This window comes from Nocardia sp. NPDC055321, assembly GCF_053645575.1.
This window is the reverse complement of the sequence record NZ_JBSHMS010000015.1, coordinates 1-57671: the sequence shown is the minus strand read 5'-3', so window position 1 is coordinate 57671 and position 57671 is coordinate 1. Positions and strand designations below refer to the sequence as shown.

Genomic DNA, 57671 nt, shown 5'->3' with positions numbered 1-57671 from the left:
CGTAGGCCGCGAGCAGCGAGGCCGCACCGAAGAGCACCAGCCCCAGCACCATGACCAGGCGGCGGCCGAACCGGTCGGACAGGCTGCCCGAGGTCAGCAGCAGGCCGGCGAAGACCAGGATGTACGAGTCGATGATCCACTGGATGTCCTGGGCGCCGGCGCCCAGGTCGGTGGAGATCTGCGGGATGGCGACGGTGAGGACCATGTTGTCGATCACCAGCACCAGCGAGCTCAGGCAGAGCACGATCAGGATGAGCCAGCGCTTCGGATTGCGCTGGGCCGCTGACACTTCCGTGGTCGCGGCGATTTGATTGGCAGTCACGTCGATCCCCTTACGAAGCCTATCGCCGAACACTGTTCGGCGTTAGCGAACACTGTACGATGTACGTACAGTGTTCGCAAATAGGAACGGTGTTCGGCCCCGCGAACAGCGTTCCGGCGGTCGTTATGCTGGCCGCAGTCGACGAAGGAGACAGCCGTGGCCGAGAAGGACCAGCGCTTCGAATCGGTGTGGACCCGGGCCGAACCCCGGGGCCGCCGCCGGGAGCAACCCGCGCTCAGCCGCGAGCAGATCATCACCGCCGCACTGGAACTGCTGGACACCGAGGGCGTCGACGCGCTGAGCATGCGCAAGCTCGGGACGAAGCTGGGCGCCGGGGCCACCTCGCTCTACACGCACGTGGCCAACAAGGAAGAGATCATGGAGTTGGTCACCGACGCGGCCTTCGGCGAGGTGCCCTCCCCCGCCGCCGGCCCGTGGCGCACCGGCCTGCTGACCCTCGCCAAGGACCTGCACGCCACCTTCATGCGGCACACCTGGCTGGCCACCGTGATCGGCGACGTCGGCATGCTCTACCTCGCACCGAGCATGCTGCGCCTCAACAACGACGCCCTCGCCCTGCTCGAAGAATCCGGCTTCTCCGACGCCGACGCGGACATCACGCTCACCGTGCTCTGGGCGTACTGCCTCGGCCTGGCCATCACCGACGCGGCCTCGCAGCAGACGATTCGCCGCAGCGGTCTGACCGACGAGGAATGGTTCCGCCGCATATCCCCCGCCGCGGTCGCCGCCACCGGACCGTATCCGGTGCTGCACAAGCGCTACGTGGCGTTTACCGACCAGGCCGCGGAACCCACCCTGGACGTGAGCCGGATCCGCGTGGACGCGTTCGAGACGCAACTCGATCGGATGCTGGACGGGCTCGATCCGGAACTGCGCCGACGCGACTGACGGGCGCCCCGATCATCCCGAAATCGCCTCAGCGCGTTGACCATTCCTTGCGGTTGTAATCCAGGATGACCGGGTGCAGCAGGGTCGAGATCTCCTCCCCCGACGCCCGGCGATCGGGCGGGAACACCGACGCGGCGGCCAGCGTGGCCGCGTCGAGCGACCGGGTGCGGGCGTGCGGGGCGAGATCGAGCCGGGCCGGGGCCGCGGTCGCGAGCACGAAACCCCAGTCCCCGAAGCTCGGCACGTTCACGTGGTACGGCAGGGTCGAGAGTCCGGCGGCGCGAATCGTCGACTCGATGCACCAGAACGAATGCGGGGCGTAGAACGGCGATCCGGACTGCACGACCGCGGTGCCGCCGGGCGCCAGCGACCGGGCGAGCAGCCCGTAGAACTCCCGTGAGTACAGCTTGGCGATGGAGGTCTGATCCGGATCGGGGAAGTCCACGATCACCGCGTCGAAGCGGCAGTCGCACTCGCGCAGCCAGCCGAAGGCGTCGTCGTTCACCACGGTGACGCGCGGATCGTCGAAGGCGTGCCGGTTCAGTTCCGCCAGGGTCTCGAACGAGCGCGCCAATTCGACCATGGCGGCGTCCAATTCGACCAGCGTCACCGACTCGACGTCCGGATAGGTGAGGATCTCGCGCAGTGCCAGCCCGTCCCCGCCGCCCAGCACCAGCACGTTGCGGCGGGACTGCGCCAGCGCGGGATGCACCAGCGCCTCGTGATAGCGGTACTCGTCCACCGAGGCGAACTGCAGGTCGCCGTTGAGGAACAGGCGGGTGTCGCGGGTCCGGAACGGCGAGGCCGCCTCGGTGACGACGATGCGCTGATACGGCGTCTGCTCGCTGCGCACGATGGGGCTCGCGAACAGCGCCTGCTCGGCGGTGGCCTCGAACCGATCGGCGTAGACGTAGCTCACGCCCAGCGCCAGGGCCACCGCCAGCGAGGCCGCCCCGAGCCCGGCGCGCACCAGCGGGCGCAGGTCGCGCGGAAAGACCGTGAACACCAGGATGATTCCGGCCACCGCGTTCACCGCGCCGACCACCAGCGCACCCCGCAACTGGCCGAAGACCGGCAGCAGGAAGAACGGGAAGGCCAGGCCGCCCAGCAGCGCGCCGATGTAGTCGGCCGCGAACAGATCGGCCACCGCCGACCCCGCGGCCTGGCTACGGATCCGCTGCAGCAGCACCATGAGCAGCGGAATCTCCGCGCCCACCAGCATTCCGATGACGAGGGCGACGCCGATCAGCGCGCCGGTGTAGATCTTCAGCCAGGCGAAGGCCGCGTACAGCACGAGCACCGAGAAGCCGCCGATCAGCGCGAGCAGCAGCTCGATCGCGGCGAAAGCCGGTGCGGCCCAGCGCTGCAGCGGCTTCGCCGCCAGCGCGCCGATCCCCATGGCGAAGATCATCACGCTGAGCACGATGGAGGCCTGCACGGCGGTGTCGCCGATGAGGAAACTGCCCAGGGTCACCAGGGCGAGTTCGTAGACCAATCCACAGGAGGCGCAGACGAATACGGTGAGCAGCAGTCCCAGACGCGCCGCTCGCCGCCGCAGCGCCATCTACGACAGGCCGGCGGCGACGACCAGTGCGACCGCGATATGCGTTGCCGCCGAAACCCATACGGCGGGGTTGAGGCCCTCGCCCTCGACCAGCAGCTCACCCAGTTTGCCGGGGGTCAGCAGATCGAGCAGGACGAAGGCGATCGCCATCACGAACAGGCCGATGAGCCCGTACACCAGGCTGGCGGTCAGGCCGCGGCCGATGCTGCCCTCGGAGGTCCAGATCGCCATGGCCACGATGATTCCCATGGCCAGGACGTTGGACGCCGCGAGCAGCGCGCAGTTCGGATTGCGATCGATCCAGATCTGTTTGCGCAGGTTCCCGGGCGTGATCACGTCGACCAGGACGAATCCCAGCACCATCAGCACGATGCCGACGGCGCTGTAGGCCAGAGCCGCACCGCCGTCGCGGGCCAGATCGGCGAGCATGTGTTTCTCCTCGAAATCGCTTGTGCTACTTGCCCGAGTTGTTGCCGCCGTTGCCCGTGGTGGCATTGGCCGGCCAGCCGGAACCGGCGAGTTGTTCGCGATAGCGCTTGTAGCCGTTGTCGTAACTGTCGACGTCGATCTTGGCGCCGTTGCCGTCCGGGCCGATGACCACGAGCCATTCGGGATAGCGCAGGAAGGTCAGCGTGCCGCTGCGGTACTGCGCGGTCTCGTCGGTCTTGCGCGTCACGTCCCGCACCACGCGATCGGGCGGCTGGGAGGTGGTGTAGACCTGCCCGCCCAGCTTGTCGTCCAGCTGTGCGGCGCGCTGGTAGTGCTTCTGGATGTAGGGGCGCGGGTCATCGACATTGAGCGTGTGCACCATGCCCGCGATGGCGGAACCGCCGGCGAGCACGGCGACGAGCAGCCCGGCCAGCGCCAGTCCTATCCCCCGGGCGCTGCCCTTGCGCGACGCGCGGATCAGCAGCCACAGCACGACGCCGAAAGCCAGGACCGCCAGCACGAGCAAGGCGATCCAGAGAAACAAAGCCACGAGATTTCACTCCCTCCCGGCCGCGAATAGTACTGGACGGGACGCGAAACCACAGCGGCTGCGAGCCCGCACCGAAACGGGTGCGGGCTCGCGGTGAGTCTTATCGGGAGGAAACCGGGCGTCAGGGAGCGCAGTTCGGGCAGAGCCCCCAGAACACGACTTCGGCCTCGTCGACGACGAATCCGTGGGCCGCACCGGGTTCCAGGCACGGGGCCGCGCCGACGGCGCAGTCGACGTCCACGACCGTGTCGCAACTCCGGCACACCAGGTGGTGGTGATTGTCGCCGGTGCGCGCCTCGTACAGCGCGGGCGAACCCGCGGGTTCGATCCGGCGCAGCAGCCCGGCGCCGACGCAGGCCCGCAGCACGTCGTACACGGCCTGCGTGGACACCGAGCCCAGCTGTTCGCGCACCCGCACCGCGACCCGGTCGGCGTCCGAGTGCGGGGCCCGGGCCACCGCGTCCAGCACCGCGACGCGCGGTGCGGTCACCCGCAGACCCGCGGCCCGCAACCGTTCCCGTGCGTCATATCCGGTGTGCATGACAACCAGCCTGCCCCCTTTTCTGGAATTAGTCAAAAAGACATTCGCGCAGGCGACGGGCCCACGAACTCGACCACGGTACGGGCGGACTCGAACCACGGCGTCGCACCGGGGCGGATCGCGGCCATGGCGCGCTCGATGTCGGGCATCGCGGCCGCCCAGTCGAAATCAACCGCCGCGCTGGGGGTTCGGGTCGTTCCTATCGCGCGGGCATGGTCGGCCAGGTCTGCGGGACCGTGGGCGGATACAACTGGGTCGGGTACGGCTTGGTGTAGGTGCGGGTCGGGTAGTGCGGAGTCGGCCGATCGGACGACGAATCGGAATCCCCCAGCCCGAGTTCCAGGGCGATGCCGGCGATGAAGGTGACCGCGCCGAACGCGATCTTCGCCAGCACGCGGCCATCGGAATCGGAATCCTCGGACTGCCGGGCATCCCGCGCGCGTTCGGCCGCGGCCACCCGCCGCGCGATCTCCTGCTCCTGCAGATCAGCGCGCACCGCGGCGCGCAGTTCGTACAGCGTGGCATCGGCGGGATCCAGGCGCACCGCCTTGTCCAGCGCGACCAGCGCGTCGGCGGGCGAGGCCACCAGCAGCGTCAGCGCGCGCATACGCAGATTCTCGACATCGCCGGGCGCCAGTTCGACCGCCCGGCGCGCGGCCACGATCGACTCGATTCGATGCTCGCGCACCCGCGCGACCTTGCCGCGGCTCGCGCTCGCCAATTCCCGGTGCGCCGACGCGCGTACCCGCCACGCCGTGGCATTGTCCGGCTGCTCGTCCAGCACCGCCGAAATCCGTTCGAGCGCCGTCTCGTACTCGTGCCGCTCCAGCGCCGCGAGAGCCGCGCGCAGCATGTCCTGCGCGACAGCGCCGTCCTTCGAGCCGTACATCCCCCACCACACTTCTGTCTGTTCGGCCCGAATGCTAAACCGTGACGCCGACAACAGTTGTGGTGCGGTGTGGCGGGCGCTATCCGAATGGCCGTGCGGCTTCGCACGTTAGCGGGCGCGCACCCGCGGCGCGACCGGATTCCGCACGTCGCCCACATCACACGCGCCGCGGTGGAATAGATCCGGCCGGGCCCCGGTTGATGAGTTCTGTCGGCGTCGGAAACAGCCCCGGGCCGCACCCATCAGTCGCTACGAGCGACCACTCGCCGAGAGGCGCTTGTTGGGCGTCGACTTCTCTTCGCGGCATTCGTGCCGCGAGCGGACGCCGCCAGTCACCCCCGTCTGGCGGCGTTTTGCTGTTCCGGGCCCGCCGTCACGGCCCGGCGCAATTCGCCACGCGGACGGACTGATTCAACGGCTCGCGGCACCCGCCGCGAGTTAGCCTGAAAAATATGGTGCGCGAGCGCAGGGGGCTGGCCGGCGCGGTAGCGGTGGCGATGACGGCGAGCAGCGTGTTCTTCGGCAGTGGTGCGGCGGGGGCCGCCCCGGCCTCATCGCGGTGCGCGCAACCGATAGGGCGGGAATTCGAACGCGGGACTCCCGAAGAAGCCGGATTCGACCCGACACTGCTCGCGGATGCCCTCACTTTCGCGGCCGGTCGTAATCGCGCCAATGTGCAGATCTTTCGGCACAATTGCCTGATCGGTGAAGGCCCTTTCAACGAACTGACCGGATCCGTCCCCTGGAATGTCTGGAGCGTCACCAAAAGCGTCGTTTCGCTCCTGGCCGGAATCGCCTGGGATCGCGGACAACTCGATCTGGACGCCGCTATCGGCGAATATCTGCCGCCCGGACTCGGCGATGCCGCGCACCGCGCCATTACGGTGCGCAATCTGCTCACCGAAACATCCGGATTGCGAGTCGGTGTCGTCACCGAGGGGATTACCGGGGTCGTTCCCATCGATCCCTTCAGTGCCGTGCAGGCGCTCGCGGTGCCCTTCGCGGATCCGCCCGGCACGGTGTTCACCTACAGCCAGCGCAATGTGGACCTGCTCGCGTACGTTCTCGAACTCGCGGTCGGCAGCCCGCTCCAGGAGTTCGCGCAGCGGGAACTGTTCGGCCCCATCGGCATCGAGCGCGGCGACTACTACTGGGCCCGGGATCGATCCGGGCACACCTACGGTTACGCGCACCTGTTCCTGCCGCCGCTGGACCTGGCGCGACTGGGATTGCTGGTCGCCACCGGCGGGCGCTGGCACGACCGGCAGGTGATCTCCGCCGAGTATCTGCGCCGCGCCACCGCGCCCTCGGACACCGACCCCTGTTACGGCTTCCTGTTCTGGACCGGCCCCGGATGCGCCGAGAATCCCGAATTCCTGCCCGCGGACGCCTACTCCATGTCCGGCTTCGGCCTGCAGCACGTGTACTTCCTGCCCGGCCTCGATCTCACCGTGGTGTGGACCGGCCTGTTCGGCGTGCACACCACGCAGGTGCCGGGCGGTCTGCTGAAGCACGGCGTGGAGGTGCCGCACGAGTTCTTCCGCAGGCTCTTCGCCGCCATGACCGACAGCCCGGTCCCCGCGCCGGGCCCGTTCGTGGAACCTCCGGCGCAGTTGAACGCGGGCGACTACATCGACACCGATATCGCGCTGGCCGTGTTCGGCCTCGGTCCCGCCGCCTATCCCGGCTGTACCGTGCTGTCCTGCTTGGACATTCCGCTCGCGCCGCCGTTCAGCGACGCGCCGCCGGGCTGCCTGCTGCTGGCATGCCTCGGCTCGGATCCGCGCACACCCGGAATCCGCTGACCCCACGCCCCCGGTCCCCGAACCGAGGGGTGCCGACTAGGGTGTCACGGCCGCGCGGCCCGCGAGATCACGCAGTTCATCGGCCGGACGCCGGCCCGCGAACTGTAGTAGGTCGCGCACCACCTCCCGGGCACGATGATCGTTGTGCACGTACTCCGGGGTCAGCCGCTCGGCGTTGAGCAGGGACTCCAGAGCCTCCGATGCCTGCCGCCGTTGCGCGTGCGCGCGTGCGACATCCACCAGGAAACGCGCCTGCCGCTCCGGTGAGAGCACGGACGCGTCGACGGTGCGCGCGGTATCGAGCGCCTCGCCCGCGTCACCGAGCTCGACCGCCACCGCGACCGCGTACACGGCCACACTGGTCGGACCGAATTCGGTGTCGAAATCGTTGCGCCCCTCACCGAGTCGCGCCGCGGCGGCACGCGCCGCGGCCAATCCCGTGCGGGCCGCCGTTCTGTTCCCGTCCGTCGCCGCGATCACCGCCAGCATCAGCTGGAGAGAACCGTAGAGCGACAACACCTCCGGACGAACGAGATCGTCGCCGGCCTGACCGACCTGTGGCGCCAACGCGGCCACCGAGACCCGAGCCGCCTGCTCGGCCTGCTCGAGTCGCTGCAACCGCAGGAAAGCCTGTGCCATGCGGTACGTTCCGGCCACCACGCTGAGCGCGTCACCGGATTCCTCGGCCGCGGTCAGCGCCCGATCCGCGGCAACCCAGGCCGCATCCACTTCTTCCTGTCTGGTGAACGCGGTCGCGGCCACCTGGTAGGCGCGTGACAGCAGTGTCAGCACCTCCGGCCGCTTCGCGGAATCGCTCCGCGCCGCGTGTTCGAGATCCGGGATGAGCTCCAGCAGGCTGCTGCCGACTTCCACGAGCCGAGACTCGTGCGCCAGCCGCCAAACCAGATCCACCCGCTCCCGCAGCCCCGGCAACTCGTCGGCCGACTCGCGATCGACCGGTCTCACTTCCGAGTCGCCAAGGATTTGCTCCAATGCCGGATGTCCGGTGAGCAACAGTCGCAGCTGTTCGAAAACGGCGGACCCCGCTCGACGCCCATCACCGCGATCGGCGGCCAGGGGTTCGGCCGCCTCCGGTCTGAGATCTCGCACCGCCACGCCGAGTACATCGGCCAAACGCTGTAGTACCGACAGTCTCTCGACCGGCAGCACGTCACGCTCGACCTGTGACACCCAGCTTTCCGAGCGCCTGATCGCGGCGCCCAACTCTTTCTGCGATAGTCCCCGCCGCCGGCGCAACTCCGCTACCCGTGCCCCTAGGGTACTTTCGGCCACCGGGTCAAACTCCTTCTGCCTGATCGGCTTTCCCGGCCGTCACCGCCCGCGTGTTTCGCCGATGTCTACCATGCCCTTCTCCTTCCCGATGGGAACTTCTCCTTCCCCTATGAGATCTGCCGACAAGGATTCCAGACAGGGCGAGCTTACGGCGCACAGTATGGAACATGTATTTTTCTTATTGCACCGCAATTTTTCTGTGTTTATCGTTTACCGAGGACACGTCGCACCAAATCCGACACAAGAGGTGGCTGTTGACCGCGGCACCGCAAACGCGTGAAGTCCATGTGCGCCTGCGCTTTCCGGGCGGCATGGTCTTGGACTACCGCGCCGAACACACAATTGCCGAACGACTCGCGGCACATCTGCGCCCCCATCGCATTGAAGTCACCATAGAGACGTCGGCCCCGAACCGACTTCCCCCACTCCCCTGCGCCGAACTCTGGACCGACTGAAATGAGAAAACGGGCCGTTTGATCCTTGGTGGATCGAACGGCCCGTTCTCGGACTCACGTGGAATCTCAGCGATTCGCCAGCAGGACCTCGGCGATCTGAATGGTGTTCAGCGCGGCGCCCTTACGCAGGTTGTCGCCGGAGATGAACAGCGCCAGACCGCGGCCGTCCGGCACGCCCGGATCCTGGCGGATGCGGCCGACGAGCGAGTCGTCGGCGCCGGCGGCGGCCAACGGGGTGGGGACGTCCACCAGCTTGACGCCGGGGGCGCCCGCGAGCAGCTTCTTGGCGGTCTCCACCGAAATCGGCTCGGCGAACTCGGCATTGATCGACAGCGAGTGCCCGGTGAAGACCGGCACGCGCACGCAGGTGCCGCTGACCAGCAGGTCCGGCAGGTTCAGGATCTTGCGCGACTCGTTGCGCAGCTTCTGATCCTCGTCGGTCTCCTCCGAGCCGTCGTCCACCAGCGCGCCCGCGAGCGGGATCACGTCGAAGGCGATGGGCGCGACGTACTTGTTCGGGGCCGGGAACTCCACGGCCGAACCGTCGTGCACCAGCTGCTCGGCGTTGTCGATGACCGCGCGCACCTGGGTGGCGAGTTCCTCGACGCCGGCCAGGCCGCTACCGGACACCGCCTGGTAGCTGGAGACGATGAGCCGACGCAGGCCCGCTTCGTCGTGCAGCACCTTGAGCACCGGCATGGCCGCCATGGTGGTGCAGTTCGGGTTGGCGATGATGCCCTTCTTGAGGTTCCGCGTCGCCTCGGGATTGACCTCGGAGACGACCAGCGGGACCTCGGGGTCCTTGCGCCAGGCCGACGAGTTGTCGATGACCGTGACGCCGGCGGCCGCGAAGCGCGGCGCCTGCACCCGGGACATGGTCGCGCCCGCGGAGAACAGCGCGATGTCCAGGCCGGTCGGGTCGGCGGTCTCGGTGTCCTCGACCACGATGTCCTGACCGCGGAACGGCAGGATCTTGCCCGCCGACCGCGCGGAGGCGAAGAACCGGATCTCGTCGACCGGGAAGTTGCGCTCCTCCAGCAGCTTTCGCATGACGGCGCCGACCTGACCGGTCGCGCCGACGACTCCTACCCGCAGTCCCATGATCAACGCCCCGTTCCGCCGTGCACCACGGCCAGTTCGTCGCCGCCGAGCTCGAACGCCCGGTGCAGCACCTGCACGGACTCGTCCAGGTCGGTGTCCTTGACCAGCACCGAGATTCGGATCTCGGAGGTGGAGATGAGATCGATGTTGATACCCGCGTCGGCGAGCGACTCGCAGAAGGTCGCGGTCACACCCGGATGCGACTTCATACCCGCGCCGACGAGGGACACCTTGCCGACGTGATCGTCGTAGACCACCTGCGAGAAGCCGATGTCGCCCTGGCGCTTGGTGAGCAGTTCGACCGCGCGCGGGCCGTCCAGCTTGGGCAGGGTGAAGGTGATGTCGGTCTTACCCGTCTCCACCTTCGAGATGTTCTGCAGCACCATGTCGATATTGATCTCGGCATCGGCGACGGCACGGAACACCTTGGCGGCGTAGCCCGGTTCGTCCGGAATGCCGACCACGGTCACCTTGGCCTCGCTGCGGTCGTGCGCGACGCCCGTGAGGATTGCTTGCTCCAAGGGGATGTCCTCCATCGATCCGGTAATCAGGGTGCCGGTCTTGTCCGTGTACGAGGAACGGACGTGCACCGGCACGTTGTAGCGGCGCGCGTACTCGACGCAGCGCAGCATGAGAACTTTCGAGCCGCAGGCGGCCATCTCCAGCATTTCCTCGTAGGAGACGGTGTCCAGCTTCTGGGCATCGGAGACGACCCGGGGATCGGCGCTGAAGACGCCGTCCACATCGGTATAGATCTCGCACACATCGGCATTGAGCGCGGCGGCCAGCGCGACGGCGGTGGTGTCCGAGCCGCCGCGGCCCAGCGTGGTCACGTCCTTGCTGTCCTGGCTCACGCCCTGGAAGCCCGCGACCAGCACGATGGTGCCCTCGGCGAGCGCGTCCTGCACCCGGCCCGGCGCCACGTCGATGATCTTCGCGTTGCCGTGCGCGCCGGTGGTGATGACACCGGCCTGCGAGCCGGTGAAGGACCGCGCCTCGGCGCCGAGCGAGTGAATGGCCATGGCCACCAGCGCGTTGGAGATGCGCTCACCCGAGGTGAGCAGCATGTCCATTTCGCGGGCGGGCGGCGCGGGGGCGACCTGCTGGGCCAGATCGAGAAGTTCGTCGGTGGTGTCACCCATCGCCGAGCAGACCACGACCACATCGTGGCCCTGCTTCTTCGTCTCGATGATCCGCTCGGCAACCCTGCGGATGCGCTCGGCGGTGGCGACCGAGGATCCTCCGTACTTCTGGACGACGAGAGCCACGGCGGAAATCCTCCAAGATCGACTAACTGCTGCTACCGATCCACAAGACTACCGGCCCAGGTCACGAGATTTTCGGCCACCTCCCGGCAACCGGAATCTCACCGAGTTGATCAGGCGCGAGTGAGCCAGGTGACCTGCGCACCACTGTCGAATTCCCGCCGCCGCTCGACCCGGAAGCCGGTCGGCCGGAAATTTCCGGCAAGCGCCCGCACGCCGTCCCCCAGCAGCACCGGGTACTGCTTGATGACGAGTTCGTCGATCTCGTCGAGCACCTGGGCGGCGAACTTGCCGCCGCCCGCCAGCCAGATGCCCTGTCCGTCCTCCTTCTTCAGGCGCCGGATCAGCCCGACCGGGTCCGATTCGACCAGTTCGACCCCCGGGTCGGCGATCTCGCCGAGCGTCGTCGAGACCACGTACTGCCGCAGGTGCGGGTACGGGCTGGCGATGCCGACCGCCAGCGCGGGCTCGTAGGTGCCCCGCCCCATGACCAGGGTGTCGAAGTGCGCGTTGGCCGCGCCCTCGGGCACACCGAAGTGCGGCCGGACGTGCGCGGGCAGGGTTTCCGGGTAGTCGGTCGCCAGCCAGGTCCAGAAGTCGGGCGACGCCTGGTAGTCGCTGATGTCCCCGTCCGGGGCGGCGATGTAGCCGTCGATGGACATGCCGACGAAGTAGGTGAGATTTCGCACGAGGTGACCGCCTTTGTATTCGATATCGAAAGGTGTTGGGCCGAGCCGCGACTCGGCGGCGCGTTTCAGGCGCGGCTGTACCAGGTGACCTGCGCGCCGTTGTCGAACTCCCGGCGCTCGGTCACCCGGAACCCGGCCGGGCCGAAGGCGCCGCCGACCATCGGGATACCGCCCCCGGCCAGGACCGGGTAGCTCTTGACGATCAGTTCGTCGATCTCACCGGAGAGCGCGCCGGCCAGCGCGCCGCCGCCGCAGAGATAGATGTCCAGGCCCGCTTCCCGCTTGAGCCCCCGCACCAGCCCGACCGGATCCTCGGCGACCACGCTCACCGCCGGATCATCGAGTTCGCCGAGGGTGCGGGAGATGACGTACTGCCGCATGTGGGCGTACGGGCTGGTGATCCCGTGCAGGTAGGCGGGGTCGTAGCTGCCGCGGCCCATGATGACCGTGTCCATGACCCGGTTCGGGGTGTCGATCGCCATTCCCACGGCCGCCCGCAGGTGCGTGGGCACGACCTCCGGATAGCGCTCGTTCATCCAGTCCTGCATGTCGGCCGAGACCGGATAGAAGTCGAACTCGCCGCCGGGACCGGCGATGCAACCGTCGAGGGTGACCCCCACGTAGTAGACGAGCTTTCGCATGTTTACCGCCTCATCCGTAGTACTCTGCACGAAGTGATTGAAATGTAGTACTACGACTGGAGTGGTGTCAACACCGGCCGTGAGCAACATCGCCGCGATCCACGTGAGCGGCGCTGGAACACGTGACAAGCAGGGACGCCGCTTCGTCAAGCCCAGAGAAATAGTCACGTTTCAGAGCTGACCGGCCGAAATTTCTCCCCCACCTGTCCGAGATGCCTATTACGTTGGCGGCCAGGGATATTCGCAAACCTGTCGAAACAGGCGGGTTCGAGCGGCCTGGGACACAGTTGACTCGGCGAGCGACGCTGGTCACAATCAGGCCCCGAAGCTGGAGGGTTGGAATGCGTACTAAGACTGATCACCGATTCGTCATCGACATCGATCCCGATCAGGTGATGGAGGCGTTGCTCATGGTCGAGCAACTGCCGGACTGGTCGCCTTCCCACTCGGATGTCCGGGTCGCGACCCGGGACAAGATGGGCAGACCGAAGCGAACCTACATCTCGGCGAACCTCATGGGCCGGCCCGATCGGCAGGTCGTCGAGTACACCTGCACCGAGAACCGGGTCGCCTGGAAGGTCACCGAGTCCAGCGCCGGAGCCGGCGGCCAGGGCTGGTTCGACGTCGCCGAGACCGAGGACGGCGGCACCGAGGTCTGGTACCACTCCGAGATCTACCTGCCGATCCCCGCGCCCGGCATGTTCCTCAAGCGCACCGCGCGCCGCGAGGGCGAAGCCATGATCGAGAACTTCATCGCCTTCGTCGAAGCCGTCACCGGCGTCGAAGGACTCGGCGAGGTCGAGGAACCGTACGCCGAACCCGCGCCCTACGAGCCCGCGAGCTACGCGCAGCAGCTCAACTACGGCCACGGATTCGAGCCGAAGTTCGGCACCGCGTAACAGCGACGGGCGGCACGCCGCGGGAGCCGCGGTGACGCCGAGGGCGAACACGCGTCCGCCGCACTGTCGTTGACGCCCCGGGCCCTGCACTATGTCCCACATGCCCGGTGCGCAACGATCACGATTGACGAGGGTCGGCGAGAACGCCTCCGTCACCCAACTGGAACTATTCTTCGACCTGGTGATCGTGTTCGCCTTCACCATGGTCACCGACTTCGCCGCGCACGAGACCACCGCGGTCAACATGCTGCGCTCACTGCTGATCCTCATGCTGCTGTGGTGGATGTGGATCGCCTACTCCTGGCTCGGCAATGTCATCAAGGCCGACGAGGGCATCGCCCGCGTCGGCATTTTCGTGGCCATGGGCGGCGCGTTCCTCATCGCGCTCACGATCCCCGAGGCCTTCCACGACCTGCCCGGCGGCTGGTACGCGCCACTGGTCTTCGTCATCGCGTACCTGCTCGTGCGCCTGGTCCACCTGTGGATGTTCTGGCTCGCCAGCGCGCAGGACGCGCAGCTGCGACACCAGGTCGTGCGCTGGGCCGCCGGGTCGCTCACCATCTCCGGCACCCTGCTGACCATCGGCGCGCTCACCAGCGAGACCGCGCAACTGCTGCTGTGGCTGGCGGCGCTCGCCGGGGACATGCTCTGGACCAGCCTGGCCGGCAACGAGTGGCGACTCAACTCCGCCAAGCACTTCGCCGAACGCTACGGGCTGATCATCATCATCGCGCTGGGCGAATCCATCGTCTCCATCGGCGTCGGGGTCGCCGGCCTGCCGATCTCCTGGCCCATCGCGCTGGGATCGATGCTGGGACTGGCCATTTCGGGCCTGCTGTGGTGGGCGTACTTCGACGTCGCCGCGCTGACCGTGGAACACGAACTGGCGCACTCCACCGGAACGCGCCGGGTGCGAATCGCCCGCGGCTGCTACACCTACTGGCACTTCCCCATGATCGTCGGCGTCATCGCGCTCTCGCTCGGCATGAAGAAGGTGATCAACTACGTCGGCGACGCGGAGGACCACCGGCTCTCCGACGCGCTGTACGGAATTCCGCTGTACTGCCTGTACGGCGGCGTGGTGCTGTACCTGCTGGCGCTTGTGGGCTTCAAGTACTACGCGACCCGGCAGCTGAGTACGCACCGGCTGCTCGCCGTCGTCCTGCTGCTGGTGCTGATCCCGCTCGCGGCGGCGCTGCCCGCCCTGGCCTCGCTGACAATGCTGTTCGTGGTGCTGGGCGCGCTGATCCTGTGGGAGACCATCTCCTATCGCGAACCGCGCGAGGAGATCCGGCACGGATCGCACGACGCGGCGTGAAGGGTGCTCGGTGGATCAGCGGTCGAACCGGTGATCCACCGATTCGCTCACGCGCACGCCCTCGCGGACGGCCTCGCGCATCTGATTGATGTTCTCCCGCAGCACATCGGCGACCAGCTCGTCGGTGCGCTCGTCGGCCAGCACCCGGAAGATGATCCGGAAACTCGCGTCGGCGACGCCGCGAATGATGTCCTCGTGGAACGGCAGATAGCGGACCCGGCCCAGCTGCGGGTCCTGGCGAATGAACTCGACCATCATCTGATCGATCTCGCCGCGGTTCTCCTCCAGCGCGTTCGCGATGTTGCGGGCGTAGTGGCCGGTGCGCAGCACCTCGGCGACCTCGTCCAGCACCGCCATGGTCACCGGCCGCTTCACGGTGTCGACGATCGCGCCGACCGACCGATTCACGATCGCCGCGGTCACCCGGTCCCCGAAGGCCCGATCGGCCACGCGCGCCAGCCGGACCACGATCACGATCACCCGCAGCAGCCGGAAGCCGCGGAAGAAGGGGCTGGTCACCGGGATCATGCCCAGCACCTCGTACCAGTAGACGAACGGGAAGGTCCAGTTCCAGCCCTCCCGCCGCCAGCGCCAGCAGAACTCGACCGCGAAGATCGCGCAGATCGTGTAGTCCGCGATCTGGATGAGCCGGTAGGTGTCCCCGCCGACCGGGAAGAACGTGATCCAGGCGACCAGCACGACCGAGATCACCGCCAGCCCCAGCATGAGGAAGTCCGTCCACAGGGCCGGTGGCTTACGCGGGTACTCCACGTCCCGCGGTGCGCTCGCCTCGATCACGCCGACCCCTTCCACATCGAACGGTCCCGCGCCAGCGTAGTGGCCGTACCCGGCTCGGTGCGCGATTCCGCGACGGCCGGTCCGAGGGGCGGCCGGCGATCACGAAAAGCGTTCCTGCGCAGGTATTTCCGCTACGCGCTCAGCTGCCCGCGCGAATGATCGCCTCGATATTGCGTTCGGCCAGGGCCGTGATGGTCAGCGACGGGTTGACGGTGGCCGAGCTGCCGGGCAGGCCCGCGCCGTCCATCACGTAGAGCCCCGGGTGCCCGTGGACGCGGCCGTACCCGTCGGTCGCCTGGCCGAGCACCGCGCCGCCGAGCGGATGGGCGGTGAAGAAGGCGTTGGCGTCGTACCCGATCGGGGCGTAGTCCAGCAGGGCGCCCGAGCGCTGCGCGATGCGCTGGTCGACGGCCCGGCAGGCGGCGGCAACCTGATCCTGCACCCCGGCGTTCCAGCTCAGGCCGACCGCGTTGCGGGCGCTGTCGTAGCCGAAGCGGGCGCGGGTCGGGTCGAGCACCATGCCGAGCGAGGCGATCGCGCCGGTGTCGACGGGAATGCCGGGGACGTACCAGTTCTCGAGCGTCAGCGGGACGGCCGAATCATCGAAGATCCGGCTGGCGCTGGGCACGCCGCCGCCGGTGGCGCTCAGCGAATCGGCGCTGCGGGCCAGCACCACGTCGCCGTTCGTGCCCCAGCCCGCGCCGATGTGCTCGTTCAGCCGGGGCAGGGCGCCGGTGGCCTGGGCGCGGACGAGCAGTTCGGAGGTGCCGATCGATCCGGCGCCCAGGAACAGCCGATCGCAGGTGAGGGTGCGGGTGCGCAGGACCACACCGGTGGGCGCGAGCTTGGACACGGTCACCACGTATTTGCCGGAACCGTCCTGGGCGATCGAGTCCACGCGGTGGCCCGGGAAGATGGCGCTGCGGCCGGTGGCCTCGGCGTAGCGCAGGTAGTTCTGATCGAGGTCGAACTTCGCGCCGTTCGAGTTGCCGAGGTTGCTGCGCGACGCGGTGGCCGAGGCGCGGGTGGTGCCGGCCAGCTCGGCGCGCAGCACGTCCCAGTTGAAGATCGAATCATTGGCCAGCGGTTCGTAACCCGCGGTCCGCACCTGCTGATCCCAGACCCGGGAGTGGGCGAAGGGCGCGGAGTTGTAGATGTCGGCGGGCATGGGGCTCAGCCGCAGCATCTGCCGCACCCGCGGGTAGTACACGCTCTCCAGCTCGCCGTAGTCGACCACACCGCGAAAGACGCTGTCGAACAGGTGCTTCGGCGGGGCGACCATGGCGCCGGAGAAGATGATCGAGCCGCCGCCGACCGCGGCCGCGCGCCACACGTCGATGCCCGGGTAGTCGACCACGTCGAGCACGCCGCCGAAGTCGGCGAAGGCCATCGGCACCTTGGTGACGCCGGTGAAGCTGGTCCGGTGCCAGAACCCGCGGCCGTCGGGCAGGTCGTCGCCGGTGAAGATTTCCCGCTGCGGGTCGTTGGGCCAGCGTGAGCCGCGCTCGAGCACGGTGTTCTGCACGCCGGCCTCGGCTAGTCGCAGGGCGGTGACCGCGGCGCCGAAGCCGGAGCCGATCACGATCGCCTGGGAGTGCTCGGGCGGATCCGGCAGCGGCGCGAAGATTTCCGGCACCCACCGCTCGAACAGCGCGTTCCACAGTGGACTCGCCGACGCGGTACCGGGGCCGCGCACGGCCGCGCCCGATCCCATACCGGCGACAAAAGCCGCAAAACCGGCAGCTTTCAGTAGAGCGCGCCTCCGCACCGGCCACCTCCCTCATCAAGTAGGCCGCGCGCGAGATTACCGTTCGGTCGCCGGTCCAACAACACATGCGACGAGCCGAACAATTCGGTCATACGTGTCGGCTATGCCCGGTAGAAATCAGTCGGTAGCCGACAATTCGCCAGATCTATTCCGGCCACCGGGACCGTGTCGTGGCGCTGACCAGATCAAGCCACCCTGCCGTTCTCGGCGACAGGCTCGTCCGCCCGGACAGCCGGGCGAACGAGGGCAAGCGCTCATCCGGTCGGCGGCGCGCACATCTCCGTACGCCAGCGGCACGCACACCACCTTCGCGCCTGCGATCACGGTTCAAGGACCACGCGAGGTACGCGCGCCCCAATCCCATTGCGGCAGGGGCAGATCCGAACACCGCCCCGCGCGTGCGACTTCGGCTGGGGGCGGCCGGGGGTTCGAACCGCGTCAGGCGCGCAGGCGCTCGCGCCGGAGTTGCTCCACCTCGGGCATGGGCAGCGGGTCGAGGGAGTCGACGCCCAGCGCGCGGGTGAGGAGAAGGTCCGCGAGTTCGGGATTGCGGGCCAGGGCCGGGCCGTGCATGTAGGTCCCGATGACCGAACCCTGGATCACGCCCTCCAGGCCGTCGCCGACACCGTTGCCCACGCCCTTGGTCACGCGCGCCAGGCCGGTGGCGTCGCCGCCGAGTTTGGTTCCGCCACGGTGATTCTCGAAGCCGGTCAGGGCCTGGGTCAGCTCCGGCAGCAGCGGGGCGGTCGCCACCTCGCCGATGGCCCGCTTGTCCTGCGGGGAGGTCGTCACGTCTATGAGGCCGACGCCGTCCACCCGCTCCCCGGACGAGGTTTCGTACCACTGGCCCAGCACCTGGATGGCCGCGCAGATGGCGAGCACCGGCGCGCCCCGGCCGGCGGCGCGCTGCAGTCCGGGGAACTTCACCAGGTGGCGGGTGGCCAGGCGCTGCGCGGAATCCTCCGCGCCGCCCAGGGTGTAGATGTCGAGCGAGTCCGGCACCTCGTCGGCCAGGGTGATCTCGACGACCTCGGCGGCGTAGCCGCGCATACGCAGCCGCTGCCGCAGGACCAGGGCGTTGCCGCCGTCGCCGTAGGTGCCCATGACATCGGGCAGCACCAGGCCGATGCGGACGGTCGATTCGCTCATGCGCGGACGCTCGCCTTCTCGTCGAGATCGCGGTTCAGGTCACGGAACGCGGTGTAGTTGGCCAGCACCTCCACCTGCCCGGCGGGGCAGGAAGCGATGGCGCGCAAGGGATCCGCGACGGTGGTGTGCTCGACGCCCGCGTAGGTCAGGCGCACGGCCAGGTCGGTGGCGCGCTCACCCGCGGCGACCACCTGGGTGCCCTCGAAGTGCTCGAACCGCACGTCCCACAACCAGGACAGATCCTCGCCGTCGGGCACCTGCCCGTTCACCGCGATCACCAAACCCTTTGCGGCGGGGTCGATCATGGACAGCGCCTCCTGCCAGCCCGCCGGATTCTTGGCCAGCAGCAGGCGCGCGGTGCGGCCGCCGACCTCGACGGTCCGGTAGCGGCCCGCGATCTCGCGCACGGTGCCCGCGGCGGCCGTCGCCGCGTGCGCGTCGGCGCCGAGCGCGACGGCGGCGGCCACCGCCTGGGCGGCGTTGCCGCGATTGGCGCGGCCCGGAAGCGCAAGGGCCAGTGGGATTTCCAGGCCGTCGGGACCGTGCAGCGCGTGCTCGTCCACCCGCCACTGCGGTTCCGGGCGTTTGAAATCCGCGCCGGTGCTGTACCAGTGCTCGCCCTCCCACATGATCGGCTCACCGCTGCGCGGGCAGCTGGTGGCGTCGACCGCCCAGCCGCTGCCCGCCGCGACCCACACCACGTTGGGATGGTCGTAGGCGATCGAGGTGATCAGCACGTCATCGCAATTGGCGATGAGCACGGCGTCGGGGTGGCGGGCCATACCCGCGCGCAGGCGGCGCTCGATCATGTTGATCTCGCCGACCCGGTCCAGCTGGTCCCGGGAGAGATTGAGCAGCACCACCGCCGCCGGATTCAGCGCGTCGGCGACGTGCGGCAGGTGCAGTTCGTCCACCTCGATCGCGGCCAGGCGCGCGGTGCGATTCGCGGTGAGCGCGGCCACGATCCCGGCGTCCATGTTCGCGCCGTCGGCCTGCGTGGCGACCTCGCCGAGCGTCTGCAGCGCCGCGGTGGTCATGCGCGTGGTGGTGGACTTGCCGTTGGTGCCGGTGACCAGCACCGTGCGCCGCTCGCGCCCCAGCTGGGTCATGATCGTCGGGTCGATCTTCAGCGCGATGAGGCCGCCGATCATCGATCCTTTACCGCGTCCGGCTTTCTGCGAAGCCCACGACGCCGCCGTCGCCGCCCGCAGCGCCAGCTTTCCGCGTACCGAGATGTCTGCCACGATCGCGAGTTTATTGGTGCGGTGCGCCGGGTGCGCAGGCGGTGTCACGGCTTTCGGCGTGAGGTGCGCCTCAGACGCGGCGCGTGGTCACGGCGTTCCCGGGCGCCGCGGCTCGTCAGGTGTTGTAGAGCTTCGCCTCGTAGGCCGCGGAGTAGTACTCCTCCAGCTGCTCCACCGTTTCCGGCGTATCGGGCATCAGTTCCTTCACCAGCCGGGCCTGGCTGGGCAGGGTGTCGACCGGCCACCGGTCCGGCTGCCACAGCCCGCTGCGCAGGAAGGCCTTGGCGCAGTGCAGGAAAACTTCCTCGACATCGACTTCCACCGCCAGGATCGGCCGATGCCCCTTCACGACCATGTCGTCGAAGTAGGGTGCGTCGCGCACCAGCCGGGCACGGCCGTTGATACGCAGGGTCTCCCCGCGCCCGGGAATCAGGAAGATCACGCCCACATGCGGATTGCCGAGGATGTTTAGGTAGCCGTCCACGCGGCGGTTGCCCGGGCGCTCGGGAACGGCGATGGTCCGATCGTCGAGCACGCGCACGAATCCGGGCGGATCGCCTTTCGGGGAAGCGTCGCAGCGGCCGCTCGCGTCGCTGGTGGCCAGCACGACGAAGGGCGAGTTGGCGATCCATTCCCGGTCCCGGGCGTGCAGGTGGTCGCGTTCCTTGGCGACGGCGCGCGGCGTCGGCGTTCCGATGAGCGCACGCAGTTCGGCCGGATCGGTGATCTCGCTCATGCTTCGATTGAACGCCCGCGACACCCCGCCGCACCAGTGATTTGTGACGAACCGGCCCGGCGGGACGGCCGGCTCAGAGCGGTACGTCGAACAGGTTCGGTTGCCCGGCCGCGTATCTCGCCTCGTCCAGCTGCCGGAACGGATCCAGCTCCGGCGCGCGGTAGAGGGTGAACAGCGCGCAGCGGGGCGCGGTGGATCCGGTCACGTCCAGCAGGGCGTTCACCGCGGTGCGGGCGGACTCCGAGGCGCCCTCCATGGTCGCCAGGTCCACCTTGGTACGGACGTAATCTCCGGCGAGGAAAAGGTTTTCGAGTTCGGCGCGATGGGATTCCGGCCGCAGCGCCCAGGAGCCCGCGGTATTGATCAGCAGCGGGTCGGCGTTCTCGTTGCGGCGCTGCGCGGCGTTCCAGGTCACGCCGGTGTCCAGGAACCAGGAGTGCAGGTCCTCGTCGCGCAGCAGGATCTGCTTGTCGTTGAGGTGCGCCTGCAACTGCGCCCAGACCTCGCGGGCGATCTCGTCGTGCGTGCACTCCTTGGCGGTCTTGCCGAACAGGATGCCGGGGGTGTTCCAGTCCGAGATGTCCACCGACAGGCAGTCCTGCACGGTGCCGTCGCCGAGTCCGGACATGGGCGTGCGGGTCCAGAACTGGTTCTGCGATATCGACGTCAGCGACCAGGGCGAATCCACGTAGGCGGCGTGCCCGCGCGCGATCGCGGAGGGGGTGCGCAGGAAGAACTGGATGCCGGTCATCCAGTCCACGGTGAGCTGGCTCATGCCCGCCAATTCCGGCCTGCGCGTGAGGATTTCCGGCGTCCAGAGGGTCCGGGCCACCTCCACCGGGAGCGCGACCACGAAGTGATCGGCCGTGATCGTCTGCGCCACACCGGAAGTGGTGACCACGCGGGCGCCGGAGATGCGGTTGTCGGCGACCTCGAGACCGTGCACCTCGGCGCCGGCGAACTTCACCCCGAGTTCGCGCAGCCGCCGCACCCACGGGTCGATCCAGGCTTCGTTGGTCGGGCCGTCCAGCAGCCGGTCCAGCGGGCCGTCGTTGGCGATCTCGAAGGGGTTGCCCAGGAACTGCTCGCCCATCGTGCCGATGGTGCGGGTGCTGGCCAGATCGTCCTTGGCCGCCACCAGCAGGGTGGTCAGGGTGCGCGAGAGCAGCATGCGGAACTCGTTGGAGCGGTGGCCCGCGCCCACGTAGTCGCGCCAGGAGATCTTGTCCCACTGACCGTATCGGCGGGCGTCGCAGCTGGAATTGAAGACCAGCAGGCGATTGGCGAAGTACAGCGCGTCGGCCTGGCCCATCTTGGTGGTGGTCGAGATGGCGGAGCTGACGGTTTCGCGGAAGTCGTCCGGCGTGGTCCACGGCTTGCCCGCGCGGCCCAGCGGCAGCAGGGTGTCGTCGGCCCCGCGCCGCGAGAAGCGGGCCTCGGGGGCGGCGACCAGGTTGTCCCACACGCCGTTCGCATTGTCGCCGAAGGGAATCCGCCGCATGGTGTCGGTGAGGTGGCGGTAGAAGCCGGGGAAGAAGCGGAAGCCGTGCTCGCCCCACAGGTCCGGGCGGCCGTCGCGACCGGAGTTCGGGACGGCGATGCTGCGAGCCTTGCCGCCGAGCGCGCGGCGCTCGTAGACGGTGACCTCGAAGCCGCGCTCGGCCAGTTCGTGCGCGGCGGTCAGGCCCGCCGGGCCCGCGCCCAGGACCGCGACGCTGCGGCCGGGTGCGGCCGCCGCCGGGGTCGGTCGCAGGGTGGTCGCCGACAGTGCGCCGACCGCGGCCCCCGCCGCGACGGCGCCGCGCAGCACTGACCGCCGTGCGACGGACATACGCTGTCCAGTCATTTCCCTACCTCCCACGCCTGGGAGGAATCCTAGGCAGCGGGAACGGGCACCGGGTCGGTAGGGGTGATCTTTTCCGTACCCGGGGTCTCGGGTCGCGGCGCGGCGGCGGCGCGGCGGAACCACCGGACCCGGCGCGGGGATGCCCCGGAGGTTGCTGTGAAAGCGCCCGCGATCACGATCACCGCGCCCGCCAGCGCCACCGCCGACGGGTTCTCGCCGAGAAAGAACCAGGACGCGGCGATGCCGACCACCGGCACCAGCAGCGACAGCGGGGCCACCGTGCCCGCCGGATAGCGGCTCATGAGATAGGTCCACAGGCCCGAACCGGCGATGGTGCCCAGCAGCGCGATGTACGCCAGCGCCACGAACGCGGGCCACCCGCCCGGGCCGAACGCGGCAGCGAGATCGTGCCAGCCGGTGGCCGGCCCCTCGGTGAGGGCGGACAGGGCGAACAGCGGCAGCGGCGGCACGACGGTCATCCACAGGGTCAGGTGCAGCGGGTTGACGCCGGTGGATTCGGCCGCGGCGAGCCGGGATCCGACGTTGCCGAAGGCCCAGCCCAGCCCGCCGGCCAGGGTCAGCAGCAGCGGCAGCAGGGCCGCGTGCTGCATGCGATCCCAGCCGATCACGGCCATGCCCGCCATCGCGACGGCGATGCCGAACAGCTGCACCCCGCGCAGCCGCTCGCGCAGCAGCACCGCGCCGAGCAGCACGGTGAAGGGCGCCGAGGACTGCAGCACCAGCGAGGCCAGGCCCGTCGGCATCCCCGCCCGCATGGCACTGAACAGGAAGGCGAACTGCAGGATCCCGAACCCGGCCCCGTACAGCAGCAGCCACCGCCACCGCACCGCCGGCCGGGGCACGAACAGCAGCACCGGCACCGCGATGACAGCGAATCTCAGCCCCGCGAAGAAGAATGGCGGAAAATGATCGAGCCCGACCCGGATCGCCAGGAAGTTCAACCCCCAGAGCACCACCACCGCCAGCCCCAGCACCCGGTCCCGATTCGTCATACCGGGAATCATCCGACGACCAATAGGTAAGAACAATCGAATAATTCTGCATCAATACTGTAGTAAAACTTACCTATGCACCACCCGGATCCCCCCGCCGACGACGCCACACCCCCGCGCTCGGTCCCCCGCCCCCGCCGGATCCCGGCCTCCTCCGATCCGGCCACCGCCACCCCCCGCCCCCGCCGCGTCCCCGCCGACACCCCGCCGCGCCGCACCCCCGACCCCGGCCGTCGTGCCACAGGCACCCCCCGCACCGCCTCCGGCCAGTCCCCCGATCCCGCCCGCCGGGTACCCCCCACAGATTCCCCCGCCACTCCGCCGACCCGAGGTGCAGCCGCGGTCCGCCCCCGCCGCGTCCCCACGACCCCGCCGACCGCCACCCCGATCCCCCCGAGGGCAGGCCTCCCTCCGCAGGATGCCACCCCCGCACTCCCCTCCCCGGTAGTCGGCGACACGGGCATGGCCACCCGCTCCGGCGAAGCCCCCGAAAAGTCCGAGCCCGCCGGCATTCCACCATCCACCCCCGCCCCACCGTCGCCCACCGACACCCAATCGAACGAAGTCCCCGAAACGCCTGGGCAAGAACAGGTTTCACCGTCCCCCACCGACACCGCCCAGGCAGACGAACCGGCGTCCCGAGGCCCCGGCAATCCCGCCGCAGCGCACACCGGCCCCCTGCCCGACGGGACATCCGATCCGTCTGCACACCAACATGTTTCGACATCGGCCGCTGACACCGATTCGATACCCCGACCGGCATCCCCCGGCCATCCTGGAACCGCACACGACGGCGTCCGAGCGCGCGAAGGATCCGATACTTCCGCGCACCAAGTTGTTTCAGCTTCGGCGACCGGCGCCGGATCGGTGCGCAGAGCGATACCCGGCGGCGACATCCACGACATGACCCGGGGGAGCGACACCGCGGAGCTACGCCGCAGAGGTGTGGCCGGCACCGGTGAAGACCGGCGTCGCGGCGCGGAGCGCGAAGGGCGTTCGGGCGCGGGCGAACACGGGGGTGCGCGCACGGGAGACAATGGGCGGGTGGCGGATTCGAGCGCGGCGGAGAGCGGCTCGGGGGCGCTCATGTCGGTGGAGCGACTGCGGGTGCTGCGGGAGCTGGCGGACCGGGGGACGGTGGCGGCGGTGGCCTCGGCGCTGTCCATGACGCCGTCGGCGGTATCGCAGCAGTTGAAGGCGCTGGCGCGGGAGGCGGGGGTGCCGCTGCTGGAGCCGGACGGGCGGCGAGTGCGGCTCACCGACGCGGGGCGGGCCCTGGTGGTGCGGGCCGACGAGGTGCTGGCGGCCGTGGAGCGCGCCGCGGCGGAGATGGCCTCGTATCGGGGATCCGCGCGCGGGCAGGTGCGGGTGGCGCTGTTCCCTTCCGGCGCAGCGCTGTTGCTGCCGCACGTGCTGACCGAGTTGGCCGCGAGCGGGGTGGAGGTGGTCGCCCGGGACGAGGACGTGCCGCCGTCGGAGGTGCCGCGCCTGCTCGCCGACTACGACGTGGTGCTGACCCACCGGGACGAGCGCTCACCCTCGGTCGGCGGGGCGCGGGTGAGTTCGCGCGTGCTGATGCGCGAGCCGATCGACGTGGTCGTCGGCCCCGGCCATCGCTTCGCCCGCAATGCCACGGTGATGCCCGCCGAGCTCGCCGACGAGACCTGGATCAGCGTGCGCGGCGGCTTCCCGGTCGACGACGTCCTGCGCTCCATCGCGACGGTCACCGGCGTACAACCCCGAATAGCCCAGCGCCTCAACGATTTCACCGTCATCGAGGCCCTGGTGGCCGACGGCTACGGCATAGCCCTGATGCCCCACTACGCGGTCCGCCACCCCGACCTGCTGATGCTCCGCCTGACCGGCGTCCGGGCCGCCCGCCTCTACGACCTGGCGACCCGCCCCCACGCCGAGAAACGCCCCGCCGTCGCCGCCGTCCTGTCCGCCTTCCAAGCCGCCGCCCGCACGGTAACCACCGAAACGCCCTGACCCCGAACACCTCCGGGCACGGGTCGGCCCCGCGCTCGGGAGGGAGGCGGGGCCGGGTCGGGCGGGGTGGGTCTAGCGCGGAGGCTGCTGACCGCGGCCTATCTGGGCGGCGTGGTAGCCGAAATCGTCGGCCACCATCGCGGCCAGTTCGAGGAGGGCGCGGCGGGTCGGTTTGCTCACCAGCTCCAGGTCGATCTCGGCGCCCTCGGCGAGGTGATCGTCGAAGGGCACCACCTGTACCGCGCGGGTCCGGTCCAGGAACAGCTTGCGCAGCTGATCCAGGTCCACGGTCGAGGAACCCTTGCGAGAAGCGTTGACCACCACCACGGTCCGCTCCACCAGCTTGTGGTAGCCGTGGTGGTCGAGCCAGTCCAGGGTCGCCGACGCGCTGCGCGCGCCGTCGATGGCGGGCGAGGTCACCAGCACCAGCGAGCTGGCCATATCGAGCACGCCGGACATCGCAGAGTGCATCAGACCGGTGCCGCAGTCGGTGAGGATGATGTTGTAGAACTGCTGCAGGATGCCGATGGCCTTGCGGTAGTCGGCCTCGCTGAACGCCTCCGACACCGCCGGATCCTGTTCGCTGGCAAGCACTTCGAGGCGGCTGGGCGCCTGCGAGGTGTGCGCGCGAACATCGGAGTACCGGCTGATGTGGTTGTCCTCGAGCAGATTTCGCACCGTCGAGCGCGTCTGTCTCGGCACCCGGTGGGCGAGGGTGCCCAGGTCCGGGTTGGCGTCGATGGCGATGACGCGGTCGCCGCGCTGGGAGGCGAAGGTCGAGCCGAGTCCGACCGTGGTGGTGGTCTTGCCGACACCACCCTTGAGCGAGAGGATCGCGATGCGGTAGTCCCCGCGCACCGGCTGATTCACCCGGTCCACGAGCTGGCCGTAGACGACGTCCGCCGGCGACTCACCCGGGTTGATCATGCCGCCGGACGCCTTGTGCACCGTCCGGCGCCAACCACTGCGCGGCGCGCGCCGGGCGCGCTTGAGCAGATTCAGGTCGTTGACCGAATTGCCCTGCGGCGGCGGCTGCTGGCCGAAACCGGGCTGCTGCCCGAACCCCTGGGGCGGCTGCCCGTTCCAGCCCTGCTGCTGGAATCCCGGCGGCGGCCCCTGCGGCGGCTGCTGCTGCACCGGCGGGGGCGGCGACCAGGTGTAGATCGGCGCCCCGGACGCGTCGGCGCCCGGCCCGAACTGGCCCGGCGGCCCCGGCTGCTGACCCTGCGGCCCGAACTGCCCGCCCGGATCCGGCTGCTGCTCCGGGAACACCCGGCGCACCATGCCGTCGCTGCCGATCTCCTGGCGGATCTCCCCGTACGGCGTCTCGTCACGAACCTCGCCGAACGCCTCACCCTGCGGAAAACCGCCCGGCGCACCGGGATTCGGCGGCGGCGCGAACTGGCCGGAGTCGGGCATCTGGTAGTTGCCGGTGGGCGGGAACCCCGGCTGCTGGCCGGTCGCGAACGGCCCGCCGTAGGCGCCCTGCGGCGGGAATCCGCCGGGCGCGAAGGGATTCGGGCCCTCGGGCCCCGGCGGGAAGCCGCCCGGCGCACCGGGCTGCGCGAACGGCGGCACCGCACCCGCGCCCAGGTGCACGGTCTGGTCGATCGAATCCGGAACCGGTGGGAAGAACCCCGCGCCCGGCTGCTCCGCCTCGGCGGATTCGCCCGATTCCGGCGGAACCGCACCGGCGGACGCGCGTTCGTCCGGCTCGAGATCGTCGGCATCCACCGACGACCCCGGCTTCGAAGTCGAATTCTGATCGTTCGTGGTCACGTGTCCCCCATCTGCTCGACAGCTCGAACAGAGAGCTCGGCGCTAATGCAAGCACAACGCTAGCAGCTGTCCCGCCTCTCCGAATCTTCAGCGCATGGCCCGGGGCCACGGCCCGCCCCGCGTGCGAGCCCGCGGTCCGGTGCGCCCGGCGATGCGAGGCGTACCCCCGCGGGTTACCCCGATCCCGCGAAATCAACTCGCCCGGTATCGAAAAGCCCGCCCCGGCAATCGGAGCGGGCTCGTCGAGACTTCGGTGTCAGTTCGCGCGGGCCGCGCGGTTGACCGCGGAGACGACCGCGCGCAGCGAGGCGGTGGTGATGGAGGTGGCGATGCCGACGCCCCAGGTGACCTTCTCGCCGATGGCGCATTCGACGTAGGCGGCGGCCTGCGCGTCGTCACCGGAGGACATGGCGTGCTCGCTGTAGTCCAGGACGCGGACCTCGTAGCCGATGGTGCCCAGCGCGTCGACGAAGGACGCGAGCGGCCCGTTGCCCTCACCCGAGATGGCCTGCTCGACGCCGTCGACCTTGACCACGGCCTCGATGTGATCGACGCCGCCGTCCAGCTCGGAGGCCGAGACCTTCTGGCGGATGCGCTCCAGCGGCAGGATCGGGGTCAGGTACTCCTCGGAGAAGACGTCCCACATCTCCTTCGGGGTGACCTCGCCGCCCTCACCGTCGGTGATCTTCTGGATCGCCTGCGAGAACTCGATCTGCAGTCGGCGCGGCAGCACCAGCCCGTGGTCGGTCTTCATGATGTAGGCGACGCCGCCCTTGCCGGACTGCGAATTCACCCGGATGACAGCCTCGTACGTGCGGCCGACGTCCTTCGGGTCGATGGGCAGGTACGGGACCTCCCAGGTGATGTCGTCGACATCGGAGCCCGCGGCGTCGGCGGTGGCCTTCATCGCGTCCAGGCCCTTGTTGATGGCGTCCTGGTGCGATCCGGAGAACGCGGTGTAGACCAGGTCGCCGCCGTACGGGTGGCGCTCGGCCACCGGCAGCTGGTTGCAGTACTCGACCGTGCGGCGGATCTCGTCGATGTTGGAGAAGTCGATCTGCGGATCCACGCCGCGGCTGAACATGTTCATGCCCAGGGTTACCAGGCACACGTTGCCGGTGCGCTCGCCGTTGCCGAACAGGCAGCCCTCGATGCGATCCGCGCCGGCCTGGTAGCCCAGTTCGGCGGCGGCCACGGCGGTGCCGCGGTCGTTGTGCGGGTGCAGCGACAGCACGATGGAGTCGCGGCGCTCGAGGTTGCGGTGCATCCACTCGATGGAGTCGGCGTAGACGTTGGGCGTCGCCATCTCCACGGTCGCGGGCAGGTTGATGATGAGCGGCTTGTCCGGGGTCGGCGCGATGATCGCCGAGACCGCGTCGCAGACCTCCTTGGCGTAGCCCAGCTCGGTGCCGGTGTAGGACTCCGGGCTGTACTCGTAGCGCCAGTTGGTGTCCGGGTGCCGCTGCTCGATCTCCAGGCACAGGGTCGCGGCGTCGGTGGCGATCTTCTTCACCGCGTCGCGGTCCGCGCGGAAGACGACGCGGCGCTGCAGGATCGAGGTGGAGTTGTAGAAGTGCACGATGACGTTCGGGGCGCCGGCGCAGGCCTCGAAGGTGCGCTCGATCAGCTCGGCGCGGGCCTGGGTCAGCACCTGAATGGTGACGTCGTCCGGCACTGCGCCGTCTTCGATGATCTCGCGGACGAAGTCGAAGTCGGTCTGCGAGGCGGACGGGAAGCCGACCTCGATCTCCTTGTAGCCCATGCGGACCAGCAGGTCGAACATGCGGCGCTTGCGGGCCGGGCTCATCGGGTCGATGAGCGCCTGGTTGCCGTCGCGCAGATCCACCGCACACCAGGAGGGAGCGCGATCGATGACCTTGTCCGGCCAGGTGCGGTCGGGCAGATCCACCGCCTCGACCTCTTCGGCGAACGGCCGATACCGGAACACCGGCATCGAGGAGTTCTTCTGCTTGTTCCAGGCGGGCTGGTCGGCGGGCGCGGGTTTGCTCGGCGCGGTGATGGAGCGCGAGCCGGATACGAACGCATCAGCGGGTGACATAGCGATTTATCTCCGAAGTGTGGCTGGATCCCAGGTATGGGTTTAGACCGGCACGACTGGCACCCGCGACGGGAGGCCAGTCCGAATCAGACCCCGTCGCGGCGGCAAAGGAGAAGAAGTGCCCGCTGCATGATGATCAGAGTTTACAGGGCTGCAATGCGCACCCGGTAGCCGGGGAGGTACGCGCCACACCGCTGAACCTGCTTCTTCCGCTTTGCCGCATTTGCCTACCGATTTGCCGCGTTAGCGCAGAGTTCGTGGATGAAACGCATCTTGTCCAGCACCGGTTCGGCCAGTACGAAGGGGTACAGGTCGCGGTGCCCCATCGAGCGATTGACCATGTTCAGCGCCCAGGCCAGCGGCAACCACAGATCGATGATGCGGTCGAACCCCGCGCGGCCCACCTGCGGGCGTTCCAGGGTGGCGCCGGCCGGGGCGAAGCCGAAGGCCGCGGCGGTATCCAGGGTGTCGCGGATGTGGAGGTAGTGGGCGAAGGTCTCCGCCCAGTCCTCGGCCGCGTGCATGGTCGCGTACGAGGAGACGAAATTGTCCTCCCAGCCCGGCGGCGGGCCGGAACGGTAGTGCCGGTCCAGGGCCTCTTGATAGTCGGCGAAGGGATCGCCGAACAGCTCCCGGGACAACTCGAGATCGGCGTCGGCGGTGACCAGGACCGGGAAGTAGTAGTGGCCGATCTCATGCCGGAAGTGACCGAGCAGGGTGCGGTACGGCTCGTCCATGGCGACCCGCAGTTGCTCGCGGTGCACGTCGTCGCCCTCGGCCAGGTCGAGGGTGATGACCCCGTTCTCGTGGCCGGTCATGACCCGCTCGGATCCGCTGGCCAGCAGATCGAAGGCCAGGCCGAACTCGGGATCTTCGACGCGGTCGACGATCGGCAGCCCGAGTTCGGTGAGCTCGAGCACCAGGCGGCGTTTGGCGGCCTCGGCCTCGGCGAAGGCGGGCAGCCACTTGTCGTCCTGATCGGCGGGCCGGGTCCGGGTGAGGCGGCACGATTCGCAGAGGGTGGGGCCGCCGGTGCGCGGCACCAGCCAGTTGCACTGGGCCACATGGCGGTTGTCGCAGAGCCGGAACTCCTGGGCGTCGACGGTGCCGCTGGTGAAATCGCGGGCGCTGTCCCCCGCATCGTCCGGCTCGCCGCTCGCGCGCGCGGGATCACCGTCCGCGGCGATGACCAGCAGCGCCCGTTCGGTCAATCCGAAGCCGAGCGGACTGCCGCATTGCAGGCAGAGCGAGTTCTCGAAGGCCAGTTGCTGGCCGCACTGGGGGCAGCTGAAATCACGCACGGCACGACACCTCGATCGTTCACGGGGACAGGGGGGCCACGTCCACCGACACACCGATGGTGCTCTCCTTGGCGTCGGTGTAGATGATGCCGCGGACCGGCGGAACATCCGCGTAGTCCCGGCCCCACGCCAGGGTGACGTACCGCTCGTCGGCGAACTGATTGTTGGTCGGATCGAAATCGAGCCAGCCGCCCTCGGCGCTGCCGTCCGGCAACCAGACCGCGGCCCAGGCGTGGGTGGCGTCCACCCCGACCATGCGTTCCTTGCCCGGCGGCGGATCGGTGGCGAGGTAGCCCGAGACGTAGCGCCCGGCCAGCCCGAGCGAGCGCAGGCAGGCGATGCCGAGCCGGGCGAAGTCCTGGCAGACGCCGGCGCGGGCGGCGAAGACGTCGGCCACGCGGGTGCTGACGGTGGTGGAGCCGGACTTGTAGGTGAAGTCGGTGAAGATGCGGGTGTTCAACTCGGTCACCGCGTCGAGCAGCGGGCGGCCGGGCGGGAAGGATTCGGCGGCGTAGGCGGCGAGTTCCGGGACGATCTCCGGCGGCACCAGATCGAGGGTGAATTCCACCGCCAGCGGGCCGTTTCCGTGCCCGGGGCGGGCCTGTTCCCACGGCTGCGCGGCGGCCGTGGCGGGCGGGCGCCGCACCTCGACGACCGATTCCCCGGTCACCTCCAGGCGGCGGTGATCGGCGGTGACGTGGAAGTAGAGCGTGGTGTTGTCGTAGACGTCCGTGCCGACCGAGCGATCCGAGGGCACCGGATCGACGCGGATATCGTGCGAAAGCAGTTGCTGGCCGGGGAATTCGCGCGGCGTCAGGTACGCGCGGCCGTAAGAGCTCGTGACCACGTCGGAGTAGACGTAGACGGTGCGGTGCAGGACCCGGTAGCGGCGCGCGGCGCTCATCCGACCACCCGGGCCGATCCCCACAGCGGCTGGGTTTCACGCGGCACCGAAAGCCGTGTGCTCTCGAAGGATTCGGAGACCTTGCGCAGGCGCAGATGGACGCCGTCGAGCAATTCGGCCAGTTCGGTGCGGCAGCCCTGCGCGTCGATGACCTCCAGGTCGGCCGGGTCGAGCCGATGCAGCATGCGCTGGGCGTCGCTCAGGAGGCGTTGCGGGCGTGCGGATCCGGCCGCGGACGGCAGCGCGAGGAAGTGCGCTTCGAGGCGGGCGAGCTGATAGGCGAGCGAGCGCGGATTGCTCGCGTCGAACAGCAGCAGCGCGGCCAGTGCCGCCACCCGCACCGAATCCCGATGGCGGCGACGGTAACTCACCGAGGACACGGTGGCCCGCAGCACCGCCTCGGTGACCACGCGTCCCACCGGGGGCGGGTAGGTGTCGGTCAGCGCGGCGGCCAGCAGCGCGCACAGCGCCAGCCCGCGTTCGATGCGGCGGCCGATGTCCAGGACCCGCCAGCCGGTGTCGCGCACCGTGGATTCGCCCTCGATCCCGGTCAGGGCCAGCAGCCCCGCGAGCGCGCGCGAATGCACCGCCGACAGCGCCGCACCCTGGTCCCCCCGCACGCCCCGGTACTCCGACAGCGCCCGGTCCACCGAACCGAGCACCATCCAGGTGTCGGGCGAGAGCTGGTCGCGCACCGCCCGGGCGGCCTTCCCGTACCGCTCCATGGCGTAGGCGACCGACCCCGGCAGGTCGCGGTCCACGGTCAGGGCGACCAGGTAGTCGTGATCGCGCCGCGAGGCGCCGGGCAGCGCGATGGGCATGGTCGGCTGGTCGGAGTACTCGCGCCGACGCTGCTCCCGCCGGGCCGCGATGTCGTCGGCGTCCCGGTGGGCGCGCGCGGGCCGGGCGGCGCCTTGGGATTGTGATTGCCCGCCTTGGGATTGCGATTGCCCGCCCTGCGATTGCGACTGTCCGCCTTGGGATTGCGACTGCCCACCCTGCGACTGGGACTGTCCGCCTTGCGATTGCCCGCCCCAGGATTGGGTCTGTCCACCTTGCGACTGCGACTGCCCACCTTGGGACTGCGACTGACCGCCCTGCGACTGGGCCTGCCCGCCCTGCGATTGCGACTGACCATCCTGCGACCGGGTTTGCCCGCCTTGCGATTGCGACTGAAGCTGCCGGTTGATCCAATCCGACTGGGCCACCGGCTGTTTCGGCGCGGGCGGTGCGGTGCCGGTCATGTGCCCGAGGGCGGCGATGAGGATGGGCATCGCGTCGGCGCCTTCCATCCAGGGCCGGTAGCGGTAGTCCTGGTGCCGGTCGTGGGTGGCGCCGAGCAGGCGGACGGTGGCCTCGGCGCGTTCGCCGTAGCGGCCGAGCCAGAACAGATCGTTCAGCACGCGCGGCGAGCTGACGACCTCGAGGGCCGCGACGGCCGGGGTGCGGTGTTCGCGCTCCTCGGCGACCTCGACGGCGGGCGCCGGGGTCGGGGTGGCGCGCACCCAGATGTCCTTGGCGGCGGCCTCGCCCACCATGCCCTCGGGACCGGTGCGCTGATGCAGTTGCCCGAGCCCGCCCGCCATGACCCGGTAGCCGACCCGGCCCGCCAGGGAGAACAGCCGCATCTCGACCGGCGACGCGGCCAGTGTCCCGCCGGCCGACACCGCCGGCGCCACGGCGAAGCGCGCGGGTTCCTGGCCGACCCATTTCCAGCCCTCGGCCTCGATGCGGGCGCGCCACTGCGCGCGCTGCTCGCGGGTGAGCAGGGTGCCGAACACGGTGGTCCCGTCGCGGGTGGAGCGCAGAATCAGCCGGTGCAGATTGCCGATCAGGTAGGAGCGCTGGAGATCGTCACCGCCCCAATAGGTTTCGACGCTCGGCAGCTTCAGGTCTTGATCCAGCAGCGCGCGGGACAGCCCCGGCAGGAACGCGGCCAGCGCCGGGGACTCCAGCACGCCGCTGCCCAGGGTGTTGACGACGGTGACCGCGCCCTTGCGCAGCACCTCCACCAGGCCCACCACCCCGAGCCGGGAATCGGGCCGCAGATCCAGCGGATCGGAGAACTCGGCGTCCACGCGCCGCAGCACCACGTCGACCTGTTCGAGGGTGCCGAGCGAGCGCATCCACAGTCGCCCGTCCCGGACGACCAGATCGGCGTTCTCCACCAGCGGGAAACCCAGCACCGACGCCAGATACGCCTGATCGAAGGCGGTTTCCGACTGCGGTCCCGGACTGAGCACCACGACCGTCGGCTCGTCGTCGGCCGCGCGCGGCGCGGCTTCGATCAGCATGAGGCGCATGGCGCGCACGAAGGGCGTCAGCGGCAGCGGGCTGGCGAGTTCGAACGCTTCGGGGATGGCGGCGGACACCACGCGCCGGTCGGCCAGCGCGTAGCCCGCGCCCGAGGGTGCCTGCGCCCAGTCCGCCAGCACCCGGAATCCGCCGTCGCTCCAGCGGCCGATATCGCAGGCGTGCAGGAAGAGCTGATGCCGTCCGGGCAGCGAGATACCGTGCGCGGCACGCATGTAGCCGCTGTAGCCGAACACGACCTGCGGGGGCAGCAGCCCGGAGGTGATGGTGCGGCGCGGCCCGTACACATCGGCCAGGATGGCGTCGAGCAGCCGGGAACGCTGCACCACACCGGCTTCCAGCCCGGCCCAGTCCTGCGCGGCGAGCAGCAGCGGGATCGGGTCGAGTCGCCAGGGCGTGGCGGCCGCGGGTTCGGTGGCCGAGCCGCCGAGCTCGGTGTAGGTGATGCCGTCGTCCTCGATGAGCCGGCGGACCCGGGCGTCGAGCCGGCTCAGGCCCGCGCCGCCCTGTTCCAGGAAATCGCTGGAGAGTTCGGCCCACAGCGGCCGCAGCCGCCCGCCGCCGTCGACCAGTTCGTCGTAGTAGCCGTCGGTGGGCAGCCCGCAGGCATCGAAGGCGCCGGTGTTCGCCGCCGCCGCACGGTATTTCGCGTACTGTTCGGCCGCCGCCGGGCTCATGGCGGCCGCACCCCAGCGGTCCCGTCCGGGCGCAGCGTCACCCGGTGGCGTCGCCTCGAGCATTGTCACCGCAAACCACTCCCGCCGGATGCCTATCGGTCGCCGGACAGGCCCCACACCGTGCGTGCCCGGCGTAGGTCCAGGATCCCGGGCGCACCGATATCCGTCGCCTGTACCGCCATTTTGGCACGCAGATCGGCGATGTCGACCGGACCGGGCGTGTGCCCGGTCGGTTCGAAGCGCCGATTGCGCCGCGACTGCGCCGCGAGCGCGTTCACCGGCGGACCCGGATAGAACATGCCGCCCGGATGCGAGACGTGGTACGTGCACCCGCCCCGGGACAGGCCCGACTCGGTGTCGACGATGTCGAAGACCAGGGGCGCGTCGACGGTGATGGTGGGGTGCAACGCGTTCGGCGGCTGCCAGGCCCGGTAGCGCACGCCCGCGACCTGCGTGTCGGCCTTGCCCGCGGGCACGAGCGGCACCGGGAAGCCGTTGCAGGTGAGCAGGTATCGCCCGCGGTCGGCGCCGGTGAGAAGCACCTGCAACCGTTCCACCGACGAGTCCACGTAGCGGGCGGTGCCGGCGGCGGTGGTCTGCTCGCCCAGGGTGTTCCACGGCTCGATGGCGCCGCGCAGTTCGACTTCCATACCACCGAGTACCACCGTTCCGATGCGCGGAAAACGGAATTCGAAGAACGGATCGAGCCAGCTCATATCGAAATCGATGCCGTGCGCGCGCAGATCGGCCACGACCTCGCCGATGTCGGCCGCCAGGAAGTGCGGCAGCAGGTACCTGCCGTGCAGGTTCACCCCGTGCCGCAGCAGCGGCGCGGTGTACGGGCGTTCCCAGCAGCGCAGGACCAGCGCGCGCACCAGCAGTGATTGCACCATCGCCATGCGGAAGTGCGGCGGCATCTCGAAGCCGCGCAGTTCCACCAGCCCGAGCCGCCCGCGCGCGGAATCCGGGCTGTACAGCTTGTCGATGCAGAACTCGGCCCGATGGGTGTTGCCGGTGAGATCGGTGAGCAGGTGCCGCAGCGCGCGATCGACCACCCACGGCGCGGACAGCGCGTCCCCGGAATCGGACGCGCCCGCCGGGTGCAGGCGCGCGATCTCCGCGAAGGCGATCTCGAGTTCGTAGAGCGAGTCCGGGCGGCTCTCGTCCACCCGCGGGGCCTGCGAGGTGGGGCCGATGAAGCGGCCGGAGAACAGGTAGGACAGCGCCGGATGACGCTGCCAGTAGGTCAGCAGCGAGACCAGCAGGTCCGGCCGCCGCAGCAGCGGCGAGAGCGCGGGCGTCCACCCGCCCAGCGTGATGTGGTTGCCGCCGCCGGTGCCGCCGTGCGTGCCGTCCACGTCGAACTTCTCGGTGCCGAGCCGGGCCAGGCGCGCCTGCTCGTACAGGGTGTCCAGCAGTTCGGCCTGTTCGGCGAACGATTCGGCGGGCTGCACGTTGACCTCGATGACGCCGGGATCCGGTGTGATCGACAGGGTGTGCAGGCGCGCGTCCACCGGCGGCGGATACCCCTCCAGCACCACCGGCTCCCCCACCGTCGCCACCGCCTCCTCGACCCGGCACACCAGGTCGAAGTAGGCGTCGAGTTCGGTGACCGGGGGCAGGAAGACGAACATGCGCCCCTGCCGCACCTCCACCACGAGGGCGGTGATCGGCGCGTCGTGCGCGGGCACCACCGCCGCGTCCGGTTCCCCCGACAGCGGCCGCGTGCGCGGCGGCGCGACGGGGTCGTTCTCCACCGTCTCCGGCGGCGGATCCCAGGAGACGGATCCCAGCGGCAGCCGCAGCCCCGCCGGAGAATCCCCCTCCGTCAACACGATTCGCCCCCGCCGCAGCCGCCAGTCCGCGCTGGCCCAGCCGCCGCCGTCCGCCCGCCGGTGCAGCGGCAGCACGTAGGCCGCCGCCTCCCCCGCCGATTCGTCCAGCCGCGCCAGCAGTTCCGCCCGCGCCGCCGCCGAGTCCCGCTCCGGCGCCAGGTCTTCCGCCCCCGCGACCGGGTCCCCCCACGGGACCCGCGCCTTGGCCCCCATCCGCGCGAGCGGGTCCTCGAACGCGGGCCGGATCTGGCTCTCCGGCAACCCGAGCCCGTCGACGATGTGCGCCAGCACGGCCCGCGCGACACCCCCGGAGCCGTGCGCGACGGGCTGCTCGTCATCGACGGCGCGAGTGCCCGCCGTGCGCCCGGTCGCCGGGGATCCGTTGCCGCCCACGGCGGCAACCGGAGCCACCGCTGCCCATGTCCCCGCGTCGGTCCGCTGCCGGTCGGTCGCACCGTCCGCGTCCACGCCCGGACCGCTGCGCGCCACGGCCGGGCCGCCCGCCGCTGAATGACCGTCCGCCGCGGCGACACCCGCGCCCGAGGTCGTTCCGTACGCCCCATCGGGCCGGCCGAGACCCGATACCCGTTGTGCATCAGCACTATTGGATGCCCGCAGCGCGCCGTCCGAATCCGTACCGTTCGGCGCCCAGCCTCCTACCGCGTCCTCCGCGTCCGCGTCTTCACCGACCGCAACCGCGAGCCCGCGATCGGAAGTGTGTTGTGACCCATCGGAGTCGGTGGCCCACTTCGCTGCCGGGACTGCGGAACCGGACGCCGGATTCGCGGCCGGGTGTGGCTCACCGTGCGCGTCTGCCGCCACGGCACCGGCGGTCTCGGGCTCCGGACGGATATCCGGGCTGAACGAATCCGAGTCCTGCGCGACCGTATCGCCGGGCGTCGCCGAGGAATTCGGACCGGCACCCAAATCCGGCTCATCCGGCGCGGTGGCGGAGTCCCGCGCGGTCGGCGAGCCGGGGACGTCCGTCGAATCCGTTGCCGCGGACTCCGGTGGCGCATCGGGTGGGAGCCAGGGGTCTATCAGCAGGTCGGGATAGTGCCAGAGGGGTTTGCCGTCGGCGCGCCAGAGCAGGGCTATGTCCCAGCGGGGCAGGGGCTCGCCGGGATACCACTTGCCCTGGCGGTACTGGACCAGGCCGGTGGGGGCGTAGATGCGGCGCAGGCGGCGGGCGAGGTCGGCGGCGCGTTCGCGTTTGTGCGGGCCGTCGGCGTCGGTGGTCCACTCGGGGCCGGTCTGGTCGTCGATCGAGACGAAGGTGGGTTCGCCGCCGACGGTCAGGCCGATCCCCGCGTCGCGTACTCGGGCATCGACCGCCGCGCCCGTGGCGGCGATGCGGTTCCATTGAATGTCGCTGTAGGGCAGCGTGACCCGGGGATCCTCGTGCACGCGGTGCACGGTGTTGGAGAACTCCAGGGTCGCGCGCACCGGATCGGTGGCCCCGGTGATGGGCGCGGAGGACACCGGATGCGGCGTCGCGGCCAGCGGGATGTGCCCCTCCCCCGCGAAGAGGCCGGAGGTGGGATCGAGCCCGACCCAGCCGGCCCCGGGCAGGTACACCTCGGTCCAGGCGTGCAGGTCGGTGAAGTCGGCGAGCGGCCCGGACGGCCCGTCCAGCGACGGCAGGTCCTGCGCCAGCTGAATGAGGTAGCCGGACACGAAACGCGCGGCGAGCCCGTATTCACGCAGCACCGACACGAGCAGCCAGGCCGAATCCCGGCACGAGCCCAGCGCCGAGCGCAACGTGTGATCCGGGGTCTGCACACCGGGTTCGAGCCGGATGGTGTATCCGACGTCCTCGCGCAGCGCGTGGTTGATCGCGATCAGGAACTCGATGGTGCGCGGCCGGTCGCGGGGCGGGTTCGCGCGCACCCACTCGCGCACCAGTTCGCCTGGGCCGGAACCGGGTTCGGCCTCGTCGACGGGGCGCAGGTACGCCTCCAGGTCGGCGGCCAGTTCCGGGGGATACCGGAAGGGGAAGTGCTCGGCGTACTCCTCGACGAAGAAGTCGAACGGGTTGATGGCGTCCATCTCCGCCACCAGTCCGACCACCACGGAGAGCTCACGCGCGGGTTCGTGAAAAACCAGGCGCGCCAGGAAGTTACCGAACGCGTCCTGCTGCCAGTTGACCCAGTGCGCGGCCGGATCCACCCGCATGGAATATGCCTCGATGCTGGTGCGCGTGTGCGGCGCGGGCCGCAGTCGCACCACATGCGGGTGAATCCGCACCGGGCGTTCGAAGGTGTAGGTCGTGCGATGCTCGAGGGAAACTCGAATCCCCATAATCAAGTTCACCACGCGAGAGCGGTGACACGCGGGCTTATTACCGACAGAAAGGACGACACGCGGCGACCTCCCACAGTTGCCGCGAGGGTGTGCGCACACTCGTAGGAACGATGGGAGGAGGTTTCCATGAGCACGACGACGAGCACCCCGGTGTGCCGGCTCTGCGAAGCGACCCTCGATCACTGCCACGGGACGCTGATCGCGCACGCCGACGGGTCCTTCGAATGCACCGATTGGGGCTGCGCCGCGGCCGACCGGGTGCGGCATCCCTACCTGGCCGAATGTTCGATGGTGGCCGGTGGCTGCGAATGCGTAGTGGCGGAGGTCGATTCACACCGCGCGCCGCAGAGCCTAGCGGGCTGATCACCCGCGGCGCCCGGACCCGATCCGGCCGCCGCGGCACGCTCGCGCCGCCTGGCTCCGGACCCCGAGGGTCCGGCAACTAGCCTGGTCAGGTGAGCTACGACCACGTATTGCTGCCCTCCGGTGCCGCCGCGACCCCCGACGCCGTCGACGCGTACCTGACCACGCAGGACGGGAAGCCCGCCGCGGACGTGGTGGCCGAGATCGCCGCCGAACTCGATCGCCGCAACGGCGAGCTGCCGGAGTCGGACGCTTTCCTGGCCGCACCGGCGGCCGACGGCACGATCGGCGCGACGCTTTTCGTTTCCAGCCCCATTGACGCGGTCGGGCACGTCCGGAACCTGCTGTTCGAGCTGGCCACCCCGCACGGGTACGCCGTCTACGATCCGCAGCTGACCTGGTTGATCGATCCGGCCGACCACGTCCCGGTCGCCGTGTCGCACGGCGGAGCCGGCGAATTCCCGTATCTCACAAGCAAACTCGTGCACCAGTGGATCCCGGAGCTGAGTCCGCCGGGACCGTACCTGATCGTCGAGAGCGGTGAGCAGATCTACATCCAGACCTATCGCGGCGAGGACGGCCGGTACGAGCTCGAGTACCGCGACGGGTCACCCGAGCGGCACTTCGGGGTCCGGGTGGACGATCCCGAGACGGTCGCCGATCTGATCTGGTCCTGGACCGTCGGCGACCGCTCGCGCTTCGAGGCCCTGGACTGGCAGCGCCTGACGTTCTGAACGACGCGGGCCGAGCCCGCCACGATCACCCCGCCGAGCCCGGGACGCGAGCGCGTCCCGGGCTTTTTCCGTCCCGCAGGGGCGACTTACACCAGGTCAGCCGGTTTTTGCTAATGCACAGCCAACATTTCACATTTCGGACTGCATAAGGTAATCCTTACCTAATTAGACCGATGTCCAGTTGGCGTCTTCCGGATGCCTGGACCTACCCCGGAAGATTCGATGAGGCTCACCCGACTCGCGCCGCTCCTCGGCGCGTTCACCATTGCCACGCTGGTGGGAACCGCGACCCTGACCCCGCTCGCCGCCCCGGCACAGGCGGAGCAGGCAACCGAAACACTCGCCGACGTCGCGATCAGCGACGTGAACTGCGCTACCGGCGCAACAACTTTCGACGATGTCATCACCGCCGCCGCCACCGCGCTGCGCACGGTCGTGCCCGTCGAACAGCAGTCGGCATACGACCAGCAAGTCCAGGACTTCCGGCAGACCGTCGCCGCCACCCGCGTCCATCGCAACGTGCTGCCGGTCGATCCGGGCACCCTCGGCGCCAAGGTCGAGGACATCGACGACCCGATCGTCACCTACCTGGTCAACGGGCTGGACGCGGTCCGCACCGGCCGCATGGACACCACCGTCTCGGTGTCGGAACTGACCCTCGAGCACGTGGTCGAGGTCTTCCTGCTCGCCAACCGCATCGTGAAGATCCCGACGCAGATGCTCACCACCATGATCCCGCGCGTGGGTTCGATGCTGGTCGGCATGGTGGGCAGCATGTTCAAGGGTGTGCACCGGCTGGGCCGCAGCATCCAGGATCGGATCGGCGACACCTGCAATCCGCCGAACGTCTACGCGCCGCTGGACCTGTCCTTCGCCGAGGAGGAGACGCGGAGCGAATTCCCCGTCCCCGCCGAACTCGCCCACATGGCGAACCAACTCGTGCTGGCCGACGAAAGCTGTACTCCTGCAGGCGAGCTGAATACCGCCGCCGTTCTCGAACGCACCCGCGCCTTTCTCGCCGCCTCCGATCAGCTGCCATTCGATCTGCCCACACTGCACGCGGCCACCGATGCGCTGCACGCATTCCTGCGCGATCACCATGTCGCCAAACCGCTGATCCTGCGTCCCACAGCGGAACTCGGCGCCATTCCGGCAATCCTGGATTACGGCCCGCTGACGCTGCTCACCAATCTCGGGTTCGATATCTACGAAGGCAAGGCGCACCACACGGTTCCGTTGAGCGAGGTGACCGTCGAGAATTCGCTGGACCTGGCCTATGTGACCGCCGATACCGCGAGCCTGCTGCTCTCGCTCGGCAGCATGGTGGCCGGAATGGGAGGCGTCGGTTCGGAGATTCTGACGCCCGTCACAATTGCGCGCGTGCTGGCCTTCGCGCCGATGAAATACGGCTGGCCGGTTATGCGGGGCGTACTGCGCTCCATGTGCGCCGCCGAGTAACAAGCGCATCTCGATTCGGATTCCGGTACCCGCGCAATGAACGGCGCGCGGGCGCCGGAAAGCTAACATTTCGGAATATTCGCACGCGGTGCCGTCCGATTTGCTTTCGAAATCCGTCCGAGACGAGGAGAGAGCTTTGAAGCTACGCCCGAGGCCGAGCACACCGAGACTGCGTAAGAGCCTGGCCGTGCTGGTCGGTATCGCGGCCGCATTGGCCGCGGTGGTGGCATTGCACGCCACCGGGGCGGGCGCCGACGTTCCGCGCAACAGCCAGCACATGCCGTGCCCGCAGCCCGCGGCCATGCCCGCGCCGCCGGTCTGGACCTAACCGCACGGGTTCGCACACCCGGGGAGCGACGCGGCAGCGATGCCGCGCCGCCGCAGCGTAGCGAGCCGCGCCGGGCCCGCGACGCGCCCGGATCAGAGCGCGCGGCGCCCGGACAGCGCCCGGCCCAGCGTGAGTTCGTCCGCGAACTCCAGATCCCCGCCCATGGGCAGGCCCGAGGCGAGCCGAGTCACGCTCAGACCCGGGAAATCGCGCAGCATGCGCACCAGATACGTCGCCGTCGCCTCACCCTCGGTATTGGGATCGGTCGCGATGATGACCTCGCTGACGTCGACGCCGTCGTCCTGATTGCCGATGCGGGTCAGCAACTCCCGAATCCGCAGCTGATCGGGGCCCACGCCCGAGAGCGGATCCAGCGCCCCGCCCAGCACGTGGTACCGGCCGCGGAACTCCCGGGTGCGCTCGATGGCCTGGACATCCTTGGGCTCCTCGACCACGCAGATCATCGTGCGATCGCGACGCGGATCGGAGCAGATGCGGCAGCGTTCACCGTCGGAGACCGTGCCGCAGACCACGCAGAAGCGCACGCCGTCGCGCACCTTCTGCAGGGCCGCCTGCAGCCGGTCGATCTCCGGTGGTTCCACCGAGAGAAAATGAAAAGCGATGCGCTGGGCGCTCTTCGGACCGACACCGGGCAGTTTGCCCAGCTCGTCGATGAGATCCTGAACCGGACCCTCGTACACTCGGTATTCCTCTCCGCCGCTGTCCCGGCCGCGATCAGAAGCCGGGCAGCGCGCCGCCGCCGAGACCGCCGGCCAGCGGGCCGAGCCGATCCGCGGCCAGTTCCTGCGCGTTGCCCATGGCGTTGTTGATCGCGCCGATCACCAGATCCTGCAGCGTCTCCGCGTCCTCCGGATCGATGATCTTCGGGTCGATGGTCAGGGCCAGGATCTCACCGGTGGCGCGAATGCGGACGCGCACCAGGCCGCCGCCCGCCTCACCGTCCACCTCGGCCGCGGCGATCTCCTGCTGCGCGGCCATCACGGCCTGCTGCATCTGCTGGGCCTGGGCCATCAACTGCTGGATATCGAACTCTCCACCGGGCTGCACGGCGTGTCCTCTCTGCGGGGATGTGATTGCGCACCAGCCTACAAGCGGGGCCTGTTGACTCTCCCCCGGTGGGAGAGTGTTCGCTGAAGGCATGACAGCGACGGTTCCCATCGGGGAGTTCTCCCGGCTCAGCTATCTCAGCGTGAAGGCGCTGCGCTACTACCACGAGATCGAGCTGCTCGAACCGGCCGCGGTCGACCCGGGCACCGGTTATCGGTTCTACTCCACCGATCAGGTGGATCAAGCCCATCTCATCCGCCGGCTGCGCGAGCTGAACATGCCGGTGCCCGAGATCAAGGCGGTGCTCGCGGCGCCGGACCGGGCCACCCGGGACGAGGCGCTGCGCGCGCACCTCGAGCGGATGGAAGCCGAGCTGACCCGCACCCGCGACGTGGTCGCCTCGCTGCGGACGCTGCTGTTGCCACCCGCGAGCATTCCACTCGAGGTCGAATATCGTTCCGTCGCAAGCTGTCCCGCCCTCGTACTGGGTGAGACGGTGGGCCGGGACGGCATCGGCGACTGGTGCGACGCCAGTTTCGGCACGCTGTATCAGGGGCTAGCGCGCGCGGAGATCGAGCCCGCCGGTCCCGCCGGAGCCACCTACGACATGGACTTCTTCGAGCAGGAGCACGGCGAGGTCATGGCGTACGTGCCGATCACCCCGGACGACCGGGCGCGCGCCGCGACCGTCGGCCGGGTACTCGAACTGCCCGCCCGGCGCTTCGCGGTCGCCGTGCACCTGGGCCCCTTCACCGAGTTCGACCGCACCTACGGCGCGCTGGGCAGCCACGTCGCCGAGCACGACACCGCCCTCGCCGAGCCGGTCCGCGAGATCTACCTGGCCGGCCCGGACGAGGCCGACGAGTCCGGCTACATCACCGAAATCTGCTGGCCCATCGGCCGGCTCTGAGCAGCACCCGAGTTCATCCGACCCGACAGGAGACCGTCATGGCCATCAGGATCGCCAACATCACCATCGACTCGCAGAACGCCGGGGAACTGGCCGCCTTCTGGGCGCAACTGCTCGACCGCACCGTCGACCCGGACGGCAACGAGCACTTCGCCACCGTCGGCCAGAGCACCGGCCACAGCCCGACGCTCATGTTCATCCACGTCCCGGACAAGAACCCGGGCAAGAACGTCGTCCACCTGGACCTGCTGTCGGACGATCTGCCCGGCGGCATCGAGCGCGCGGTCGCCCTCGGCGCCAAGCACATCGCCGATTTCGACGAGTACGGCATGCAGTGGACGACGCTGTCGGATCCGGAGGGCAACCTCTTCGACATCGCTGCGGGCTGACAAACCCGCTCCCCCGCCCAATAGTTCCCGCACCCATAACCCCGCCCACAGTTCGCGGCCCGCCGAAGCGAAGACCCTTCATCACATAGACATCCACCCAGCAGTTCGCGGCCCGTCTCGTTCTGGACTGAGTGGAGCGGGGGAGCGAAGCGGAGGAGCGGAGGGAGGGAAGAACGAGACTTCGGGGGCCGCGAACCCGCCGGAGCGAAGCGGAGGCAAATTTACACAGCCAGTTCCTGCTTCAGCTTCTCCAAGACCTCGGCCTGGATCTTCTTCAGGCCCAGCGGCGCGAAGATGCCCTCGAAGATGCCGCCGATGCCGCCGGCGCCCTTCCAGCTGGTGCGCACGGTGACCAGCGAACCATTGCCCTCGGGGGTGACGGTCCAGGTGGTGACCATGGAGGAGTTCGAATCACGTTCGGTCACCATGGAATCGGAGACCGTGATGGCCGCGCGCACGTTGCGCTGGCGCTTCTCGGTGGCCTGCAGCGTCCATTCCACGACGGTGCCCGCGCCCTTGCCGCCCTCGACCACCTTGTAGTCACGGTAGTGCGAGGAGAGGATGCGCGGCCGCACCGACTCGTAGTCGGCGATCGCGTCGAGCGTGCGCTTCGGATCCGCCGTGACGACGATCGAACTGGAGGCGCTGACCTGTCCCACCATGTGCTCCTTTGTGATTCCCGGCTGTGTGCCCTGGTGCCGCCCGGTCATGGTACGCCGGGCGGGGTTCCGGGTGGGTATCCGGATTGGACACCGGTGAGCCGCTTCACGGGGCGGCGGTCAGCAGCAGACCGGCCACCGCCGCCCCGGTCGCCAGGACCGCCAGCGCGCATCCGGTGAGCACGAAGCGCCGCATGGGGATTCGCACGTCGTGGGTGCGGCAGAACTCCAGGCACAGCAGCGTCGCCAGCGAGGCCCACGGCGTCACCAGCGGACCGGCGTTGGTGCCGATCAGCAGCGCCAGCACTCGATCGGTCTCCCCGGCGGGTATCACGGCCTCGCCCGCGGTGTAGGCGGGCAGGTTGTTCACCAGGTTGGACAGGCCCGCACCCGCGGCCGCGGCCCGGAACGCGCCGAGCGCCCCGGTGTCGTCGCCGATCACCGCGCTCATCACCGTCGAGAGCCCGTACCGGCCGAGAGTGGGCACCACCAGGAACAATCCGGCCACGAAGACCAGCAGCTGCCAGGGGAACAGCGACCACCGCAGGGCCGCGCGATCCAGGAATCCGAAGGCCGCCACCGCGATCAGCGCGGCGCCGCCGGCGGCGTACTCGACGTGCGCGCCCGCGAAGGGAATCGCGAGCACGAACAGCGCGCACGCGCCGCCGGTGACGTACAGCAGCACCCGTTCACGAGCGTCCGCCGGGGTCACCGGCTCCGGCACGACGTAGCGGTCCGCGCCGCGACGCGGCCGCCTCCAGTACCAGAGCCACAGGCAGATCATGGTGACGCTCACCGAAAGCAGCTGCGGCAGCCACATTCTCGCGCCGAAATCGAGGGCGTGCAGGGCCACGCGGTCGGCGGCGAGCAGATTGGTGAGGTTGGAGACCGGCAGCAGCAGGCTCGCGGTGTTGGCCAGCCACAGCGTCGTCATGGCCAGCGGCACGGGTGCGATACGGGCCGGGATCGCCAGGGCCAGCATGACCGGGGTGAGCAGCACCGCGGTCGTATCGAGGTTGAGCACAGCGGTGGTGGTGGCCGCGAACAGCACGCACAGCAGGAACAGCGCGGCGTAGTTGCCGCCCGCGATGATCGCCAGCCGGTGCGCGATCACGTCGAAGACCTTGGCGCGCCGGGCCAATGCGGCCAGCACGATCACGCTGACCAGGAACAGCAGCAGCGGGGCGATGCGGGCCATGTTGTCGGCGGCTTCCGCACGCGGCAGCAATCCCGTTGCCACGCAAAGCAATCCGAGGACCAGCAGACCGATTCGAACGCCGTCGAGGACGCTCACCCGGCGGCGGACAGCAGCGGACAACCGCGCGAGAGCCGAATCCCGCGGCTCGGAATCGAGTTCTCGCATCGATCAATGCTGACATGGCGCATACGGCTGGGCAGCATGCCCGCACCCGGTTATGCTTCGCCGCGATCCTGCATGACCGGATTGTCTGTTCTACGGGTTTTTCTTCGAGGGGAATCGCTCCACCATGCACTCCGTTCGCCGCGTCAAGAGCGTGCTGTCCTGCGTTCTCTCCATCGTTCTCGGATGCGCCCTGCTGTTCGGCGGCGTGAGCACCCTGAGCGACGACGGCACGGTGAAGTGCGGCAGCCGGGTCATGTCCCCCGGCGACACCTGCGACACCACCCGTAAGGGGCGCACCACCACCCGCACGTACGAGGAACAGAAGGACAGCAACGGCTCCACCCCCTGGATCCTGTTCGGCCTCGGCGCCCTGCTGATCGCCGGCGGCGGCTTCATGCTGGTCCGCGAGATCCGCCGCGGCTCGGGCAACGGCCCCACTCCCCCGGCGGGCAGCGCGCCCGACCCGTACGCCCAGCCCTCCCCCTACGGTCAGCCCGGCCCGTACGGTCAGCCCAACCCGTACGGCGCGCCCGCACCGCAGGCGCCCGCGTACGCCCAGCAGCCCGCCTATGCCCAGCAGCCCGGCTACGGACAGCCCGCGCCCTACGGCGGCCAGCCGGGCTATGGTCAGCAACCTCCGTACGGCGGTCAGCCGGGCTACGGCCAGCAACCCCAATACGGCGCACAACCGGGTTACGGCCAGGCCCAGCCCGGGTACCCCGCACCGCAGGGGTACCCGCCGGCCGGTCAGCCCTATGCCCCGGCGCCCGGCTACGGCCCACCGCCCGGTCAGGCCCCGTCCCCGTACGGTCAGCAGCCGGGTTACCCCTACCGATAGGCCCGCGAACCAGCCCCGGACCGGGCCCTCGCGGGTACCCACACCCCGAGACCCGCGCCGCCACCACCACCAAAGCCGCACCGGCACACCGCAATCCTCAAGCAATTAGCCGAAGTAACTATTCTCACGGCGACGCCGGGAATAGACTCGAAGCGTGGCTGATCAGAGCCGCGACGACGCATGCTAACTGTGTGTGAAAAACCGCCCCGCCGGTGTGCTCTTGCTGGCCGTACCGGTCGGTGCACGCTAGCGTTCCGAGGGTGGCAGTGAGTCTGTTGGGGTTGGCTGGCCGCGCACCGGCCGCACGCGAATCAGGGTTCGCCGCGCATCGAGCCGGGGTCGAGAGACTACTGGCGTCCTACCGCGCCATCCCGCCCGATGCGAACATCCGGCTGGCCAAGAAGACCTCCAATCTCTTCCGCGCGCGAGCGAAGAACCCCGCGCCCGGGCTCGACGTCTCCGGCCTGACGCAGGTCATCGCGGTGGATCCGGAACAGCGCACGGCCGACGTGGCGGGCATGACCACCTACGAGGACCTGGTCGCGGTCACCCTGCAGTACGGACTCGCGCCGCTGGTGGTCCCCCAGCTCAAAACCATCACCCTCGGCGGCGCGGTGACCGGGCTCGGCATCGAGTCCACCTCCTTCCGCAACGGGCTACCGCACGAATCGGTCCTGGAGATCGATGTGCTCACCGGGGCCGGCGAGATCGTGACCGCGACCCCCGACGGCGAGCACGCGGACCTGTTCCGCGGGTTCCCCAACTCCTACGGCACCCTCGGGTACTCCACCCGGCTGAAGATCGAGCTCGAACCGGTGAAACCGTATGTGGCACTGCGCCACATACGGTTTCATGATTTGCGGGAGCTGGAGGCCGCCATGGCGCGAATCGTCTCCGACCGCTCGTACGCCGGGGAGCAGGTCGACTACCTCGACGGCGTGGTGTTCACCGCCGCCGAGAGCTACCTCGTGCTCGGCCGCCAGACCGACGAACCCGGCCCGGTCAGCGACTACACCGGCATGGACATCTTCTACCGGTCCATCCAGCACGACTCCGATCGGCCGGCCCGCGATCGCCTCACGATCGCGGACTATCTCTGGCGCTGGGACACCGACTGGTTCTGGTGCTCGCGGGCGTTCGGGGCGCAGAACCCGAAGATCCGCCGCTTCTGGCCGCAGCGCTACCGGCGCAGCAGCTTCTACTGGAAGCTCATCGCCCTCGATCACCGCTACCACATCGGCGACAAACTCGAGGCCCGCCAGGGTAATCCGCCGCGCGAGCGGGTAGTGCAGGACATAGAGGTGCCCATCGAGCGCACCGCCGACTTCCTGGACTGGTTCTTGCGCGAGATACCCATCGAGCCGATCTGGCTGTGCCCCTTGCGATTGCGCGACGAGGACGGCCCCGAACGCCCCTGGCCGCTCTACCCGCTCGAACCCGGCCGCACCTACGTGAACATCGGGTTCTGGTCCGCCGTGCCCACCACGCCCGGGCAGCAGGACGGCGCCGCCAATCGTGCCATCGAGCGCAAGGTCTCCGAGCTCGACGGCCACAAATCGCTCTACTCGGATTCCTACTACGGACCCGAGGAGTTCGCCGAGCTGTACTACGGCGGCGGCACCTACGCCCGCCTCGCGAAGGACTACAACCCGGATCATCGACTACTCGACCTGTATTCGAAGGCGGTGCAACGCAAGTGACGACGTTCAAGGACCGTTCCGAGGTGTTCGCGGAGCTAGGTACCAAGCTCACGATCGCCGAGATATTCGAGTCGCTCATCGAGGGACCGATGCCCGTGCGCTTCACCGCGTACGACGGCAGCAGCACCGGACCGGCGAATTCCGAGTTCGGGCTCGAGATAGTCAATCCGCGCGGGGTGAACTACGTCGCCAACGCCCCCGGCGATCTGGGTATGGCACGTGCCTACATCTCCGGTGACATGCGCATTCACGGCGCACATCCGGGCGACCCGTACGAGCTGCTCAAGGCCATGGCGAGCATGAAGTTCCGCCGCCCGACCGCCATGCAGCTGGTGGTCATCGCCCGCTCGCTCGGCTGGGAACTGCTCAAGCCGGTCGCCCCGCCGCCGCAGGAGACCCTGCCGCGCTGGCGGCGCATCGCCCTGGAAGGACTGCGGCACTCCAAGACTCGCGACGCCGAGGCGATCCACCACCACTACGACGTCTCGAACACCTTCTACGAGTACGTACTCGGCGATTCGATGACCTACACGTGCGCGGTGTACGGGGACGAGGCGTGGAACCTCGAGCAGGCGCAGGAGAACAAGTACCGGCTCGTGTTCGACAAGCTGAACCTGAAGGTCGGCGACCGGCTCCTCGACATCGGCTGCGGCTGGGGCGGAATGGTGCGCTACGCCGCCAAGCGTGGCGTCCGTGTCATCGGCGCGACACTCTCGGCGGAGCAGGCCGAATGGGCGCAGGCCAGGATCGCGGCGGAGGGCCTGTCCGGGCTGGCCGAGGTGCGGCACTCGGATTACCGTGACATCGCCGAGGATTCGTTCGACGCCGTGTCCTCCATCGGCCTGACCGAGCACATCGGCGTCCACAACTACCCCGCGTACTTCGAGTTCATCCAGTCCAAGCTGCGCGACGGCGGCCTGTTCCTGAACCACTGCATCACCCGCCCGGACAACAAGCACACCAGCAAGGCCGGGGATTTCATCGACCGGTACGTCTTCCCCGACGGCGAGCTCACCGGCTCGGGCCGCATCATCTCCGAGATCCAGAACGTGGGCCTCGAGGTGCTGCACGAGGAGAACCTGCGCCGCCACTACGCCCTGACCCTGGCCGAATGGTGCGACAACCTGGTGAAGAACTGGGACGCCGCGGTCGAGGAGGTCGGCGAGGGCACCGCCAAGGTGTGGGGCCTGTACATGGCCGGCTGTCAGCTCGGCTTCGAGCGCGGCGTGGTGCAGCTGCACCAGGTCCTGGGCGTCAAGAACGGCCCGGACCAGGCCTGGACGGTCCCGCTGCGCCCGTGGTGGCAGCCCTAGGCGAAAGCCTGGATACACCCCCTGAGCACGGTGTACATTCGATACATCACGCGAGTGATGCTGGTGGATGAGGCGCCGCGCCAACGACGCCCCACCCGGTGGGTCACCTAGCCCGCAACCAGCGGACCAAGTGGATTGCTGCCCCGGCAATCGCGGCAATGCTGATCATGACAGCAGCCCGGTTGACCGGGGATTCCTCTTTCCTATGGTGTTTTCCCATAGCCCACACCTCCTCCCTGGGCGCGATGTTGGACCACGTCCATCGCCCCTCGAGGGGAGGTGCGCACATGCTATGACAGCAGGTCACCGAAATTCTGCGGATTGCTCAGACCAGCGAATCCAGAAACGCCCGGGGCAACTCCTGTGGATCGGAACCGCCTGTGCCCAGCGACATTTCGGTGCGAAGGGTACGCAGCAGGCCGAGTACGCCGGGCCCCGCGTCCAGCAGGGGGCGGGTCCAGCCGAGGTCGGCGCAGGTGATGACGACAGGTATCAGGACGCTGATCGCCTCGCCCTGCCAGCGGGCGGTGGCCAGGGCCTCGGCCAACAGCAGGGCCGCGTCGAGTTCGGCTCGGGGACGGTTCTTCTCGCGGGTGCGGGCGTGCAGGGCGCGGGCGCGTTTGACCGCGGTATCGGCGTTGCCGAGGGGCGCCAGATCGTCGGCGGGACCGCGATCCTCGCCGCGATAGTGGCGGGCCAGCAGGGCGCGGATCGTGGCGATCTCCTCGGCCTCGACGGCCAGGGCCGCGGCGCCGACGGGGTGGTGGACGGGCCGGATCTGGGGGTCCGCGGCCGGGCTCGGGGTGGGCTGGTCGGCGGGCAGATCGAGCCGGAGGCGTTCGGCCCGGATATGGGCCGCCAGCCGGGTTAGCTTGCGCTCCACGGCTATTCGCGCGCCCTCGTCCAGGCGGGCGGCGGCGGTGTCGGTGTCGCCCAGCACCGCCTTGACCCGCGCGCCCACCACGAAGGTGCTCACCAGGAAGTCGATGGGGCCGACCCGGGCCGAGAGCTGATGGCTCAGATCCAGGAGCCGCTCGGCGCTCTCCAGATCGCCACGGCGGTAGGCCAATTCGCCGAGCAGCGCGCCCGCCACCCGGGCGGGATGTGAACGCGGGCCGGACCGATCGCGGGCTATCTGCCACGCCTGCTCGAAACACGCGGTGGCGGTGGGGATGTCGAGCTGTTCGTAGGCGGCGGCGCCGAGACCGCAGCGGCCGAACACCGCACCGAGCGGATCGCCGGACCGCGCGTGATACGGCTCGGCCCACTCCTGGGTGCTGCGCGCGCCGTCGAAATCGAACTCGCAGAGGCGCACGAACGACGCCAGATTCGCGGCGGTCGACACCGTCCACACGGGCAGCTCGTCCACCAGGCGCAGCGAATCGGTGAGTTGCTCCAGCACGCCGTCGGTGCGATCGCGCGCCACCTTGTCCGCGGCGGCCAGCACGGCGGCCTGGCAGCGCTGGATCACCGCCTCCGAATCCTGCGGCGAGCTGCGGGCCAGCATGTTCGAGAGCCGGCCCAGCGCCGTGCGGGCCGCACCGGACTGCTGGAGGTTCACGTTCGCCCGGGCCAGCGCCATGAGCAGCTTGGAGCGCGACGTCACCTGCTGCACCGGCAGTTTCGACACCGTCCCGAACAGCGTCGCCAGCCGGGACCGATCGATGAGATCCATACCGCCGCTCTCGACGAGGTCGAGGGCGAACTTGAAGTCGGTGGCCGCCATGGCGTGATCGACCGACTGGCGCAGCATCTGGTGTTCGGCGAACCAGCGCGCGGCCTTGCGGTGCAGGGCCTTCACCTGCCCGGGCTGCCCGCGCTCCAGCCGGGCGCGCAGGTACTCGGCGACCATGGGCTGCACGCGGAACCAGCGCGAATCCTCGGACAGCCGGTGCACGAACAGCTCGCGCTCCTCGGCCTGTTCCAGCATCGTCTCCGCGTCCGCCACCCCGCTCAGCGCCGCCGCGAGCGAGGCGTTGACCCGTTCGGGCACCGCGATCGCGCTCAGGAACTCCAGCATCGACGGCTCCAGCTCGCCGAGTACGTTCTCCGCCAGGTACTCCCGTATCGCCCGGCTGTCTCCCGAGAGCCGGGCGATGAGCTGATCGGCGTCGTGCCGGGCGCCGCGCAACGACAGGCTCGCCAGCTGGATCGCCGCGGGCCAGCCGCCGGCCGCGGCGTGAATCTGCTCCACCTGCCGATCGGTGAGGTCCAGGCCGTTGCGATCCACCAGGATCTCCCGGGTCTCGGACTCGGTGAGACTCAGCTGATCGCAGTCGATCTCGACGAGTTCGTCGGCCACCTGCATCCGGCTCAGCGGCAGTCCGGCGCGCTCGCGGCTGGTGACCACGAACCGGAGATGATGACAACCGTTGTCCAGCAACGACTCCAGGACCCGATGCGCGCCCGCGTCGGTGATCCGATGCCAGTCCTCCACCATCACCACCACCGACGACCCGCTCGCGTGCACCTCGTCGATGAGCGCGGAGATCGCGTACGGCACCGCTTCGGCGGGCCGCTCCTCCAGGACCTGCTCCAGCCCCGCGCCGATATCCGGGCGCACCCTGCGAATGGCCGCGATCATGTGCGCGAGCAGCCACACCTCGTGATCGTCGTCGCGGTCGATGCCGAGCCAGGCCACCGCGACCCCGCGATCGGTGAGCTCGGCGCACCACTGGGTGGCCAGGGTGCTCTTGCCGAAACCGGCGGGGCCGTGCAGCACCGCCAGCCTGCGGCGGCCACCCTGGCGCAGCGGTTCCAGCAGCCGCGGTCGCGGCACCGGCTCGCGCGCCGGCGTCGGCGGACGGAATTTCGTTGTGGCCGTTGGCGGTAACGTGTTGCCCGGCGCGGGGAAGTCACCGCTGCCCGCATCGCCGGCCCGGGCCGCGCCGGTCTCCGAGCCCGCGGGCGGGCGCAGGGTCATCGAGCGATGTCGCGAGCCGGGCCGCACCGTTCCGGTGCGCTGGCGCGAAAAATAGCGGCTGTCATCGTAATCGGTGTCCGGACCGGCGACATCACCGTCCAGCAGCGCCATCTCGTCGGGCACCTGCCCGAGATCGCCCTGCACGGTGCGCAACAGCTCGCCGAACTCGACCGCCGAGGCCGGCCGATGCCGCGGATCCGGGGACATGGCGGCCTCGATGGCCGCCGCCACGTCGGCGGGAATGTCCTGCTCGCGCAGGTCCGGCACCGGCTGGCTGGTGATGCGCAGGAACTGCGCGATGATCTTCTCCCCCGACTGCCGCTCGTAGGCGGCGTGCCCGGTCAACAGCGCGAACAACGTGGAGCCGAGGCCGTACACGTCCGAGCGCACGGTGGGCTCCTCGCCCTTGAGCACCTCGGGGGCGGTGAAGGCGGGCGAGCCGCTGATCAGGCTGGTGGAAGTCCGGAATCCGCCCGGTATCCGGGCGATTCCGAAGTCGGTGAGCATCGGCTCGCCGTAGCGGCTCAGCAGCACGTTGGCCGGTTTCACGTCGCGGTGCAGCACCTGCGCGCGATGGGCCGTCTCGATCGCGCCCGCCAGCTTCACCCCGACCCGCAGCGAATCGGACCAGCCGAGCGGGCCGTTGTCCCGGACCAGGCGTTCGAGCGAACCGTGCGTGGCGAAGGGCATCACGATGTACGGCCGGCCGCTGGCGGTCACGTCCACCTGCAGGATGTCGACGATGTTCGGATGCCCGGACAACCGGCCCATCGCGTGTTCCTCGCGCAGGAAACGCTCGCGGCTCTCGTCGTCGATCTCCGAGGACAGCACCTTGACCGCCACGACACGATCCAGCACCCGCTGCGTGCAGCGATAGACCACACCGAAGCCGCCCCGGCCGATCTCCTGCGCCTCGGCCAGCCCCATGGCTTCGAGCTCATCCACGATCGACACGGGAACGTATGCCTCGGTGGCGTTTTCGACTCGGGAAGGCGCTCTCCGGGGGCCTCCCGGGTCAGGCTGTGAGTTCACGTCTCTGCCCACCTCGAACTCGACACGAGCGCACACACCGAACCGACGGGTGGTCCGATGCGCAACCCGTACATATTCCCAACGTAGCGCGGGTTTCGCCGGATCGGGCACGAAACGCCAGCATGGGGACCGGAAAGCACACCGCCCGGGTCACGAGAATCGTGACCCGGGCGGTGCCGGTCGTTGTCAGCGGCGCGGACGCCGCCTCCCGACTACTTGCGCAGCGAGGCCGGAACCTCGAAGCGCTCGCCGAACTTGGCGGCCAGCTCGTCGGCGCGCGCCACGAAGCCGGCGGTGCCGCCCGGGTAGCCGACGATGAACTGGTGCACGCCACCGGTCCAGGCCGGGTAGCCGATGCCGAAGATCGAGCCGATGTTGGCGTCGGCGGTGGTGGTGAGCACACCCTCGTCGAAGCACTTCTGGGTCTCGATGGCCTCGATGAAGAGCATGCGGTCCTTCAGGTCCTGCAGGGTGACGCCCTCGGGGAGCTCACGCTGGGAACCGAAGGCGTCGCGCAGACCCTCCCAGATGCCGGCGGTCTTGCCGTCGACGTAGTTGTAGAAGCCGGCGCCGTGCAGCTTGCCCTTGCGATCGAACTTGTCGATCATGGTGCCGATCACGTTGCCCGAGGCCAGCGACGCCGCGGAGATGACCTTGCCCTCGGCCTCGGCCGCGGCACGGGTCTCCTTGAAGATCTTCTGCATGGTCTCGAAGTTGAGCTCGTCGCTCAGCTTCAGCGGCGCGGCCGGGTAGCCCGCCTGCAGGCCGACCTGCTCGATCGTCTGCGGATCGATGTTCTCCTCGAGCATCATGATGGCCTCGTTGATGAACGTGCCGATGACGCGAGAGGTGAAGAAGCCGCGGCTGTCGTTGACCACGATCGGGGTCTTGCGGATCGCCAGGGTGTAGTCGTACACGCGGGCCAGCGCCTCGTCGGAGGTCTTCTCGCCCTTGATGATCTCGACCAGCGGCATCTTGTCCACGGGGGAGAAGAAGTGGATGCCGATGAAGTCCTCGGACCGCTTCACACCGTTGGCCAGCAGGGTGATGGGCAGGGTCGAGGTGTTCGAGCCCAGCAGCGCGTCGGCGTCGACGATGTCCTCGATCTCGCCGAAGACCTTGGCCTTGAGCTCGGGGTTCTCGAAGACGGCCTCGATGACGAAGTCGACACCGGCGAAGTCGGCGGCGTCGGCCGACGGCTTGATGCGGGCGAGCAGCGCGGCGGACTTCTCCGGCGTGGTCTTGCCACGCGAGAGAGCCTTCTCCTCGAGCTTCTCGGAGTAGTTCTTGCCGCGATCGGCGGCTTCCTGGGTGACGTCCTTGAGGACGACCTCGTAGCCGGCCTTGGCGGAGACGTACGCGATGCCCGCGCCCATCATGCCCGCGCCGACGACGCCGATCTTCTTGATCTCACGCTTGGGCACGTCCTTGGGACGCGAACCACCGTTGTTGATCGACTGCAGGTCGAAGAAGAACGCCTGGATCATGTTCTTCGCAACCGGGCCGGTCAGCAGGGAGACGAAGTAGCGCGACTCGATGAGCGAGGCGTTGTCGAAATCGACCTGCGCGCCCTCGACGGCCGCGGACATGATCGCGCGCGGCGCGGGCATGTTCTGGCCCTTGATCTGCTTGCGCAGGTTGGCCGGGAAGGCCGGGAGGTTCGCGGCCAGGGCCGGGGTGGACGGGGTGCCGCCGGGGATCTTGTAGCCCTTGACGTCCCAGGGCTGCACGCCCTTGTCCGGGTTGGCCTTGATCCACGCCTTGGCGGCGGGGACGAGCTCCTCGACCGAGCCGACGACCTCGTGGATCAGGCCGGTGGCCTTGGCCTTGGCCGGGGTGAACTTGTTGCCCTGCAGCAGGACACCCATCAGGCCGTTGGCGATGCCGAGCATGCGGGTGATGCGGGTGACGCCGCCACCGGCCGGGAGCAGGCCGAGGGACACCTCGGGCAGGCCCAGCTGGACGCCCTTGACGTCGGCCGCGATGCGGTAGTGGGTCGCGAGGGTGATCTCCAGGCCGCCGCCGAGGGCCGCGCCGTTGATCGCCGAGACGACGGGCTTGCCGAGGGTCTCCAGGCGACGCAGGTCGCCCTTGATGGAGGTGAGCTCCTCCATGATGTCCGCCGCGTTCTCCGGGGTGGTCTTCATCATGTTCTTGAGGTCACCGCCGGCGAAGAAGGTCTTCTTCGCGGAGGTCAGCACGACACCGGTGATGTCGTCCTTCTCGGCCACGAGGCGATCGACGGTCGCCTTCATGGAGTCCTTGTACAGCTGGTTCATGGTGTTGGCGCCCTGGTTGGGGTCGTCCATGGTCAGCACGACGATGCCGTCGGCGTCCTTTTCCCAGCCGATCATGTTCTCGGTCATAGTTTTTGGTTCTCCTAGAGAAAAGTCGGTGGGCGTTAGACGCGCTCGATGATGGTGGCGACACCCATGCCGCCGCCGATGCACAGGGTGACCAGCGCGTAACGCGCGTTGCGACGGATCAGCTCGTCGACCATGGTGCCGGTGATCATCGCGCCGGTGGCGCCCAGCGGGTGGCCCATGGCGATCGCGCCGCCGTTGACGTTCAGCTTCTCGTCCGGGATGTTCAGGTCCTTCTGGAACTTCAGAACGACCGAGGCGAACGCCTCGTTGATCTCGAACAGGTCGATGTCGTCAACCGTCAGACCGGCCTTGGCCAGCGCCTTGAAGGCGGCCGGGGTCGGACCGGTGAGCATGATGGTGGCGTCGGCGCCGGAGGTGGCGGTGGCCACGATGCGGGCGCGCGGGGTCAGGCCCGAGGCCTTGCCGGCGTCCTCGTTGCCGACGAGCACGAGGGCCGCGCCGTCGACGATGCCCGAGGAGTTACCACCGTGGTGCACGTGGTCGATCTTCTCGACGTAGGTGTAGCGCTGCATGGCGACGGCGTCGAAGCCGCCCATCTCGCCGATGCCGGCGAAGGCCGGGTTCAGCTTGCCCAGGTCGGCGGCGGTGGTGCCGGGACGCATGTGCTCGTCGTTGTCGAGCACGGTCAGGCCGTTGATGTCCTTGACCGGAACGACGGAGTTGGCGAAGTAGCCGTTCTTCCAGGCGTTCTCGGCCAGGTCCTGCGAGCGCACGGCGTAGGCGTCGACGTCATCGCGGGTGAAGCCCTCGATGGTCGCGATGAGGTCGGCCGAGATGCCCTGCGGGACGATGTAGGCGTCGTAGCTGGTGGCGGGATCCATGAACATCGCGCCGCCGTCGGAGCCCATCGGCACGCGGGACATGGACTCGACGCCACCGGCGATGACCAGGTCGTCGAAGCCGGAGCGGACCTTCTGCGCGGCCAGGTTCACGGCCTCGAGGCCGGAGGCGCAGAAGCGGTTGATCTGGATGCCGCCGACGGTGTCGGGCAGGCCGGCGGTGAGCACGAGGGTGCGGGCGATGTCGGCGCCCTGGTCACCCACGGGGGAAACAACACCCAGGATGATGTCCGAGATCCGATCCTCATCGAGGTTCGGGAAGCGGTTCCGCAGCTCAGCGACCAGACCGGTGGTCAGATCGATGGGCTTGACCGAGTGCAGCGACCCCTTCTTGTTGCGGCCGCGCGGGGTGCGGATGGCCTCGTAAATGTAGGCCTCTGTGGTCATATCGGAGTGTTTCCTTCCTTAAGGTGCGCCGTCACCGCGTTGTGCGGTCAGCACGTAGCCATAACCTCGCCGACCGGCCGTTCGGCCAGCCGTCCTGACGCTGTACAAACAGCGGCACGAACCGGTCGGCACGGCTCAGGTAACCCGTACGCCTGGGCATACCTTAGAACCTCGCCGAACCGATACTCGCGGCCACCCGATCATAGTACCGCCCGATGCGAACTCCGGTTAACTTAATCCGTCTCACAGGGCAACTGTCAACCCTCCAGTGGAGTAGCGCCCAATTCCGACCGCAGGAGTTCCAAGGCCACATCATCCGGGTCGCGGCGCTCTTCGGCGGGGACCGGCACGGCCGCGGCGGCGAGCAGCTCCCGCTCCTCTTCCTCTGTAGTAGCAGGTGGGACGCCGTCATAACCTACCGGCGAGTAGTCCGAAGGCCCCGGGTCGTCGGGAAGGTCGGGCCCGTCGGGTAGCGGAATATCGTCGTCCGGCGGCGTGTTTCGCAGCGCCGCGCCGCCGCGGGTGAACACCCGCTCGGGCGCCGCGGGCGCGGGTTCCGCCGGGCGTTCCGGCGCGGGTGCGGGCGCCGCCGCCT

The 57671-nt window shown here is 69.2% G+C and carries 45 protein-coding genes and 1 pseudogene (1 of these 46 running past the window's edge); 14 read left to right on the top strand and 32 right to left on the bottom strand.

The genetic code is table 11. The annotated features are described in order from the left end of the window. Window positions 1-322: the 5' portion of an MFS transporter gene (locus ACWIGI_RS23830; protein WP_454204656.1), read on the bottom strand. 1214 nt of this gene lie to the left of the window's left edge; 322 of the gene's 1536 nt are visible here — the first part of the coding sequence; its start codon is at window positions 320-322; its stop codon lies beyond the left edge, outside the window. Window positions 323-478: 156 nt separating this feature from the next. Between ACWIGI_RS23830 and ACWIGI_RS23825 the strand changes: the two genes are divergently transcribed. After that, window positions 479-1231 (top strand): TetR/AcrR family transcriptional regulator, encoded by a 753-nt coding sequence (locus tag ACWIGI_RS23825; protein ID WP_454204655.1) that lies wholly within the window; start codon window positions 479-481, stop codon window positions 1229-1231. 28 nt (window positions 1232-1259) lie between these two features. Here the strand turns inward: ACWIGI_RS23825 and ACWIGI_RS23820 are convergent, their stop codons facing one another. The 5 genes from ACWIGI_RS23820 to ACWIGI_RS23800 all read right to left on the bottom strand — a co-directional run bounded on the left by ACWIGI_RS23820 (window position 1260) and on the right by ACWIGI_RS23800 (window position 5204). Next, window positions 1260-2795: a polyamine aminopropyltransferase gene (locus ACWIGI_RS23820; RefSeq protein WP_454204654.1), complete on the bottom strand. Its 1536-nt coding sequence runs from the start codon at window positions 2793-2795 to the stop codon at window positions 1260-1262. Continuing rightward, window positions 2796-3224, bottom strand: a complete 429-nt coding sequence (locus tag ACWIGI_RS23815) for a DUF350 domain-containing protein (RefSeq protein ID WP_454204653.1) — start codon at window positions 3222-3224, stop codon at window positions 2796-2798. Between the two features lie 25 nt (window positions 3225-3249). Continuing rightward, the gene (locus ACWIGI_RS23810) at window positions 3250-3774 is read right to left on the bottom strand and encodes a DUF4247 domain-containing protein (protein ID WP_454204652.1); all 525 of its coding nucleotides are present in this window, start codon (window positions 3772-3774) and stop codon (window positions 3250-3252) included. Window positions 3775-3895: 121 nt separating this feature from the next. Next, a complete protein-coding gene (locus tag ACWIGI_RS23805; RefSeq protein ID WP_454204651.1) occupies window positions 3896-4315 on the bottom strand; it encodes a Fur family transcriptional regulator in 420 nt (139 codons plus the stop codon). 199 nt (window positions 4316-4514) lie between these two features. Further along, window positions 4515-5204 carry a tetratricopeptide repeat protein gene (locus ACWIGI_RS23800; protein WP_454204650.1) on the bottom strand — a complete coding sequence of 230 codons (690 nt, stop codon included), beginning with the start codon at window positions 5202-5204 and terminating at the stop codon, window positions 4515-4517. Between the two features lie 452 nt (window positions 5205-5656). Here ACWIGI_RS23800 and ACWIGI_RS23795 point away from each other — a divergent pair, with 452 nt between their 5' ends. After that, a complete protein-coding gene (locus ACWIGI_RS23795; protein WP_454204649.1) occupies window positions 5657-7009 on the top strand; it encodes a serine hydrolase domain-containing protein in 1353 nt (450 codons plus the stop codon). 36 nt (window positions 7010-7045) lie between these two features. Here ACWIGI_RS23795 and ACWIGI_RS23790 read toward each other — a convergent pair whose 3' ends face one another. The 5 genes from ACWIGI_RS23790 to ACWIGI_RS23770 all read right to left on the bottom strand — a co-directional run bounded on the left by ACWIGI_RS23790 (window position 7046) and on the right by ACWIGI_RS23770 (window position 12453). Further along, window positions 7046-8302 (bottom strand): helix-turn-helix domain-containing protein, encoded by a 1257-nt coding sequence (locus ACWIGI_RS23790; RefSeq protein WP_454204648.1) that lies wholly within the window; start codon window positions 8300-8302, stop codon window positions 7046-7048. 521 nt (window positions 8303-8823) lie between these two features. Continuing rightward, window positions 8824-9858, bottom strand: a complete 1035-nt coding sequence (locus ACWIGI_RS23785) for an aspartate-semialdehyde dehydrogenase (protein ID WP_454204647.1) — start codon at window positions 9856-9858, stop codon at window positions 8824-8826. A 2-nt stretch (window positions 9859-9860) separates the two neighbouring features. Beyond that, a complete protein-coding gene (locus ACWIGI_RS23780) occupies window positions 9861-11126 on the bottom strand; it encodes an aspartate kinase (protein ID WP_454204646.1) in 1266 nt (421 codons plus the stop codon). A 110-nt stretch (window positions 11127-11236) separates the two neighbouring features. Beyond that, entirely contained in the window at window positions 11237-11812 is a 576-nt protein-coding gene (locus ACWIGI_RS23775; protein ID WP_454204645.1) for a dihydrofolate reductase family protein, read from the bottom strand. A 65-nt stretch (window positions 11813-11877) separates the two neighbouring features. Next, window positions 11878-12453 (bottom strand): dihydrofolate reductase family protein, encoded by a 576-nt coding sequence (locus ACWIGI_RS23770; RefSeq protein WP_454204644.1) that lies wholly within the window; start codon window positions 12451-12453, stop codon window positions 11878-11880. Window positions 12454-12794: 341 nt separating this feature from the next. Here ACWIGI_RS23770 and ACWIGI_RS23765 point away from each other — a divergent pair, with 341 nt between their 5' ends. Further along, window positions 12795-13352: an SRPBCC family protein gene (locus tag ACWIGI_RS23765; RefSeq protein ID WP_454204643.1), complete on the top strand. Its 558-nt coding sequence runs from the start codon at window positions 12795-12797 to the stop codon at window positions 13350-13352. A gap of 100 nt (window positions 13353-13452) precedes the next feature. Further along, window positions 13453-14670: a low temperature requirement protein A gene (locus ACWIGI_RS23760; protein ID WP_454204642.1), complete on the top strand. Its 1218-nt coding sequence runs from the start codon at window positions 13453-13455 to the stop codon at window positions 14668-14670. Between the two features lie 15 nt (window positions 14671-14685). Here ACWIGI_RS23760 and ACWIGI_RS23755 read toward each other — a convergent pair whose 3' ends face one another. The 7 genes from ACWIGI_RS23755 to ACWIGI_RS23725 form a co-directional block, all read right to left on the bottom strand. Continuing rightward, window positions 14686-15468, bottom strand: a complete 783-nt coding sequence (locus ACWIGI_RS23755; protein ID WP_454204641.1) for an ion transporter — start codon at window positions 15466-15468, stop codon at window positions 14686-14688. 139 nt (window positions 15469-15607) lie between these two features. After that, window positions 15608-17182 carry a GMC oxidoreductase gene (locus ACWIGI_RS23750; RefSeq protein ID WP_454204640.1) on the bottom strand — a complete coding sequence of 525 codons (1575 nt, stop codon included), beginning with the start codon at window positions 17180-17182 and terminating at the stop codon, window positions 15608-15610. Between the two features lie 492 nt (window positions 17183-17674). Continuing rightward, window positions 17675-18385: a type 1 glutamine amidotransferase gene (locus tag ACWIGI_RS23745; RefSeq protein ID WP_454204639.1), complete on the bottom strand. Its 711-nt coding sequence runs from the start codon at window positions 18383-18385 to the stop codon at window positions 17675-17677. Continuing rightward, window positions 18382-19629, bottom strand: coding sequence for a MurT ligase domain-containing protein (locus ACWIGI_RS23740; RefSeq protein ID WP_454204638.1), 1248 nt, complete (start codon window positions 19627-19629; stop codon window positions 18382-18384). The genes ACWIGI_RS23745 and ACWIGI_RS23740 overlap by 4 nt, the downstream gene beginning before the upstream one ends. 115 nt (window positions 19630-19744) lie before the next feature. Beyond that, window positions 19745-20365 (bottom strand): pyridoxamine 5'-phosphate oxidase family protein, encoded by a 621-nt coding sequence (locus tag ACWIGI_RS23735; protein ID WP_454204637.1) that lies wholly within the window; start codon window positions 20363-20365, stop codon window positions 19745-19747. A 73-nt stretch (window positions 20366-20438) separates the two neighbouring features. Continuing rightward, on the bottom strand, window positions 20439-22211 hold the full coding sequence (locus tag ACWIGI_RS23730) for a hydroxysqualene dehydroxylase (RefSeq protein WP_454204636.1): 1773 nt from the start codon (window positions 22209-22211) through the stop codon (window positions 20439-20441). Window positions 22212-22240: 29 nt separating this feature from the next. Continuing rightward, the gene (locus ACWIGI_RS23725; protein WP_454204635.1) at window positions 22241-23224 is read right to left on the bottom strand and encodes an EamA family transporter; all 984 of its coding nucleotides are present in this window, start codon (window positions 23222-23224) and stop codon (window positions 22241-22243) included. Between the two features lie 1086 nt (window positions 23225-24310). On the opposite strand from ACWIGI_RS23725, the gene ACWIGI_RS23720 reads away from it, so the two are divergent. Beyond that, entirely contained in the window at window positions 24311-25213 is a 903-nt protein-coding gene (locus ACWIGI_RS23720; RefSeq protein WP_454204820.1) for a LysR family transcriptional regulator, read from the top strand. A gap of 72 nt (window positions 25214-25285) precedes the next feature. Here ACWIGI_RS23720 and ACWIGI_RS23715 read toward each other — a convergent pair whose 3' ends face one another. The 6 genes from ACWIGI_RS23715 to ACWIGI_RS23690 form a co-directional block, all read right to left on the bottom strand. Beyond that, window positions 25286-26632: a MinD/ParA family ATP-binding protein gene (locus ACWIGI_RS23715; protein WP_454204819.1), complete on the bottom strand. Its 1347-nt coding sequence runs from the start codon at window positions 26630-26632 to the stop codon at window positions 25286-25288. 616 nt (window positions 26633-27248) lie between these two features. Then, window positions 27249-29051 (bottom strand): 2-isopropylmalate synthase, encoded by a 1803-nt coding sequence (gene leuA, locus ACWIGI_RS23710; RefSeq protein WP_454204634.1) that lies wholly within the window; start codon window positions 29049-29051, stop codon window positions 27249-27251. A 227-nt stretch (window positions 29052-29278) separates the two neighbouring features. After that, window positions 29279-30352, bottom strand: coding sequence for a zinc-binding metallopeptidase family protein (locus ACWIGI_RS23705; protein WP_454204633.1), 1074 nt, complete (start codon window positions 30350-30352; stop codon window positions 29279-29281). A gap of 19 nt (window positions 30353-30371) precedes the next feature. Beyond that, complete coding sequence (locus ACWIGI_RS23700) at window positions 30372-31256, bottom strand: transglutaminase family protein (RefSeq protein WP_454204632.1); 885 nt, start codon at window positions 31254-31256, stop codon at window positions 30372-30374. Next, window positions 31253-34309, bottom strand: coding sequence for a circularly permuted type 2 ATP-grasp protein (locus ACWIGI_RS23695; RefSeq protein ID WP_454204818.1), 3057 nt, complete (start codon window positions 34307-34309; stop codon window positions 31253-31255). Before ACWIGI_RS23695 ends, ACWIGI_RS23700 begins: the two co-directional genes overlap by 4 nt. A 29-nt stretch (window positions 34310-34338) precedes the next feature. Next, window positions 34339-38382, bottom strand: a complete 4044-nt coding sequence (locus ACWIGI_RS23690) for a transglutaminase family protein (protein ID WP_454204631.1) — start codon at window positions 38380-38382, stop codon at window positions 34339-34341. 129 nt (window positions 38383-38511) lie between these two features. Between ACWIGI_RS23690 and ACWIGI_RS23685 the strand changes: the two genes are divergently transcribed. The 4 genes from ACWIGI_RS23685 to ACWIGI_RS23670 all read left to right on the top strand — a co-directional run bounded on the left by ACWIGI_RS23685 (window position 38512) and on the right by ACWIGI_RS23670 (window position 41268). Continuing rightward, window positions 38512-38748: a hypothetical protein gene (locus tag ACWIGI_RS23685; protein WP_454204630.1), complete on the top strand. Its 237-nt coding sequence runs from the start codon at window positions 38512-38514 to the stop codon at window positions 38746-38748. A gap of 92 nt (window positions 38749-38840) precedes the next feature. Next, window positions 38841-39482 (top strand): hypothetical protein, encoded by a 642-nt coding sequence (locus ACWIGI_RS23680; protein WP_454204629.1) that lies wholly within the window; start codon window positions 38841-38843, stop codon window positions 39480-39482. A gap of 222 nt (window positions 39483-39704) precedes the next feature. Further along, window positions 39705-40940 (top strand): hypothetical protein, encoded by a 1236-nt coding sequence (locus tag ACWIGI_RS23675; RefSeq protein ID WP_454204628.1) that lies wholly within the window; start codon window positions 39705-39707, stop codon window positions 40938-40940. 136 nt (window positions 40941-41076) lie between these two features. Next, window positions 41077-41268, top strand: a complete 192-nt coding sequence (locus tag ACWIGI_RS23670) for a hypothetical protein (RefSeq protein WP_354988297.1) — start codon at window positions 41077-41079, stop codon at window positions 41266-41268. 92 nt (window positions 41269-41360) lie between these two features. Here ACWIGI_RS23670 and recR read toward each other — a convergent pair whose 3' ends face one another. Next, window positions 41361-41969: a recombination mediator RecR gene (gene recR / locus ACWIGI_RS23665; RefSeq protein ID WP_354988298.1), complete on the bottom strand. Its 609-nt coding sequence runs from the start codon at window positions 41967-41969 to the stop codon at window positions 41361-41363. A 34-nt stretch (window positions 41970-42003) separates the two neighbouring features. Continuing rightward, entirely contained in the window at window positions 42004-42336 is a 333-nt protein-coding gene (locus ACWIGI_RS23660; RefSeq protein ID WP_454204627.1) for a YbaB/EbfC family nucleoid-associated protein, read from the bottom strand. A gap of 91 nt (window positions 42337-42427) precedes the next feature. On the opposite strand from ACWIGI_RS23660, the gene ACWIGI_RS23655 reads away from it, so the two are divergent. Continuing rightward, window positions 42428-43246, top strand: a complete 819-nt coding sequence (locus ACWIGI_RS23655) for a MerR family transcriptional regulator (RefSeq protein ID WP_454204626.1) — start codon at window positions 42428-42430, stop codon at window positions 43244-43246. Window positions 43247-43284: 38 nt separating this feature from the next. Further along, window positions 43285-43635, top strand: a complete 351-nt coding sequence (locus tag ACWIGI_RS23650; RefSeq protein ID WP_454204625.1) for a VOC family protein — start codon at window positions 43285-43287, stop codon at window positions 43633-43635. Between the two features lie 221 nt (window positions 43636-43856). Here the strand turns inward: ACWIGI_RS23650 and ACWIGI_RS23645 are convergent, their stop codons facing one another. Both ACWIGI_RS23645 and ACWIGI_RS23640 read right to left on the bottom strand, forming a co-directional pair. Beyond that, the gene (locus ACWIGI_RS23645; protein WP_454204624.1) at window positions 43857-44294 is read right to left on the bottom strand and encodes an SRPBCC family protein; all 438 of its coding nucleotides are present in this window, start codon (window positions 44292-44294) and stop codon (window positions 43857-43859) included. A 106-nt stretch (window positions 44295-44400) separates the two neighbouring features. Further along, complete coding sequence (locus ACWIGI_RS23640) at window positions 44401-45657, bottom strand: SLC13 family permease (protein ID WP_454204623.1); 1257 nt, start codon at window positions 45655-45657, stop codon at window positions 44401-44403. A 124-nt stretch (window positions 45658-45781) separates the two neighbouring features. Here ACWIGI_RS23640 and ACWIGI_RS23635 point away from each other — a divergent pair, with 124 nt between their 5' ends. From ACWIGI_RS23635 to ACWIGI_RS23625, 3 genes are all read left to right on the top strand, one after another. Beyond that, entirely contained in the window at window positions 45782-46495 is a 714-nt protein-coding gene (locus tag ACWIGI_RS23635; RefSeq protein WP_454204622.1) for a hypothetical protein, read from the top strand. Window positions 46496-46761: 266 nt separating this feature from the next. Then, window positions 46762-48195 carry an FAD-binding oxidoreductase gene (locus ACWIGI_RS23630; protein ID WP_454204817.1) on the top strand — a complete coding sequence of 478 codons (1434 nt, stop codon included), beginning with the start codon at window positions 46762-46764 and terminating at the stop codon, window positions 48193-48195. Continuing rightward, window positions 48192-49508 carry a class I SAM-dependent methyltransferase gene (locus tag ACWIGI_RS23625; protein ID WP_454204621.1) on the top strand — a complete coding sequence of 439 codons (1317 nt, stop codon included), beginning with the start codon at window positions 48192-48194 and terminating at the stop codon, window positions 49506-49508. The genes ACWIGI_RS23630 and ACWIGI_RS23625 overlap by 4 nt, the downstream gene beginning before the upstream one ends. Window positions 49509-49833: 325 nt before the next feature. Here the strand turns inward: ACWIGI_RS23625 and ACWIGI_RS23620 are convergent, their stop codons facing one another. The 4 genes and pseudogenes from ACWIGI_RS23620 to ACWIGI_RS23605 form a co-directional block, all read right to left on the bottom strand. Continuing rightward, on the bottom strand, window positions 49834-53376 hold the full coding sequence (locus tag ACWIGI_RS23620; protein ID WP_454204620.1) for a protein kinase domain-containing protein: 3543 nt from the start codon (window positions 53374-53376) through the stop codon (window positions 49834-49836). Between the two features lie 299 nt (window positions 53377-53675). Next, the gene (locus ACWIGI_RS23615; protein ID WP_454204619.1) at window positions 53676-55829 is read right to left on the bottom strand and encodes a 3-hydroxyacyl-CoA dehydrogenase NAD-binding domain-containing protein; all 2154 of its coding nucleotides are present in this window, start codon (window positions 55827-55829) and stop codon (window positions 53676-53678) included. Between the two features lie 35 nt (window positions 55830-55864). Continuing rightward, window positions 55865-57076 carry an acetyl-CoA C-acetyltransferase gene (locus tag ACWIGI_RS23610; RefSeq protein WP_454204618.1) on the bottom strand — a complete coding sequence of 404 codons (1212 nt, stop codon included), beginning with the start codon at window positions 57074-57076 and terminating at the stop codon, window positions 55865-55867. Between the two features lie 257 nt (window positions 57077-57333). Further along, window positions 57334-57671 (bottom strand): annotated as a pseudogene (locus ACWIGI_RS23605) (DNA polymerase III subunit gamma/tau); the annotation flags it as partial.

Coding starts and splice junctions, on each gene's coding strand:
- ACWIGI_RS23815 (WP_454204653.1), bottom strand. CDS start 3,224: ATGCTCGCCGATCTGGCCCGCGACGGCGGTGCGGCTCTGGCCTACAGC.
- ACWIGI_RS23735 (WP_454204637.1), bottom strand. CDS start 20,365: ATGAGCGAGATCACCGATCCGGCCGAACTGCGTGCGCTCATCGGAACG.
- ACWIGI_RS23785 (WP_454204647.1), bottom strand. CDS start 9,858: ATGGGACTGCGGGTAGGAGTCGTCGGCGCGACCGGTCAGGTCGGCGCC.
- ACWIGI_RS23700 (WP_454204632.1), bottom strand. CDS start 31,256: ATGAGCGCCGCGCGCCGCTACCGGGTCCTGCACCGCACCGTCTACGTC.
- ACWIGI_RS23635 (WP_454204622.1), top strand. CDS start 45,782: ATGCACTCCGTTCGCCGCGTCAAGAGCGTGCTGTCCTGCGTTCTCTCC.
- ACWIGI_RS23650 (WP_454204625.1), top strand. CDS start 43,285: ATGGCCATCAGGATCGCCAACATCACCATCGACTCGCAGAACGCCGGG.
- ACWIGI_RS23655 (WP_454204626.1), top strand. CDS start 42,428: ATGACAGCGACGGTTCCCATCGGGGAGTTCTCCCGGCTCAGCTATCTC.
- ACWIGI_RS23615 (WP_454204619.1), bottom strand. CDS start 55,829: ATGACCGAGAACATGATCGGCTGGGAAAAGGACGCCGACGGCATCGTC.
- ACWIGI_RS23745 (WP_454204639.1), bottom strand. CDS start 18,385: ATGAGCGAATCGACCGTCCGCATCGGCCTGGTGCTGCCCGATGTCATG.
- ACWIGI_RS23720 (WP_454204820.1), top strand. CDS start 24,311: ATGTCGGTGGAGCGACTGCGGGTGCTGCGGGAGCTGGCGGACCGGGGG.
- ACWIGI_RS23765 (WP_454204643.1), top strand. CDS start 12,795: ATGCGTACTAAGACTGATCACCGATTCGTCATCGACATCGATCCCGAT.
- ACWIGI_RS23800 (WP_454204650.1), bottom strand. CDS start 5,204: ATGTACGGCTCGAAGGACGGCGCTGTCGCGCAGGACATGCTGCGCGCG.
- ACWIGI_RS23610 (WP_454204618.1), bottom strand. CDS start 57,076: ATGACCACAGAGGCCTACATTTACGAGGCCATCCGCACCCCGCGCGGC.
- ACWIGI_RS23820 (WP_454204654.1), bottom strand. CDS start 2,795: ATGGCGCTGCGGCGGCGAGCGGCGCGTCTGGGACTGCTGCTCACCGTA.
- leuA (WP_454204634.1), bottom strand. CDS start 29,051: ATGTCACCCGCTGATGCGTTCGTATCCGGCTCGCGCTCCATCACCGCG.
- ACWIGI_RS23675 (WP_454204628.1), top strand. CDS start 39,705: ATGAGGCTCACCCGACTCGCGCCGCTCCTCGGCGCGTTCACCATTGCC.
- ACWIGI_RS23760 (WP_454204642.1), top strand. CDS start 13,453: ATGCCCGGTGCGCAACGATCACGATTGACGAGGGTCGGCGAGAACGCC.
- ACWIGI_RS23715 (WP_454204819.1), bottom strand. CDS start 26,632: ATGCCCGACTCCGGCCAGTTCGCGCCGCCGCCGAATCCCGGTGCGCCG.
- ACWIGI_RS23685 (WP_454204630.1), top strand. CDS start 38,512: ATGAGCACGACGACGAGCACCCCGGTGTGCCGGCTCTGCGAAGCGACC.
- ACWIGI_RS23690 (WP_454204631.1), bottom strand. CDS start 38,382: ATGGGGATTCGAGTTTCCCTCGAGCATCGCACGACCTACACCTTCGAA.
- ACWIGI_RS23795 (WP_454204649.1), top strand. CDS start 5,657: ATGGTGCGCGAGCGCAGGGGGCTGGCCGGCGCGGTAGCGGTGGCGATG.
- ACWIGI_RS23770 (WP_454204644.1), bottom strand. CDS start 12,453: ATGCGAAAGCTCGTCTACTACGTGGGGGTCACCCTCGACGGTTGCATC.
- ACWIGI_RS23695 (WP_454204818.1), bottom strand. CDS start 34,309: ATGCTCGAGGCGACGCCACCGGGTGACGCTGCGCCCGGACGGGACCGC.
- ACWIGI_RS23640 (WP_454204623.1), bottom strand. CDS start 45,657: ATGCGAGAACTCGATTCCGAGCCGCGGGATTCGGCTCTCGCGCGGTTG.
- ACWIGI_RS23805 (WP_454204651.1), bottom strand. CDS start 4,315: ATGCACACCGGATATGACGCACGGGAACGGTTGCGGGCCGCGGGTCTG.
- ACWIGI_RS23750 (WP_454204640.1), bottom strand. CDS start 17,182: ATGGGATCGGGCGCGGCCGTGCGCGGCCCCGGTACCGCGTCGGCGAGT.
- ACWIGI_RS23725 (WP_454204635.1), bottom strand. CDS start 23,224: ATGACGAATCGGGACCGGGTGCTGGGGCTGGCGGTGGTGGTGCTCTGG.
- ACWIGI_RS23730 (WP_454204636.1), bottom strand. CDS start 22,211: ATGACTGGACAGCGTATGTCCGTCGCACGGCGGTCAGTGCTGCGCGGC.